This window comes from Pseudomonas sp. BT-42-2 (assembly GCF_025847435.2).
Classification (GTDB): Bacteria; Pseudomonadota; Gammaproteobacteria; order Pseudomonadales; family Pseudomonadaceae; genus Aquipseudomonas; species Aquipseudomonas urmiensis.
Window position 1 is genome coordinate 1 of sequence record NZ_JAOYTM010000011.1, and the last position, 57,048, is coordinate 57,048.

The 57,048-nt window shown below is 61.7% G+C and carries 48 protein-coding genes, 1 tRNA gene and 1 pseudogene; 23 read left to right on the top strand and 27 right to left on the bottom strand.

Annotation, left to right across the window (positions count from 1 at the left end):
• Positions 1-195 precede the first annotated feature (195 nt).
• The gene (gene aqpZ / locus OIU19_RS13350; RefSeq protein ID WP_264235384.1) at positions 196-894 is read left to right on the top strand and encodes an aquaporin Z; all 699 of its coding nucleotides are present in this window, start codon (positions 196-198) and stop codon (positions 892-894) included.
• Here aqpZ and guaD read toward each other — a convergent pair.
• The 5 genes from guaD to dacB form a co-directional block, all read right to left on the bottom strand.
• A complete protein-coding gene (gene guaD, locus OIU19_RS13355) occupies positions 891-2,195 on the bottom strand; it encodes a guanine deaminase (protein ID WP_264235385.1) in 1,305 nt (434 codons plus the stop codon). The genes aqpZ and guaD overlap by 4 nt on opposite strands.
• A gap of 10 nt (positions 2,196-2,205) precedes the next feature.
• Positions 2,206-3,051: a xanthine dehydrogenase accessory protein XdhC gene (gene xdhC / locus OIU19_RS13360; RefSeq protein ID WP_264235386.1), complete on the bottom strand. Its 846-nt coding sequence runs from the start codon at positions 3,049-3,051 to the stop codon at positions 2,206-2,208.
• Between the two features lie 64 nt (positions 3,052-3,115).
• Entirely contained in the window at positions 3,116-5,515 is a 2,400-nt protein-coding gene (xdhB, locus tag OIU19_RS13365; RefSeq protein WP_264235387.1) for a xanthine dehydrogenase molybdopterin binding subunit, read from the bottom strand.
• Positions 5,508-6,962 carry a xanthine dehydrogenase small subunit gene (gene xdhA / locus OIU19_RS13370; protein ID WP_264235388.1) on the bottom strand — a complete coding sequence of 485 codons (1,455 nt, stop codon included), beginning with the start codon at positions 6,960-6,962 and terminating at the stop codon, positions 5,508-5,510. Before xdhA ends, xdhB begins: the two co-directional genes overlap by 8 nt.
• A gap of 375 nt (positions 6,963-7,337) precedes the next feature.
• On the bottom strand, positions 7,338-8,801 hold the full coding sequence (dacB, locus tag OIU19_RS13375) for a D-alanyl-D-alanine carboxypeptidase/D-alanyl-D-alanine-endopeptidase (protein WP_186556288.1): 1,464 nt from the start codon (positions 8,799-8,801) through the stop codon (positions 7,338-7,340).
• 185 nt (positions 8,802-8,986) lie between these two features.
• On the opposite strand from dacB, the gene OIU19_RS13380 reads away from it, so the two are divergent.
• A complete protein-coding gene (locus OIU19_RS13380; protein ID WP_264235389.1) occupies positions 8,987-9,331 on the top strand; it encodes a YggL family protein in 345 nt (114 codons plus the stop codon).
• Between the two features lie 52 nt (positions 9,332-9,383).
• On the opposite strand, the gene OIU19_RS13385 is transcribed toward OIU19_RS13380, so the two are convergent.
• From OIU19_RS13385 to OIU19_RS13410, 6 genes are all read right to left on the bottom strand, one after another.
• Entirely contained in the window at positions 9,384-12,989 is a 3,606-nt protein-coding gene (locus OIU19_RS13385; protein ID WP_264235390.1) for a transporter substrate-binding domain-containing protein, read from the bottom strand.
• Positions 12,990-12,997: 8 nt separating this feature from the next.
• Entirely contained in the window at positions 12,998-13,618 is a 621-nt protein-coding gene (locus tag OIU19_RS13390) for a response regulator transcription factor (protein WP_264235391.1), read from the bottom strand.
• 271 nt (positions 13,619-13,889) lie between these two features.
• Positions 13,890-15,221, bottom strand: coding sequence for a deoxyguanosinetriphosphate triphosphohydrolase (locus OIU19_RS13395; protein ID WP_264235392.1), 1,332 nt, complete (start codon positions 15,219-15,221; stop codon positions 13,890-13,892).
• 76 nt (positions 15,222-15,297) lie between these two features.
• Positions 15,298-15,627 carry a hypothetical protein gene (locus tag OIU19_RS13400; RefSeq protein WP_264235393.1) on the bottom strand — a complete coding sequence of 110 codons (330 nt, stop codon included), beginning with the start codon at positions 15,625-15,627 and terminating at the stop codon, positions 15,298-15,300.
• A complete protein-coding gene (locus tag OIU19_RS13405) occupies positions 15,624-15,998 on the bottom strand; it encodes a phage holin family protein (protein ID WP_186556294.1) in 375 nt (124 codons plus the stop codon). The genes OIU19_RS13400 and OIU19_RS13405 overlap by 4 nt, the downstream gene beginning before the upstream one ends.
• Positions 15,999-16,007: 9 nt before the next feature.
• On the bottom strand, positions 16,008-16,322 hold the full coding sequence (locus OIU19_RS13410; RefSeq protein ID WP_264235394.1) for a YqjD family protein: 315 nt from the start codon (positions 16,320-16,322) through the stop codon (positions 16,008-16,010).
• Between the two features lie 303 nt (positions 16,323-16,625).
• On the opposite strand from OIU19_RS13410, the gene OIU19_RS13415 reads away from it, so the two are divergent.
• From OIU19_RS13415 to OIU19_RS13430, 4 genes are all read left to right on the top strand, one after another.
• A complete protein-coding gene (locus OIU19_RS13415) occupies positions 16,626-17,834 on the top strand; it encodes an ammonium transporter (protein ID WP_264235395.1) in 1,209 nt (402 codons plus the stop codon).
• A 72-nt stretch (positions 17,835-17,906) separates the two neighbouring features.
• A complete protein-coding gene (locus tag OIU19_RS13420) occupies positions 17,907-18,143 on the top strand; it encodes a glutaredoxin family protein (protein ID WP_264235396.1) in 237 nt (78 codons plus the stop codon).
• Between the two features lie 69 nt (positions 18,144-18,212).
• Complete coding sequence (locus OIU19_RS13425; protein WP_186556355.1) at positions 18,213-18,518, top strand: transcriptional regulator; 306 nt, start codon at positions 18,213-18,215, stop codon at positions 18,516-18,518.
• A gap of 50 nt (positions 18,519-18,568) precedes the next feature.
• Positions 18,569-19,453, top strand: a complete 885-nt coding sequence (locus OIU19_RS13430) for a pseudouridine synthase (protein ID WP_264235397.1) — start codon at positions 18,569-18,571, stop codon at positions 19,451-19,453.
• A gap of 122 nt (positions 19,454-19,575) precedes the next feature.
• Here OIU19_RS13430 and OIU19_RS13435 read toward each other — a convergent pair whose 3' ends face one another.
• Both OIU19_RS13435 and acnA read right to left on the bottom strand, forming a co-directional pair.
• Positions 19,576-21,141, bottom strand: a complete 1,566-nt coding sequence (locus OIU19_RS13435; RefSeq protein ID WP_186556299.1) for a PAS domain-containing methyl-accepting chemotaxis protein — start codon at positions 21,139-21,141, stop codon at positions 19,576-19,578.
• A 270-nt stretch (positions 21,142-21,411) separates the two neighbouring features.
• Positions 21,412-24,153, bottom strand: a complete 2,742-nt coding sequence (gene acnA, locus OIU19_RS13440; RefSeq protein WP_186556300.1) for an aconitate hydratase AcnA — start codon at positions 24,151-24,153, stop codon at positions 21,412-21,414.
• Between the two features lie 243 nt (positions 24,154-24,396).
• Between acnA and rlmM the strand changes: the two genes are divergently transcribed.
• Complete coding sequence (gene rlmM / locus OIU19_RS13445; RefSeq protein ID WP_264235398.1) at positions 24,397-25,473, top strand: 23S rRNA (cytidine(2498)-2'-O)-methyltransferase RlmM; 1,077 nt, start codon at positions 24,397-24,399, stop codon at positions 25,471-25,473.
• 12 nt (positions 25,474-25,485) lie between these two features.
• Here rlmM and dsbG read toward each other — a convergent pair whose 3' ends face one another.
• From dsbG to dsbD, 3 genes are read right to left on the bottom strand one after another with little or no spacing between them, the layout of a single operon-like run.
• Positions 25,486-26,244 (bottom strand): thiol:disulfide interchange protein DsbG, encoded by a 759-nt coding sequence (gene dsbG / locus OIU19_RS13450; RefSeq protein ID WP_264235399.1) that lies wholly within the window; start codon positions 26,242-26,244, stop codon positions 25,486-25,488.
• 1 nt (position 26,245) lies between these two features.
• Positions 26,246-27,082: a TlpA disulfide reductase family protein gene (locus OIU19_RS13455; RefSeq protein WP_264235400.1), complete on the bottom strand. Its 837-nt coding sequence runs from the start codon at positions 27,080-27,082 to the stop codon at positions 26,246-26,248.
• On the bottom strand, positions 27,082-28,794 hold the full coding sequence (gene dsbD, locus OIU19_RS13460) for a protein-disulfide reductase DsbD (RefSeq protein ID WP_264235611.1): 1,713 nt from the start codon (positions 28,792-28,794) through the stop codon (positions 27,082-27,084). The genes OIU19_RS13455 and dsbD overlap by 1 nt, the downstream gene beginning before the upstream one ends.
• A gap of 218 nt (positions 28,795-29,012) precedes the next feature.
• Between dsbD and OIU19_RS13465 the strand changes: the two genes are divergently transcribed.
• A complete protein-coding gene (locus OIU19_RS13465; RefSeq protein WP_264235401.1) occupies positions 29,013-29,696 on the top strand; it encodes a response regulator transcription factor in 684 nt (227 codons plus the stop codon).
• Entirely contained in the window at positions 29,693-31,015 is a 1,323-nt protein-coding gene (locus OIU19_RS13470) for an ATP-binding protein (RefSeq protein WP_264235402.1), read from the top strand. Before OIU19_RS13465 ends, OIU19_RS13470 begins: the two co-directional genes overlap by 4 nt.
• Positions 31,016-31,076: 61 nt before the next feature.
• Here the strand turns inward: OIU19_RS13470 and OIU19_RS13475 are convergent, their stop codons facing one another.
• Complete coding sequence (locus OIU19_RS13475) at positions 31,077-32,009, bottom strand: siderophore-interacting protein (RefSeq protein ID WP_264235404.1); 933 nt, start codon at positions 32,007-32,009, stop codon at positions 31,077-31,079.
• Positions 32,010-32,158: 149 nt separating this feature from the next.
• On the opposite strand from OIU19_RS13475, the gene tusA reads away from it, so the two are divergent.
• Together tusA and pdxB are read left to right on the top strand one after the other, a co-directional pair.
• Complete coding sequence (gene tusA / locus OIU19_RS13480) at positions 32,159-32,401, top strand: sulfurtransferase TusA (protein ID WP_186556308.1); 243 nt, start codon at positions 32,159-32,161, stop codon at positions 32,399-32,401.
• A gap of 60 nt (positions 32,402-32,461) precedes the next feature.
• Positions 32,462-33,604 carry a 4-phosphoerythronate dehydrogenase PdxB gene (gene pdxB, locus OIU19_RS13485; RefSeq protein WP_264235406.1) on the top strand — a complete coding sequence of 381 codons (1,143 nt, stop codon included), beginning with the start codon at positions 32,462-32,464 and terminating at the stop codon, positions 33,602-33,604.
• Between the two features lie 71 nt (positions 33,605-33,675).
• Here pdxB and OIU19_RS13490 read toward each other — a convergent pair whose 3' ends face one another.
• Positions 33,676-33,849, bottom strand: coding sequence for a PA1571 family protein (locus OIU19_RS13490; protein ID WP_186556310.1), 174 nt, complete (start codon positions 33,847-33,849; stop codon positions 33,676-33,678).
• Positions 33,850-34,116: 267 nt separating this feature from the next.
• On the opposite strand from OIU19_RS13490, the gene OIU19_RS13495 reads away from it, so the two are divergent.
• The 4 genes and pseudogenes from OIU19_RS13495 to mqo all read left to right on the top strand — a co-directional run bounded on the left by OIU19_RS13495 (position 34,117) and on the right by mqo (position 39,597).
• Complete coding sequence (locus tag OIU19_RS13495) at positions 34,117-35,880, top strand: ABC transporter transmembrane domain-containing protein (RefSeq protein ID WP_264235407.1); 1,764 nt, start codon at positions 34,117-34,119, stop codon at positions 35,878-35,880.
• A 787-nt stretch (positions 35,881-36,667) separates the two neighbouring features.
• Positions 36,668-36,826, top strand: a pseudogene (locus OIU19_RS13500) (HAMP domain-containing protein); the annotation flags it as partial.
• A 171-nt stretch (positions 36,827-36,997) separates the two neighbouring features.
• On the top strand, positions 36,998-37,711 hold the full coding sequence (locus tag OIU19_RS13505; RefSeq protein WP_372353317.1) for a methyl-accepting chemotaxis protein: 714 nt from the start codon (positions 36,998-37,000) through the stop codon (positions 37,709-37,711).
• 290 nt (positions 37,712-38,001) lie between these two features.
• The gene (gene mqo, locus OIU19_RS13510; RefSeq protein ID WP_264235409.1) at positions 38,002-39,597 is read left to right on the top strand and encodes a malate dehydrogenase (quinone); all 1,596 of its coding nucleotides are present in this window, start codon (positions 38,002-38,004) and stop codon (positions 39,595-39,597) included.
• A 224-nt stretch (positions 39,598-39,821) separates the two neighbouring features.
• Here mqo and OIU19_RS13515 read toward each other — a convergent pair.
• Both OIU19_RS13515 and OIU19_RS13520 read right to left on the bottom strand, forming a co-directional pair.
• A tRNA-Pro gene (locus OIU19_RS13515) sits at positions 39,822-39,898 on the bottom strand.
• An 81-nt stretch (positions 39,899-39,979) separates the two neighbouring features.
• Entirely contained in the window at positions 39,980-40,201 is a 222-nt protein-coding gene (locus tag OIU19_RS13520) for a YgdI/YgdR family lipoprotein (protein ID WP_264235410.1), read from the bottom strand.
• A gap of 182 nt (positions 40,202-40,383) precedes the next feature.
• On the opposite strand from OIU19_RS13520, the gene moaB reads away from it, so the two are divergent.
• Positions 40,384-40,923 (top strand): molybdenum cofactor biosynthesis protein B, encoded by a 540-nt coding sequence (gene moaB / locus OIU19_RS13525; RefSeq protein ID WP_264235411.1) that lies wholly within the window; start codon positions 40,384-40,386, stop codon positions 40,921-40,923.
• Positions 40,907-42,133, top strand: coding sequence for a gephyrin-like molybdotransferase Glp (gene glp / locus OIU19_RS13530; RefSeq protein ID WP_264235412.1), 1,227 nt, complete (start codon positions 40,907-40,909; stop codon positions 42,131-42,133). The genes moaB and glp overlap by 17 nt, the downstream gene beginning before the upstream one ends.
• Here glp and OIU19_RS13535 read toward each other — a convergent pair.
• On the bottom strand, positions 42,122-43,369 hold the full coding sequence (locus OIU19_RS13535) for a glycosyltransferase family 4 protein (protein WP_264235413.1): 1,248 nt from the start codon (positions 43,367-43,369) through the stop codon (positions 42,122-42,124). The two genes, glp and OIU19_RS13535, sit on opposite strands and share 12 nt — an antisense overlap.
• A gap of 56 nt (positions 43,370-43,425) precedes the next feature.
• Positions 43,426-44,880, bottom strand: a complete 1,455-nt coding sequence (locus tag OIU19_RS13540) for a mannose-1-phosphate guanylyltransferase/mannose-6-phosphate isomerase (protein ID WP_264235414.1) — start codon at positions 44,878-44,880, stop codon at positions 43,426-43,428.
• A 299-nt stretch (positions 44,881-45,179) separates the two neighbouring features.
• Here OIU19_RS13540 and yegS point away from each other — a divergent pair, with 299 nt between their 5' ends.
• Positions 45,180-46,067 (top strand): lipid kinase YegS, encoded by an 888-nt coding sequence (yegS, locus tag OIU19_RS13545; protein WP_264235415.1) that lies wholly within the window; start codon positions 45,180-45,182, stop codon positions 46,065-46,067.
• Here the strand turns inward: yegS and OIU19_RS13550 are convergent.
• The 3 genes from OIU19_RS13550 to OIU19_RS13560 all read right to left on the bottom strand — a co-directional run bounded on the left by OIU19_RS13550 (position 46,051) and on the right by OIU19_RS13560 (position 48,477).
• Positions 46,051-46,710: a response regulator transcription factor gene (locus OIU19_RS13550; protein WP_264235416.1), complete on the bottom strand. Its 660-nt coding sequence runs from the start codon at positions 46,708-46,710 to the stop codon at positions 46,051-46,053. The two genes, yegS and OIU19_RS13550, sit on opposite strands and share 17 nt — an antisense overlap.
• The gene (locus OIU19_RS13555) at positions 46,700-47,596 is read right to left on the bottom strand and encodes a sensor histidine kinase (protein ID WP_264235417.1); all 897 of its coding nucleotides are present in this window, start codon (positions 47,594-47,596) and stop codon (positions 46,700-46,702) included. The genes OIU19_RS13550 and OIU19_RS13555 overlap by 11 nt, the downstream gene beginning before the upstream one ends.
• Before the next feature lie 389 nt (positions 47,597-47,985).
• Positions 47,986-48,477, bottom strand: coding sequence for a histidine kinase (locus tag OIU19_RS13560; protein ID WP_264235418.1), 492 nt, complete (start codon positions 48,475-48,477; stop codon positions 47,986-47,988).
• A gap of 353 nt (positions 48,478-48,830) precedes the next feature.
• On the opposite strand from OIU19_RS13560, the gene OIU19_RS13565 reads away from it, so the two are divergent.
• The 3 genes from OIU19_RS13565 to OIU19_RS13575 all read left to right on the top strand — a co-directional run bounded on the left by OIU19_RS13565 (position 48,831) and on the right by OIU19_RS13575 (position 51,263).
• The gene (locus OIU19_RS13565) at positions 48,831-49,766 is read left to right on the top strand and encodes a chemotaxis protein CheV (RefSeq protein ID WP_264235419.1); all 936 of its coding nucleotides are present in this window, start codon (positions 48,831-48,833) and stop codon (positions 49,764-49,766) included.
• 64 nt (positions 49,767-49,830) lie between these two features.
• Positions 49,831-50,634: an MOSC domain-containing protein gene (locus OIU19_RS13570; RefSeq protein WP_264235420.1), complete on the top strand. Its 804-nt coding sequence runs from the start codon at positions 49,831-49,833 to the stop codon at positions 50,632-50,634.
• Between the two features lie 386 nt (positions 50,635-51,020).
• Complete coding sequence (locus OIU19_RS13575; protein WP_264235421.1) at positions 51,021-51,263, top strand: hypothetical protein; 243 nt, start codon at positions 51,021-51,023, stop codon at positions 51,261-51,263.
• 264 nt (positions 51,264-51,527) lie between these two features.
• Here OIU19_RS13575 and OIU19_RS13580 read toward each other — a convergent pair whose 3' ends face one another.
• Positions 51,528-53,456 (bottom strand): transglycosylase SLT domain-containing protein, encoded by a 1,929-nt coding sequence (locus OIU19_RS13580; protein ID WP_264235422.1) that lies wholly within the window; start codon positions 53,454-53,456, stop codon positions 51,528-51,530.
• A gap of 216 nt (positions 53,457-53,672) precedes the next feature.
• On the opposite strand from OIU19_RS13580, the gene OIU19_RS13585 reads away from it, so the two are divergent.
• Positions 53,673-55,601, top strand: a complete 1,929-nt coding sequence (locus tag OIU19_RS13585) for an ATP-binding cassette domain-containing protein (protein ID WP_264235423.1) — start codon at positions 53,673-53,675, stop codon at positions 55,599-55,601.
• 127 nt (positions 55,602-55,728) lie between these two features.
• Here OIU19_RS13585 and OIU19_RS13590 read toward each other — a convergent pair whose 3' ends face one another.
• Positions 55,729-56,172, bottom strand: coding sequence for a universal stress protein (locus tag OIU19_RS13590; RefSeq protein WP_264235424.1), 444 nt, complete (start codon positions 56,170-56,172; stop codon positions 55,729-55,731).
• A gap of 109 nt (positions 56,173-56,281) precedes the next feature.
• Here OIU19_RS13590 and OIU19_RS13595 point away from each other — a divergent pair, with 109 nt between their 5' ends.
• On the top strand, positions 56,282-56,719 hold the full coding sequence (locus OIU19_RS13595; protein WP_264235425.1) for a hypothetical protein: 438 nt from the start codon (positions 56,282-56,284) through the stop codon (positions 56,717-56,719).
• The last annotated feature ends 329 nt before the right edge of the window (positions 56,720-57,048 follow it).

Here is a 57,048-nt window from a genome sequence, read left to right on the forward strand (position 1 = left end):
CCCGCTCCCACAGGCACAGCGCTGTTCTGAATTCAGCGCTGTGCCTGTGGGAGCGGGCTTGCCCGCGAAGAGCCGTACAGCGGCCCCAGTCGTTCTGGCCATTAGCCAAAGCTCTGCTAGATTTCACTCCTGCAAACCTTCATCAAGCAGTTGGGCTTGCGCAACCGTTGCGTCCAACTACTTGAGGAAAGGTCCATGACTATGTCCCTGGGTGTGCGCATGGGTGCCGAACTGCTCGGCACATTCTGGCTGGTCCTCGGGGGATGCGGCAGCGCAGTGCTGGCGGCCAGCTCTCCGATCGGCATCGGTGTTCTGGGTGTCGCGTTCGCGTTCGGTCTGACCGTCCTGACCATGGCCTTCGCCATCGGTCATATCTCCGGTTGTCATCTCAACCCTGCGGTTTCGCTAGGGCTGGTGGTCGGTGGCCGGTTCCCTGCCAAAGAGCTGTTGCCCTACGCCGTCGCCCAGGTGGTCGGGGCAAGCCTGGGCGCTGCGGTGATTTACTTCATTGCCAGTGGCAAGGCGGGCTTCGAGTTGTCGTCGGGGCTTGCCTCGAACGGCTATGCCGAGCACTCCCCCGGTGGTTATTCGCTGCTGGCGGGATTCACCAGTGAGGTGGTGATGACGGCGATGTTTCTGGTGATCATCATGGGCGCCACCGATGCCCGTGCGCCGGCAGGCTTTGCGCCAATTGCCATTGGCCTGGCCCTGACCTTGATCCACCTGATCTCCATCCCGGTCACCAACACTTCGGTGAACCCGGCGCGTAGCACCGGGCCGGCGTTGTTCGTGGGTGGCTGGGCGTTGCAGCAGCTGTGGCTGTTCTGGTTGGCGCCGCTGATCGGGGCTGCGATCGGCGGCGCGTTGTACCGAGGGCTGGCGCGCGAACCTTAGCGCTGGTGCACGCAGCGTCCTGCTGCGAAGGTTTCACGCACGGTACGGTCGTCGCCCAGGGTGGTGAGGACGAACAGGGTCTCCTCGATGCTGTTGGACTGCTGAATGCGGTAGTCCAGCAACGGCGTGGCCTTGTAGTCGAGCACCACGAAGTCGGCGTCGTTGCCAGGCTGCAGGCTGCCGATGCGATCCTCCAGGCGCAGCGCGCGGGCGCCGCCGAGAGTGGCCAGGTACAGCGACTTGTACGGGTGCAGGCGTGCGCCTTGCAACTGCATGACTTTGTACGCCTCGTTGAGAGTATTGAGCAGCGAGAAGCTGGTGCCGGCGCCCACGTCGGTACCCAGGCCGACGTTGACCTTGAACTTCTCCGCTTGCGGCAGGTTGAACAGACCACTGCCCAGGAACAGGTTGGAAGTCGGGCAGAAGGCGATTGCCGAACCGGTCTCGGACAGGCGCTGGCATTCTTCATCGCACAGGTGCACGCCGTGGGCGAACACCGAGCGCTCGCCGAGCAGCTCGAAGTGGTCGTAGACGTCCAGGTAGCCTGTGCGTTCAGGGAACAGCGCCTTGACCCAGTCGATTTCCTTGAGGTTCTCCGACAGGTGGGTGTGCATGTACACGCCCGGATGCTCCTTGAGCAGTTGTCCGGCCAGGGCCAGTTGCTCTGGGGTGCTGGTCGGGGCGAAGCGAGGAGTAACTGCGTAGTGCAGGCGGCCCTTGCCGTGCCAGCGCTCGATCAGTGCCTTGCTTTCGCTGTAGGAGGATTCGGCGGTGTCGGTGAGGTAGTCCGGTGCGTTGCGGTCCATCATCACCTTGCCGGCGATCAGGCGCAGGTCGAGGCGTTGGGCTTCTTCGAACAGGGCGTTGACCGACTCGGGGTGCACGCTGCCGAACACCAGGGCGGTGGTGGTGCCATTGCGTAGCAGTTCCTGGAGGAAGATTTTCGCGACGTTGTCGGCATGGGCCTTGTCGGCGAACTGCTTCTCGCACGGGAAGGTGTAGGTGTTCAACCAGTCCAGCAGTTGCTCGCCATAGGAGCCGATCATGCCGGTCTGCGGGAAGTGGATATGGGTGTCGATGAAGCCTGGGGTGATCAGGGCATCCTGGTAGTGCACCACTTCGATGTCGGCATCCAGCGTCGGCAGCAGCTCGCTGGCGTGCCCCAAGGCACTGATGCGGCCGTCGTCGACTACCAGCAGGCCGTCTTCGTAATAGGCATGGGAGGCCTCCAGGCCGACCTCGGCTGGGTCAGCGATGCTGTGCAGGATGGCCGATCGGTAGGCTTTACGGGTTGCAGTCATATCACGCTCGTCAAATGGCTTGGCTGCGCCGAGAGGGCGGCAGCAGTTGGGCAATGGGGCCGGCGTTCACGCCAGCGTCGTGCTGGCCAAAGCAGGCGTTGTAGGTGGCAATGATTTCCGCGGCGATGGACACGGCGATCTCGATCGGCAGCTTGCCCTTGACCTCGGCCAGGCCCATCGGGCAACGCATCCGTGCCAGCAGGGCGTCGTCGTAACCGCGTTCACGCAGGCGGTGCTCGAACTTGACGCGCTTGGTCTTCGAACCGATCAGGCCGAACCAGGTGAAATCGTTGCGCTTGAGGATGGCCGCAGTCAGCTCCAGGTCGAGCTGGTGGTTGTGGGTCATGACGATGCAGTAACTGCCTGCTGGCAGTTCGGCGACTTCGTCGACCGGCTCCTCGCTGATGATCTTGCTCACCCCGGCTGGGATCAGCTCGGGGAATTCCTGCTCGCGCGAATCGATCCAGCGCACTCGGCAGGGCAGGGCGGCGAGCAAGGGTACCAGAGCGCGGCCGACATGGCCCGCGCCGAACACGGCGATCTGTGCTTGTACTGCGGCCATTGGTTCGAACAGCAGCACCGTGGCGCCGCCGCAGCATTGGCCGAGGCTGGCCCCGAGGCTGAAGCGCTCCAGGTGTGGGGTGCTGCGTTGTTCCTCGAGCATCTGCCGGGCGATGTGCAGGGCTTTGTATTCCAGGTGGCCGCCGCCGATGGTGTCGAACATCTGGCTGGCGCTGACGACCATCTTCGAGCCGGCATTGCGCGGGGTCGAGCCGCGCTCCTCGATGATGGTCACCAGGACGCAGGCTTCGCCGCGGGCTTGAAGGTCGGCGAGGGCGTTGATCCATTGATGCATGATGCAGATCCTCTCTCGATCCCTGTTGGAGCGGACATGCCCGCTCCAACAGGGAGCCGCGGCGTTAATGCGTTACGGTTTCCACTTCAACTTCTGCAGGTTGTGCTGCGGCCAGCGCCTGGCGCATCTGCTCGCAGCCCCACAGTACCCGCTCGGGGGTTGCTGGGGCGTCGATGTTCGGTTGCACCTGGTAGCCGGCAATGCTCGCCACCGCATCCTTGATCGCGCACCAGGCAGCGATGCCGAGCATGAACGGCGGCTCGCCAACGGCCTTGGAATGGAACACGGTGTCCTCCGGGTTCTTGCGGTTTTCCACCAGTTTCACCCGCAGGTCCAACGGCATGTCGGCGACGGCGGGAATCTTGTAGCTGGCCGGGCCGTTGGTCATCAGCTTGCCTTTGGCGTTCCACACCAGCTCTTCGGTGGTCAACCAGCCCATGCCCTGGATAAAGCCGCCTTCCACCTGGCCGATGTCGATGGCCGGGTTCAGCGAGTCACCGACGTCGTGCAGGATGTCGGCACGCAGCATCTTGTACTCGCCGGTCAACGTATCGACGATCACTTCGACGCAGGCCGCCCCGAAGGCGAAGTAGTAGAACGGCCGACCACGCGCTTGAGAGCGGTCGTAGTAGATCTTCGGGGTGCGGTAGAAGCCGGTGCTCGACAGCGATACCTGGGCAAAGTACGCCTGCTGCACCAACTGCTCGAAACTGACGATCTCTTCGCGAATGCGCACATGGCCATTGCGAAACTCGACGTCTTCCTCGGTGACCTTCCAGTGCCGTGCAGCAAACTCAGTCAACCGTGCCTTGAGGATTTCGGCGGCGTTCTGAGCGGCCTTGCCGTTCAGGTCGGCGCCACTGGAGGCGGCGGTTGGCGAGGTGTTGGGCACCTTGTCGGTGTTGGTTGCGGTGATCTGGATTCGATCGAAATCGACCTGGAATACCTGCGCCACCACCTGCGCGACCTTGGTGTTCAGACCCTGGCCCATCTCGGTGCCGCCGTGGTTGAGGTGAATGCTGCCGTCGGTATAGATGTGGATCAGCGCGCCGGCCTGGTTGAGGAAGGTGGCGGTAAAGGAAATACCGAACTTCACCGGCGTTAGCGCCAGGCCCTTTTTCAGGATTGGGCTGTGCTCGTTGAAGCGACGGATCGACTCGCGGCGCTCGGCGTAATCGCTGCTGGCCTCGAGCTCTGCGGTCATCTCCTCGAGCATGTTGTGCTCGACGGTCTGGTAGTAGTGGGTGACGTTGCGCTCGGTCTTGCCGTAGTAGTTGGCCTTGCGCACCGCCAGCGGGTCACGGCCCAGCTGACGGGCGATGTGGTCCATCACCTGCTCGATGGCAACCATCCCTTGCGGACCGCCGAAGCCGCGGTAGGCGGTATTGGAGGCGGTGTTGGTCTTGCAGCGATGGCCATGCACGGTGGCATCGCCCAGGTAATAGGCGTTGTCGGAGTGGAACATGGCGCGGTCGACGATCGAGCCAGACAGGTCAGGTGAGTAGCCACAGTTGCCGGCCAGGTCGAACTGGATGCCATGCAGGCGGCCGTCGTCATCGAAGCCCACGTCATATTCGACGTAGAACGGGTGACGCTTGCCGGTCATGGTCATGTCTTCGACGCGGGGCAGGCGCATCTTGGTCGGCTGGCCGGTCAGGCGGGCGATCACCGCGCACAGGCAGGCGGGGCTGGCAGCCTGGGTTTCCTTGCCGCCGAAACCGCCACCCATCCGGCGCATGTCGAGGACGATCTTGTTCATCGGTACGTCGAGTACTTCGGCGACCAGCTTCTGCACTTCGGTGGGGTTTTGCGTGGAGCAGTAGACGATCATGCCGCCATCTTCGGTGGGCATCACCGAGGAGATCTGCGTTTCCAGGTAGAAGTGCTCCTGGCCGCCGATGTGCAGCGTGCCCTGCAAGCGGTGCGGGGCGCTGGCCAGTGCTGCTGCCGAGTCACCGCGCTGGTGGGTGTGGCTGTCGAGCACGAAGTGCTTGTTACGCAGCGCTTGCACCACATCGAGCACCGGCTCCAGGTCCTCGTACTCGACGATTGCCGCCATCGCCGCCTGGCGTGCAGTTTCCAGGTCGCGGGCAGCGACGGCGAGCACGGGCTGGCCGAAGAACTCGACCTTGTCGATCGCCAGCAGTGGGTCACCGGCGACGACCGGGCCAATGTCCTTCAGGCCTGGAATGTCTTCGTGGGTGATGACGATGCGCACACCTTCGAAGGCGTAGCAGGGCGTGGTGTCGATACGCAGGATGCGCGCGTGGGCGCGGTCCGAGGTGCGCGCATAGACGTGCAGCTGGTTGGGGAATTCCAGGCGGTCATCGATGTAGATCGCCTCGCCGGACACATGTTTGTCGGCGCTGTCGTGCTTGACGCTGCGGCCGACCCCGGTGGTCAGGTCCTGGCGGAACAGTTCGGCCATCTCGGCCTGGCTCTTGACGGCGTGATGGTTAGACATAGGCGGTCACCCGGGTTTCGATGTGCGGCGATTGCAGTTCGATGAAGTACTTGCGCAGCAGGTTCTGCGCGGTGAGTAGGCGGTACTCTTTGCTCGCGCGGAAATCCGTGAGCGGGCTGAAGTCTTCCGCCAGCGCTTGGCAGGCACGCTCCACAGTGGCCTGGTTCCAAGGCTTGCCACGCAGCGCCGCTTCACAGGCGCGGGCGCGTTTGGGAATCGCCGCCATGCCGCCGAAGGCGATGCGCACGCCGCTGACCTGGCCATTGTCGATGCTCAGGTTGAACGCTGCGCACACCGCCGAGATATCGTCGTCCAGACGCTTGGAGACCTTGTAGGCGCGGAAGGTCCAGTCATTGCTGGCGCGCGGCACGATGATCTTTTCGATGAACTCGCTGTCCTGGCGAGCGGTGATGCGGTAGTCGATGAAGTAGTCTTCCAGGGCCAGGGTGCGCTGGCGTTGGCCCTGGCGCAGTACCACCTGGGCATCCAGGGCGATCAGCAGGGGCGGTGAGTCGCCAATCGGCGAGGCGTTGCCGATGTTGCCACCCAGGGTGCCCTGGTTGCGGATCTGCAGTGAGGCGAAGCGGTGCAGCAGGGCGCCGAAATCCGGGTATTCCTCGCTCAGCGCGCCATAGCAGTCGGTCAGAGGGGTGGCCGCACCGATTTCCAGGTGCGTGGCGCTCTTGTCGATGCGCTTGAGTTCGGCGACGCCACCGACGTAGATCATCACCGGCAAGGTGCGGTGGAACTGGGTGACTTCCAGCGCCAGGTCGGTGCCACCTGCGAGCAGGCGGGCTTCTGGGTGCGAGCTGTACAGGTCGGCCAGGTCGGCCACGGTAAGCGGTACCAGGCAGCGTTTGTCGCCGCTGTTCAGTTCGCCGGTTTCGCTCGGCGCGATGGCTTTGAGGCGAGCGATGGTTTGCGCCTGCTGGGCATCGAACTGATCGCGGCAGGGCATGGCGCAGCTCTGCTCGGCAGCGGCGAGAATCGGCCGATAGCCGGTGCAGCGGCACAGGTTGCCAGCGAGGGCTTCCTGGGCTTGGTGCAGGTCGTGGCCTTGGCTGTTTTTCTGCAGGGCGAACAACGACATGACAAAGCCCGGGGTGCAGAAGCCGCATTGCGAACCATGGCAGTCAGCCATTGCCCGCTGCACACTGTGCAGCTCGCCTTGATGCTTGAGGCCCTCGACACTGATCAGTTGCTTGCCGTGCAACGACGAGACGAAGGTCAGGCACGAGTTGAGGCTGCGGTAGCGCAGGGTCTCGTGACCTTGGTCGTCCTGGGTGAGCTCGCCCACGACCACGGTGCAGGCGCCGCAGTCGCCACTGGCGCAGCCTTCCTTGGTTCCGGGTTTGCCTAGGTGCTCACGCAGGTATTGCAGCACCGTCATGTTCGGGTCCAGGGCGTGCTCATTACGCAGCTCCTGGTTGACGAGAAACTGGATCACGGGGAAGGCCTCGCAATGGTTTTATTGTTGTTCGGGCGGACTCTAAGCAACCCTTGACCTCTTGGTCAATAATTTTCTGACTCAAAGGTCAAGAAATTGCCTGTGATGAGTCTGGGCCGCGAACACTGCCTTTACCGTAAGCATAGATCGCGCCGGATTTATTGGGAGAGGAGTGACGAGTTGCCCAGGTACGTGGCGTTTGCAGCCAGATTGCTTGGTAGATTGCAGCTTTGCTTCCCAGGCAGGCGTTGCGCGTTGCCTGTGAACCAGGTCCGCGCAGGGCGGAGCTGGGGATCATGCGCCGCCAGGCAGATCGCAAAGAGCTTCCCGTTGCCTGGCAGCGAATGTGTGGCGAAGGCTACAGCCCGGCCATGATCACAGCCCTGAAGCGGCTGTGCCATTGTTCAACTTAGGTTGCCGGTAAAGCTCGAGCAACACCTGATCCAGCACCTGTGATGCCCCCCAAGGCTTGGGATCATTCAAGATTGCCGCCACGGCCCAGGTATGCCCGTTGCTGTCTCGGCTAAACCCGGCGATCGCCCGCACTGTATTGAGCGTCCCGGTCTTGATGTGGCCCTCACCGGTCAAGGCGGTGCGTTTGAGCCGCTTGCGCATGGTCCCATCCATGCCTACCAGCGGCATGGAACTGATGAACTCGGCAGAGTAGGGGCTCTTCCAGGCCGCTTGCAGCAACTGCGCCATCTCGCGGGTGCTAACGCGTTCAGCGCGAGACAAGCCGGAGCCGTTTTCCATCACCAGGTGCGGCGCGGTAATGCCCTTTTTCGCCATCCACTGACGCACCACGCGCTGGGCAGCACGCGCATCATCGCCGTCAGCATCGGTGCGGAATTGTGCGCCCAGGCTGAGGAACAGCTGCTGGGCCATGGTGTTGTTGCTGTATTTGTTGATGTCGCGAATCACTTCCACCAGGTCCGGCGAGAACGCCCGGGCCAGCAAGCGTGCGCTCTTGGGCACGTTCTCGATGCGGTCACGACCCTGAATGCTGCCACCGAGCTCGTTCCAGATTGCCCGCACGGCCCCGGCGGCGTAGGCCGGATGGTCGAGCAGGGCCAGGTAGGTCTGCGAATTGCAGCCTTCACCTAACTGGCCACTGACCACGACACTGACCCCATCAGGCTGAACCTGCGGGTTGTAGCGCACCTCGCCGGTGCATTGCTTGGAGGCTACGGCCTTGACCTGATTGTCGATGCGGATCGTAGCGATGGGGGGCTCGACCGCCACCAGTACTTTGCCGCCATCGTTACGGGCAACGAAGCGCAACGCTTTGAGGTTGACCAGCAACGAGTCCGGCTTGACCAGGAACGGCTTGTTCATGTCGCCACCGTCATCGTCGAAGTGTGGCAGGTTGGGCTGGACGAAGTGGCTGCGATCGAGCACCAGATCACCCGTGACCGTGCGCACGCCGTTGGCACGCAGGTCGCGCATCAGCAGCCACAGCTTTTCCATGTTCAGCTTGGGATCACCGCCGCCCTTGAGGTACAGGTTGCCGTTGAGCACGCCGTTGCTCAGGGTGCCATCGGTATAGAACTCGGTTTTCCACTGGAAGGTTGGGCCAAGCAGCTCAAGGGCTGCGTAGGTGGTCACCAGCTTCATGGTCGAAGCCGGGTTGACCGACACATCGGCGTTGAACACCGTTGCTGTGCCAGGGCCATCCAGCGGCAGCATCACCAACGACAGGGCTGAATCTTGCAGTTTGTTGGTCTTGAGAGCCTGCTGCACCTTCGGTGGCAGGGTGGTGTTGACGGCGGCAGCCTGGCTGGGCATGGCCAAGGGCAGCATGAGGCCGGCGAGAAACAGTGGGCGGAGCGCTTTGATCATAAGAACTGGAACCCTGCGTGCGAGGGGAAAGATAACGGGGCTGTAAAAGATGATGGCCCCAGATCGAAATATAGTGCGCATTATGCCCCAAGCGCACCGAACATGGGCCCCGTTCGACACAAATGCGCCGCATGGCGGCGGAAACTGGTAAAGTGCCGCCGGTAATTACTCAAGAGGATTGTTTCATGGCTACCAACCGTTCCCGTCGTCTGCGCAAGAAACTCTGCGTGGATGAATTCCAGGAGCTGGGCTTCGAGCTGAACCTTGCTTTCAAGGAAGACCTGTCCGACGAAGCCATCGATGCCTTCCTCGACGCATTCCTTGCAGAAGCAATGGAGGCCAACGGCCTGGACTACGTAGGCGGTGATGATTTCGGCCTGGTTTGCCTGGCTAACCGTGGCTCTGTCAGCGAAGAGCAACGCGCTGCTGTGGAAGCCTGGCTCAAAGGCCGTAACGAGCTGACCAAGATCGAAGTCAGCCCGCTGCTGGATGCCTGGTATCCGGAAAAGCCGATCAACTCGGCTTCCTGATCCACGCCTGAGCGGGTGCTTCAAGCACACCGCTCTGCCAAGCCCTGGTGGGTCAGCCTAGCTGATCAGCCAGGGCTTTTTCTATGCGGCGCATTTGTCGTGCCAGCACCTGTCGGCGCAGTTTGAGCTCCAGCAAAGACAGATTCGACTGCTCCAGCCGCTCACACGCCTCCATCAACTTCCTTGCCTCCAGCATTCGCGCGGCGCTGAGGATCTTGTGTGCCTGTTCGGCGATCGCTTGCGCTTGCTTCTGCGGATCGAGCGCCATGAGTGCGGCACAGTCATCGTGCAAACTCTGCTGGAGTATAGCCAGTAGGCGCCTGCGGTCCTGCGGATCATCACCCACCACTGAGGCCAGCCCAGACAAGCAGAAGTGGCGGTTCAGCGATGCCGGTGCTGTTGTGCGAAGTGCGGGCGTAACGCTGGCCAGACGTTGGCTCAAGGTACGCAGACTGATGGGTTTGAGCAGGCAGTCATCCATGCCCGCATCCAGGCATTTTTGCCGCACTTCAGGCTGGGCATTGGCGGTATAGCCCAGGATGATGCAGCGCGACCTCGCACCCGCCTGCTCCTCGGCACGTATAGCCCGGGCGACTTGGTAGCCGCTCAAGTGCGGCATATTGCAATCGAGAATCAACACGTCGAAATCTTGTTCACGCCATCGGTCAAGGCCTTCTCGGCCATCGCTTGCGGTCGTGTGGCCAAGCCCCAGGAAGTTCAATTGCTGCGCCATCAGCAGCAAGTTCGCCGGATGGTCGTCAATGACCAGAATCCTCAGGCGCGCATCAGGCACCTCGACCTTAGGTTCCTCCGGGCCTACTGGCAGCACGGACTCGACCTGCTGCAGGGGCATCAGCAGGCGGACCTGTGTGCCGACATCCTGTAGGCTCTTGAGCGTCAGGCTGCCGCCCATCATTTCACACAGGTTGCGGCTGATTGCCAGCCCCAGCCCGGTACCTGCGCGAGCGCCTTCGCTGTGGGCGTTGGCCTGGACGAATGGATTGAACAGCCGCTGCACCTCGTCATCGGCGATACCGATGCCGCTGTCGCGCACTTCCAGATCCAGTGTTGGCCCGCTCATCGCATCCAGATGCGTTAGGGCAACGCTGATGCGCACCTGACCATGCTCAGTGAACTTGATGGCATTGCTCACCAGGTTGGACAGCACTTGTTTGAAGCGCAAGGGGTCGATCAACACGTGGCAGCGAGCACTTGAATCGATCACCAACTGCAATGCCAAGCCTTTTTGCCGCGCCTGGCCCTCGAACACCCGCGCCACTGACTCGATCACATTGGTAAGGTTCACCGGCTCGGGCAGCAGCGACAAATGGCCCGACTCGATCCTGACGATGTCGAGGATATCGCCAATCAGCCCCAGCAAGTCCTTCGCCGACTGATAGGCGACTTCGATCGCCGGTTTGTCCAGGCGGCCTTGCTCGGCATGCTCGACCGCCAACTCAAGCATGCCGATCACCGCGTTCATAGGGGTGCGGATTTCATGGCTGATGGTGGCCAGAAACGTGCTCTTGGCGCGGTTGGCTTCTTCGGCCTGTTTTTTAGCCAGGCGCAGTTCCTCGATCAGCTTGCGCCGATCACTGATATCGATCCAGCCACCGATGATGCCTTGCAGTTCACCCAGCGAGTCTCGGAAGGGGAGCACCCAGTGATAGATGGTCAGCTCGCGATCGTTGATGCAAATCTGCCGATCAACGATCAATGGCACGCCGGCTTGCATCACATGCTGATAGTCGGCTTGGATCTGCTGGGTATGCTCATGATTACTACACAGGCTATCTTCCAGGCGCTTGCCGATGACGTCTGTGGCGCAAGCCTGCACTGCCTCCAGATAACTGTCGTTGCACGATTGCAGACGGCCTTCACGGTCACGAACGAACAGTGGATGCGGCGTCCCATTGAGCAGCGCACTCATGAATTCGAGTTGATCATTGAGGGCCTTTTCGGCTTGTTGGCGTTGTTTAATCTGGCGGCGCAGTCGCGCATTCCAGAGCAGCGCCAGCAGCAGCAGGAGGCAGAAGCCTATGACGATTTGAATCGCCAACTGCCGGTATTTTCGCCAATAGACGTCGTCGTGGTTGGTGTAGCCTCGCCAGCGGTTATTGATCACACCCAGCTCTTCCGGCGAGATGCTCATCAGCGCCTTGTCGAGGATCGATGCCAGCAGTTGAGCCTGTAGGGTGGTGGCCATGGAGAAGCTGGCGGGCTCTGTCCCGACTGTGCTGCGGATGATCAGCTCGGAACTGTTGGCCAGCGCGTGATTGGCATCGATCATTGTGGTGATTGCGGCGTCGACAGCGCCACTACTGAGCAGTGCCATGGAAAAATACGGGCTTTCGGTTTCGATCGCCATGACCTGGGGGTGCTGCTCGGAAAGCAGTTCGGCGATCGTGCTGTCACGGGTTACCGCTACGCGTTTTCCCGCCAACTGCTCCAAAGCAGGCGGCGTATCGCTGTCGGCCCGGGTGAGTAGCACGAAGGCGCTCTCCAGGTAGGGGCGGCTGATACGCAGCTTGCTGTCGCGTTCTTGCTGTTTGGAGATGGCTGCAATGACGTCGGCGCGGCCGTCTTCGAGCCGGGTGATCATGTCGCTAAGGCTGCTGGACTTCTGAATTTCAAAACGCAGACCGGTACGTAGGCGCAGCAGCTCCAAGAGGTCAGCGGTGATGCCACGAAACTGGCCATTGTTGTCAACGTACGACATGGGCGCGGCAGTTTCATCGATCACCACGCGCATTACAGGATGCTGTGACAGCCATTGCTCTTCGCGCCGCGTAAGTTGCAGTTTACGTTCGCTCAAGAGCGTGTCGCTGCCTGCGCTCCAGCGTTTGAGGATGTTGGTGCGCACGGTGCTGGGCTGGCTATCGATTACGGCATCGATCAGCGTCTTGAGCATGGTGTCGTCGCTGCGCATGGCAAAGCTGAAACCAATGGCCTCATGTTTACCGAAGGCCGCCATGCGCAAGCGCGGCAGGTGCCCCCGATTGAGCTGGTAATGGGTGGAAATGGTATCGCCGATGAACACGTCGGCCTGACCAAAGGCCACGGCGTTGAGTGCTTGGGTAGAGGATCCGAACGTCTGCAGGGTCGACTTGGGATAGGCTTGATTCACGCCTTTAGCTGGCAGGTAGTGATAGAGCATGCTCAGGCGCATGCCTTCGAGCCCAGCGTCCAGCGAGCGTTGTTCATTTTCGCGGGTCACCAGCACCGGCTGGTCTATTGCGTAGGGCCGCGAGAGGGCCAGGCCAGCGGTGGCAGCTTCATAGCCATTGGCACTGCCGAGCATATCGATTTGCCCTTGTTTAAGGGCCTCAACCGCTGCATGGCGGCTGGGAAAGCCCAGCACCCGCACAGGGATTTGCAGGGCGCTACCGATCAGCCCGGCGTATTCGGCAGTGAGCCCTTGGTAGTCACGGCCACCGCTGGTGATGTCGAACGGGGCGTAATCTGGAAAAGATGTGCCGAGGGTCAAGGTCTGCTTGTTCTTGAGCCATTCTCTTTGTTCGCTCGACAGAGTCGGGTGCATAGCGTTGGCGGTCGATCGTGTGAGCAGGGTGTAGGTCACGACGTCACGCTGGACGACCTGTGCCTGCCCGGTGCTGATCACCAAGCTAAGCATCAGTAAGGCTAAGTACCGCGCCATTGCCAACCTCAGACCAGCGCGTTGCGTTTTGCCACGTCGATCAGGTCCACCAGGCTAGCGACCTGGAGTTTCTGCATGAGGCGTTTTTTATAGGTGCTAACGGTCTTGTTGCTGAGGAACATGCCTTTGGCTATATCTTTGTTGCTCTTTCCTTGGGCAAAAAGTTGCAGCACCATCAGTTCTCTATCATTGACGTGTCGGAAAAGGTGTATGTCGGAACTGTTTTTTTCCATGTCGCCATGGAGCGCCTGGCTGGGGAAGTAGTTGTAACCGGAAAGTACCGCCTTGATTGCACTGACCAGCTCAGTCAGGTCTTCTTGTTTGCACACATAGCCCGAAGCGCCCGAATGCATACAGCGTAGGGCGAACAAGGCGGGCGCTTGCGCGGTAAGGATCAGCACTTTGCTGGGCAACGCCATCGACTGGAAGCGTGACAGTACTTCCAGTCCATCCAGTTTGGGGATGGCGATGTCGAGAATCACCAGGTCAGGCCGTGTTTCACGAATCAGTTGCATGGCGTCGACGCCATTGTCCGATTCACCCACGATCCTGTAACTCTGATTTTCCAGCAGCATACGCACCGCTAACCGTATAACGGGGTGATCGTCGACAATAAATATGGATTGCATATTCAACTTTCCATGGGCAGGTGTCTGAAACAGTGAGCACCTTATCGCAGATGGAGGAGGTCGGACATGCAGGAAACGGCGTTGAGCCGTATATGGGAAATGGCCTACAGCAAAAGACTATTTGTCCTGCGAGAGCAGCATCAAGATGTTTTGTTTTAACGACAGTCTGGTCATTTGCCAGGGAGATAACTTGGGTTGTTTATTTCGGTGATGGCAAGGTCGGACGTTTCCTTCAATGCGATTCGGCCAGCTTGCGCTGGCCGTGGTTGTCTCAAGTTGGACTGGAGCGCCCGGTCATTTCGCAGGCCATCTCGCTGGCATAGCTGTCAGTCATTCCGGCGATGAAGTCGATCATGCGCAGGAAGGCGTTATGCAATGAGCCGTGAGGGTCGGGAGCATGATTGCCGATCAGGTCCAGGACGCGGCGGCTCTTGAACGACGGCGTACGCCCGCCGTGCTGTTCCAGCGCCGCGCCACAGAAGGCGTTGAGGAGGATTTCCAGGGTGGTGTAGGCGCCAATCTCATGCAGCGTCTTGCGCTTGTCCTGGAAAATCTTCTTGCGCGCCATGTCCTTGGCCTGCAACACGCAGCGTTTGGCCGGGCCGTGCATATGCTCGACCAGGTCGCCCGCCAGCTGGCCGCTGAGCAGGGCGGCCTGCTGCTCGACAAACGCCTGCGCAGCAGCGTTGGTCAGGTGCTCGATGGCTTTGCCGCGCAGAATGGCCAATTTGCGCCGACGAGAATCATTGGCGCCAAGTTGACGGTAGGTCTCTGGCAGGTCGTCACCGACCAGGTCGAGCAACAGCGCCTCAACTTCGGCGTACTCCAGCAGCTCCATCTCCAGGCCGTCTTCCAGGTCAATCAGCGCATAGCAGATATCGTCTGCGGCCTCCATCAGATAGACCAGCGGATGACGGGCCCAGCGCTGCGCTTCGAGTTGCGGCAGGCCAAGCTTGCGGGCGATTTGATCCATCAGCGCCAGCTCACTCTGGTAGCAGCCAAACTTGTGCTTCTTGTAGCCCAGGGCGTCGGCATGGCGCGAACTCCACGGGTACTTGAGGTAGGTGCCGAGCGTGGCATAGGTCAGGCGGGTGCCGCCGTCGAACTGGTGGTATTCCAGTTGCGTCAACACGCGAAACCCTTGGGCATTACCCTCGAAATTGAGGAAGTCGGCGCGCTGGTCGTCGCTCATATCATCCAGCCAGCCGCGTCCTGCGGCCTGTTGGAACCAGTAACGGATGGCGTCTTCGCCAGAGTGGCCGAACGGCGGGTTGCCGATATCGTGGGCCAGGCAAGCGGACTGCACGATCATCCCCAGGTCGCTCGGTTCGCACCAGTCGGGCAGATTCTGGCGCAAGGTTTCGCCCACGCGCATGCCTAGCGAGCGGCCGACGCAGCTGACTTCCAGCGAGTGGGTCAGGCGGGTATGGATGTGGTCGTTGCTGGACACCGGGTGCACCTGGGTCTTACGCCCCAGACGGCGGAAGGCGCCGGAGAAGATGATGCGGTCGTGGTCCTTGTGGAAGGGGCTGCGCCCCAGTTCTTCCGGGCTGTAAAGGGCTTTGCCCAGGCGTTCGCGGGTCAGCAGGGTATGCCAGTCCAAGGCTCATTTCTCCCGTCGGATAATCGCCATAGCTTCCTGTTTCAGCGGCGCCCGCGCAAGCGGCGGGCGCAACTGATCAATGACGCCGACCGTTTTGCAGGAACAGGCGTACCAGTGGGATCAGGCTACTGCCCAAACGCGCCAAGCGAGAAAGGTTGCCGCTGCGCGCACCCTTGCCAGTCAAGAAACCCAGCGCTACCACGGCGCCAAGGCCCCACAACGGCGCGTGCTTGATGCCCAGGCCGTCCTGCAACGAGCCGCCCATGCCGCGCAGGCGTCTGACCGGTGCGAGCAGTTGCGCTGACTCATGACGAATTTCCTGGCGGTGCATTTCCAGGCGCAGGCGCAGCAACGCTTTGCGCAGCTCGCGCGGATTACGGGTGTTGGGGAGTTCGGGCAGGCTCATGGCAACAGACGCTCCCTGTCCTTGGCAAGCTCCTCGAGGGTGGAGCTGAAAGGGGATGATTCATCGAACACGGCAGCCTTCAAGCGCAAGCCGCAGTAGACCGTTGCTGCGCCATAGAACACACACAGCCCGATGATGCCCGCCAGCCGATAGCTGTCCCACAATAGTACCAGCAGCAAGCCGGACAGCGCCGTCAGCAGCAACAAGGCAAACACCAGCGCCAACCCTGCAAACAGCAGCAGCTTGAGGGTGCGACCTTTCTGCTCTTGCAGCTCGATGCCGAACAGTTCGATATGGCTGTGCAGCAACCCAAGCATGGCCGCGCCCAGGCGTTTGCCAGAGGCGCCAGCCGTGATGGCCTCGTTATCCATGGGCACTCCTCAGCGCCGATTGGCCAGCAGGCCGATCAGCAAGCCGACGCCTGCGGCAATGCCAATGGCCTGCCAAGGGTTTTCCTGGACGTACTCTTCGGCACTGGCCAGTGCCGCCTGGCCACGTACGCGCACCGAATCCTGGGTCAGTTGCAGGCTTTCGCGGGCTTGCTCGAGGCGCTCGTGGATCTGCTCGCGCAGCTCATCAGCCTGGTCACCGGCCAGGTTGGCGGTGTCAGCGAGCAGTTTTTCGGTGTCGCGCACCAGTGCCTGGAAGTCAGCCATCAATATCTCTTGAGCATTCTTTGCCGATTTGCTGGCCATTGGATCTCTCCCTGTTGATGTGTGTGGTTAATTCGAGTGACGCGGTGCAATGAAGGTTCAGTGCCAGTTGCTGGTATGGCGCTTGCTACGTCTGGGGGCGCCGCTGAGCGTCGGTGCGCCGAATCCGTGCGCCACGTCTGCGGATACCGCTAAACCTTAACCCAATCCACGACAAACCCAAGAAAAAACCACGCACGCTCTGCTCGCCTCACCGAAACGGGGCAGGGGAGTGGGCACCGATTCGGTGCAGGGATGCAGGTTCTTGAACTGTCCTGGTGCTTTTTCAGCAGGTCTGCCTACCTCATGGAAAACATGCACAGCGCGATGGACTCCCTGGTCCATGGCTCCAACACCCTGTTCCTTCTGCTGGGGGCCATCCTGGTCCTGGCGATGCATGCCGGCTTTGCCTTTCTTGAAGTCGGCACGGTGCGCCATAAGAACCAGGTCAATGCCTTGTCGAAGATCCTCAGCGACTTCGCCGTGTCGGCCCTGGTGTACTTCTTCGTCGGCTACTGGATTGCCTATGGCGTGAGTTTCCTGCAGCCAGCTACGCAGCTGGCCAGCGATCACGGCTATGGCCTGGTCAAATGCTTCTTCCTGATTACCTTCGCCGCAGCCATACCGGCAATCATTTCCGGAGGCATTGCTGAGCGTGCGCGCTTTGCCCCGCAGTTGTGTGCCACGGCGTTGATCGTGGCGTTGGTTTATCCGTTCTTCGAAGGCATCGTGTGGAATGGCAATCTGGGCATCCAGGCCTGGCTGCAGGCGCGCTTTGGGGCACCGTTCCATGACTTTGCCGGGTCGGTTGTGGTACACGCGATGGGCGGCTGGCTGGCGCTGGCGGCGGTGCTATTGCTAGGGGCGCGCCGCGGGCGCTATCGCGATGGCCGCCTGGTGGCGTTTGCGCCGTCGAGTATCCCCTTCCTGGCGCTGGGTTCGTGGATTCTGATCATTGGCTGGTTTGGCTTCAACGTGATGAGTGCGCAGAGCCTGCAGGGCATCAGTGGTCTAGTGGCGATCAATTCGCTGATGGCCATGGTTGGCGGCACGCTGGCCGCGTTGTGGGCAGGTCGCAACGACCCGGGTTTTTTGCACAACGGGCCGCTGGCTGGGTTGGTGGCAATCTGCGCTGGGTCCGACCTGATGCATCCGCTAGGCGCTTTGGCCACTGGCCTGGTAGCGGGGGGGCTGTTCGTCTGGTGCTTCACCGCTGCGCAGAATCGCTGGAAGATCGACGATGTGCTGGGCGTCTGGCCGTTGCATGGGCTGTGTGGGGTATGGGGTGGCATCGCCTGTGGCATCTTTGGCCAAGCCAGTCTGGGGGGCTTGGGTGGCGTCAGTCTGGTCAGCCAGCTGCTGGGCAGCCTGGCAGGGGTGCTGGTGGCGCTGCTCGGGGGCTTTGCCGTGTATGGCCTGATCAAGGCGGTGCATGGCTTGCGTCTGAGCCATGAAGAGGAGTTCCAGGGGGCTGACCTGTCGCTGCATCGGATTGGCGCAACCAGCCAGGATTGATCGTGGTCAGGTGCACTTCGCGCGTTGTGGACCTAAAATAAGCATCTCTCCACAGCTTGCGCGGGACTTGCCATGCTGCCTGAATGCCAACTGTTCAGCACCGTCGGTTGCCACTTGTGTGAAGTGGCCGAAGCGGTGCTGATGCCCTTTGTCGAACGCGGCTTGTTGGTGGAGCTTATCGACATCGCCGACGATGAATCGTTAGTCGAACGCTATGGTTTGATCATTCCGGTGCTGTGTCGTTGTGATAACGGTAGCGAGCTGCGCTGGCCGTTCGATGCTGAACAGGTGGTGGCCTTCCTGCAGTAGCATTGGCTTGATTTGACGCAACCGTAGTAACTCCGTATGCTGTATATAAATACAGTATTGGAGTGGCCGATGCTCAACGTCGAGCAATTGAAGTACAGCGTCAATCGGATGTCCCCGCAGAAGGTGGGTGACGCCGTGCTGGAGCTGCGCCTCGAAGGCTTGGTGACTGACGACCGAACGCCCTTTGGCAAGGTCCATTTCAACACCTGCTTCGCTGAAATCGAGGCCTTGTTCCAGCGTGCCGGGTTTCACCGGCCACTGGATGTGGTGGGCTATCAGGGCCAGGTTTATGCGCTCTATGATTCCGGCCGCTGGGAGGCTGTGCAGGTGCTGCGCTGGCTCAAGGCGCGCTGCGAAACCGCCGAGGCTGGTTGAGGGCCGGGGCTTGGGGGATAATGGCAATCCCTCGATTGCACGAGCCTGTCATGACCACACCGTTCGACCCCGCCCATCAGCAAGCCAGTACCGTCTGCCTTCCTCCGGGAAATTGGCCAACCGTACTCGACTGTTTGTGTGATCACTTCAAGGGCATCGCTCGTGAGCAGTGGCTTGATCGCTTTGCCAGAGGACGGGTGCTCGATGCCCAGGGCCAGGCCATCCAGGCAGACCTGGCGTATCGTCGCGGCATGCGCTTGCATTATTTTCGCGAAGTGCCCAATGAGAAGCCGATCCCGGTAGAAGAAACCATCCTGCATCTGGACGAGCATCTGGTGGTGGCCGACAAACCGCATTTTCTCCCAGTGACACCCACCGGTGAGTACGTTGAGCAAACGCTGCTGCGCCGGCTGATCCGCCGTTTGGATAACCCGCACCTGGTGCCACTGCACCGCATCGATCGGCATACCGCAGGTTTGGTGCTGTTTTCGGCGAACCCGCAGACTCGCGGTGCTTATCAGCGGCTGTTCCCCGAGCGGCGCATCGACAAACGTTACCAGGCCATTGCTGCGGCGTTGCCGGCGCTTGAGTTTCCCTTGGTGCACCGCAGCCGTCTGGTGCATGGCGAACCGTTCTTTCGCATGCATGAAGTAGAGGGGGCGCCCAACAGTGAAACACTGGCGCAGGTGCTGGAGAAAAACGGTGAGCTGTGGCGCTATGGCTTGTCGCCGGTGACGGGTAAGACCCATCAGTTGCGGGTGCACATGGCAGCGCTTGGGGCGGGGATCTGTAACGATCCGTTCTACCCGCGGTTGCTGGAAGTAGAGGATGACTATCAACAGCCGCTTAAGCTGCTGGCGCAGAGCCTGCGCTTTGAGGATCCGTTGAGCGGGGAAGAGCGGTATTTCGAAAGTCGGTTGGCGTTGGACTGGTAGGAGTGTTGCGGCGCTGATTTTCGGGGTCGCTTCGCGGCCCACCGCAGGCAAACCAGCGCCTGCATAAATCGCAGGTGGGCCAGCTTATACGCTGCGATGGGCCGCCTCGCGGCCCCACAATTTCAGCGGTTGAAGCGCTCCACCAGCGAATATTGCGTACCTGCGGTGCTGGTCAGCTCTTCGCTGAGTAGCGCCGAATGCTGCGCCTGCTCGGCGGTTTGGTCGGCCAGCTCGGCAATGGTGCTGATGTTACGGCTGATTTCGTCGGCCACGGCAGTTTGCTCTTCGGTGGCAGCAGCGATCTGGGTCGCCATGTCGGTGATGTTGGCCACCGCTTCGCTGATACCCAGCAACGCCTGGTCGGCCTGCATTACCCGCTCTACACCTTCCTGAGCCTGGCGATGGCCGTTCTCCATGGTCAGCACGGCGCTGCTTGCAGTCTGCTGCAGCTTGGCGATCAGGCTGTGAATCTGCCCGGTGGATTCGGCGGTGCGTTGCGCAAGTTGGCGTACTTCATCGGCGACCACGGCAAAGCCGCGGCCCATCTCGCCGGCCCGGGCGGCTTCGATCGCAGCGTTGAGGGCCAGCAGGTTGGTCTGGTCGGCAATGCCTTTGATCACGTCAACCACACCACCGATCTCGTCACTGTCCTTGGCCAGTTGGGTCACGGTCAGGCCGGTCTCGCCCACGGCGCTCGATAGCCGCTCGATGGCATCGCGGGTTTCCCCGGCAATCTGCCTACCTTGGCTGGTCAGGCGATTGGCTTCCTGGGTGGCATCGGCCGTGCGCTGCACGTGGTTGGCCACTTCCTGGGTGGTGGCGGCCATCTGGTTGACGGCGGCGGCGACCTGTTCGGTCTCTACCCGTTGACGTTCCAGGCCCGAGGAGCTCTTGTGCGCCAACGCATCGGACTGACGGGCCTGATCGCTGAGGTGTTCGGCGCTGTCTTGCAGGCGGGTCAGGCAGGTTTTCATCCGCGCGTCCTGGCTGAGCATGGCCATTTCCAGGCGGGCCTGGACGCCGCGGCTGTCGGTGAACATCTGCGCGATCAACGGGTCGGAGGTGGTTTGTTCGGCCAGGCGCAGCAGGCGCTTGAGGCCGCGCTGCTGCCAGCTCAGACCCAGCAGGCCGAGCGGTACCGAGAGGCCCGCGGCCAGGGCGAAGCCCCAGGAATGCCCCAGCCAGTTGCCGATCAGGAAGCCGACCTGGCTGACCAGGATGAACGGCAGCCAGTCTTGCAGTACCGGCAGCCATTTATCGCGGCGCGGTATCGCCGACTTGCCCTGGTTGATGCGCTGGTACAGCGCTTCGGCGCGGCGGATCTGTTCGGCAGTAGGCTTGACCCGCACCGATTCGTAGCCGACCACCTGATTGTTATCGAAGATCGGCGTGACGTAGGCGTTGACCCAGTAGTGATCGCCAGACTTGCAGCGGTTCTTGACGATACCCATCCACGGCAGGCCCTGCTTGAGGGTCTGCCACATGTGGGCAAACACCGCAGGCGGCACGTCGGGGTGACGCACCAGGTTGTGCGCAGCACCGGTCAGCTCCTCGCGAGAGAAACCGCTGATCTCGATGAACGCATCGTTGCAGTAGGTGATCACACCCTTGGCGTTGGTGGTGGAGATCAACCGCTGTTGTGCAGGGAAAGTCCGTTCTCTCTGGGTAATCGGCTGGTTGTTACGCATGGGTCGTCAGGTCCGCAAGGCTTTCGATGGGTATCGGCAAGCCTCTGGTTTTATTGAATGAATATTTAACTTAGTTGATCTGGCGCAAGGGCTCGGTTGCTAACGTAAAGTAGCAAACGCGCGCTGTTCGCAGCAGTTGGCGGCAATGTTACTGAATTATTCCAGATTTCTGACGCTATGGTCGGATCATGACGCATTGTCCAGGCAAGGGCCAGCGTCGAGGCACCGATTTGGGGCGGGGACAGGGGGCGCTGCGCGCCCCCTTGATGCTCAGCTTGCGATCAGTTGGCGCAGTACGTAGTGCAAAATCCCGCCAGATTTGAAGTATTCAACTTCGTTGAGTGTATCGATCCGGCACAACACCTCGATCTGCTCCTGCTGGCCGTCTTCACGGGTGATGCGCAGCGTCAGGCTCATGCCCGGGCGAATTGTCGCGCCCGTGAGGCCCAGCAGGTCTATTTGCTCCTTGCCAGTCAGACCCAGGCTCTTGCGGGTTTGCCCGGCCTTGAACTGCAGGGCCAACACGCCCATGCCAATCAAATTAGAGCGGTGGATGCGTTCGAAGCTCTCCGCCAGCACGGCTTTGACCCCAAGCAAATTGGTACCTTTTGCCGCCCAGTCGCGGCTGGAGCCGGTGCCGTACTCCTGGCCGGCAATCACCACCAGCGGCGTGCCTTCGGCCTGATAGCGCATGGCAGCATCGTAGATCGAGAGCTTTTCGCCGCTGGGCACATGCAGGGTGTTGCCGCCTTCCTCGCCGCCAAGCATTTCGTTGCGAATGCGGATATTGGCGAAGGTGCCGCGCATCATCACTTCATGGTTGCCGCGGCGCGAGCCGTAGGAGTTGAAGTCACGAGGCTCCACGCCTTTGTCGCGCAGGTAGCGGCCAGCGGGGCTGTCGGCCTTGATGTTGCCGGCCGGGGAGATGTGGTCGGTGGTCACCGAATCGCCGAGCAGGGCCAGCACGCGCGCGCCGTGGATATCGGCGATGGTCGGCAAGGGACCGCCGATATCATCGAAGAATGGCGGATGCTGAATGTAGGTGGAGTCATCCTGCCAGACGTAGGTGGCCGCCTGCGGCACTTCGATGGCTTGCCACTGGGCATCGCCTGCGAAGACTTCAGCGTATTCCTTGTGGAACATGGCCGTATCGACTTTGGCCACAGCGTCGGCGATCTCCTGTTGGCTGGGCCAGATGTCGCGCAGGTACACCGGTTGGCCGTCTTTGCCGGTACCCAGCGGATCGCGGGTCAAGTCCAGGCGTACGCTGCCGGCCAGGGCGTAGGCCACGACCAGGGGCGGGGAGGCTAGCCAGTTGGTCTTCACCAGCGGATGCACCCGGCCTTCGAAGTTGCGGTTGCCCGACAGCACCGAGGCCACGGTGAGGTCGGCGCTGCCGATGGCTTTTTCGATGGCTTCATCCAAGGGGCCGGAGTTGCCGATACAGGTGGTGCAGCCATAACCCACCAGGTCGAAGCCCAGTTGGTCGAGGTACGGAGTAAGACCAGCAGCCTTGTAGTAATCGGTGACCACCTTGGAGCCGGGCGCCAGCGAACTCTTCACCCACGGCTTGCGCGTCAGGCCCTTTTCCACGGCTTTTTTCGCTACAAGTCCTGCCGCCATCATCACGCTGGGGTTGGAGGTATTGGTGCAAGAAGTGATCGCCGCGATCACTACCGCGCCATCACGCAGGGTGTAGGTTTGCCCGCCATGGCTGAAATCGATCTCGCCGGCCTGATCGGCATTGCCTACCGCCACGCCGCCGCCACCTTCGCTCTCCAGGCGGCCGACTTCTTTGGCCTGGGGTCTGGGTTGCAGATCGATGAAGCCGTTGAAGGCCTGGGCGACCTGCGACAGGGCAACCCGGTCCTGCGGGCGTTTAGGGCCAGCCAGGCTGGCCTCGACCTCGTGCATGTCCAGGGACAGGCTGTCACTGAACACCGGCTCCTGGCCAGGCAGGCGCCACAGACCCTGTTCTTTGCAATAGGCCTCTACCAGTTGCACGGTCTGTTCGGGACGCCCCGTGAGGCGCAGGTAATCCAGCGTAACTTGGTCGACCGGGAAGAAACCACAGGTTGCGCCGTACTCCGGGGCCATGTTGGCCAGGGTGGCGCGGTCGGCCAGCGGCAGCTGGGCCAGGCCATCGCCGTAGAATTCGACGAATTTGCCGACCACCCCCTTCTTGCGCAGCATCTGGGTCACGGTGAGCACCAAATCGGTGGCGGTAATGCCCTCGCGCAGTTTGCCGGTCAGCTTGAAGCCGATCACTTCCGGGATCAGCATCGATACGGGTTGGCCGAGCATGGCCGCTTCCGCCTCGATCCCGCCGACGCCCCAGCCGAGTACGCCCAGGCCGTTGATCATGGTGGTATGCGAGTCGGTGCCGACCAGGGTGTCGGGGAAGGCATAGGTGCGACCGTCTTCTTCGCCAGTCCACACGGTGCGGCCGAGGTATTCGAGGTTGACCTGGTGGCAGATGCCGGTGCCCGGCGGCACTACACTGAAGTTGTCGAAGGCGCTCTGCCCCCAGCGCAGAAACGCATAACGCTCACCGTTGCGCTGCATTTCGATGTCGACGTTCTCGGCAAAGGCGTTTTGGCTGGCATAGCGGTCGACCATCACCGAGTGGTCGATCACCAGGTCGACTGGTGACAGGGGATTGATCCGCTGTGGGTCGCCACCGGCCTTGGCCATGGCCGCACGCATAGCCGCTAGGTCGACCACCGCAGGTACGCCGGTGAAGTCTTGCATCAGTACCCGGGCAGGGCGGTATTGGATCTCGCGATCGGAGCGGCGATCTTTGAGCCACTGCGCCAGGGCTTGCAGGTCAGCGCCGGTAACGGTCTTGCCGTCTTCCCAGCGCAACAGGTTTTCCAGCAGCACCTTGAGCGACATGGGCAGGCGTTGCAGATCACCCAACTGGCGGGCTGCGTCAGTCAGGCTGTAATAGTGGTAGACGCGGTCGCCTACGTGCAGGGTTTTGAGGGTCTTCAGGCTATCGAGCGAGGGCATTGCCAACTCCTTCTGCGCCGGTGCCCGGCCCCTCGTGAAGGCCGGTGTCACCGCTCTGTACCGGTCCGCACGGTACGGACCTGGCTGAATGGTCAGGTTAGACCGATTTCCCGGTCCCGACCCTGTACTGGACAGGCGGGCCATGTCGCAGGTTCCGATCTTCCTTTATCATCGCCGCCCTGCCGGTGCGTGACGTGCGCTGGATCAAGGCTGGCGGTACCCGCCAGCGATGTGGAGTGAGAAATGAATACCCTGTTCATGCATTGCCGGCCCGGTTTCGAGGGCGAGGTCTGCGCCGAGATCAGCGAACACGCCGCCCGCCTGGGCGTTGCTGGCTACGCCAAGGGCAAGCCGCAGAGCGCTTGCGCCGAGTTTGTCTGCACCGAGCCGGACGGTGCCCAGCGCCTGATGCGTGAACTGCGCTTCACGCAGTTGATCTTCCCGCGCCAGTGGGCGCGCGGCAGTTTTGTCGAGTTGCCAGAAACCGACCGCATCAGCGTGCTGCTCGAACACCTGGCGGATGCGCCGGTTGCCGGTAGCCTGTGGCTGGAAGTGGTCGACAGCAACGACGGCAAGGAGCTGTCGACCTTCTGCCGCAAGTTTGAAGTGCCGCTGCGCAAAGCCCTGGAAAAGGCTGGGCGCTTGGTCGACGATGCCAACCGTCCGCGCTTGCTGCTGACCTTCATCAGTGGGCGCCGGGTGTTTGTCGGTGTATCGGAGGCGAACAATTGCGCGCTGTGGCCGATGGGCATCCCGCGCTTGAAATTCCCCCGGGAAGCGCCAAGCCGCTCGACGCTCAAGCTGGAAGAGGCATGGCATCAGTTCATCCCGCGTGATCAGTGGGAGCAGCGCCTGCACGATGACATGACCGGGGTCGACCTTGGCGCATCGCCAGGTGGCTGGACCTACCAGCTGGTCAAGCGTGGCATGCTGGTGACCGCCATCGACAATGGCCCGATGGCTGAAAGCTTGATGGATACTGGCCTGGTGCAGCATTTGATGGCTGATGGCTTCACCTGGCAGCCCAAGCAGATGGTCGACTGGATGGTCTGCGATATCGTCGAGAAGCCTGCGCGCAGTGCGGCGCTGATCGAGACATGGCTGGGTGAGGGGCTGTGCCGTGAGGCGGTGGTCAACCTCAAGCTGCCGATGAAGCAGCGCTACGCCGAGGTGCGGCGCTTGCTCGATCGTATCGAGGAGGGCTTCAAGGCGCGCAAGATCAAGGTTTCGATCGCCTGCAAACAGCTGTATCACGACCGCGAGGAAGTTACCTGTCATCTGCGCAGGCTGGATCTCAAGCCGCGTAACGGCGCGGCTTGATCACGCGCTGACTCAGCGCTTGCCGAGGATCTTGCCGAGCGTTTCCGGGCGTGGGGCGCCTTGCTGGCTTTGCAGGCGTCCCTGTTCGTCCAGGTAGAAGATCGCCGGGGTGGCTGCCAGCCCCAGCTCTTCCATCAAGGCCAGGTTGCTGTCGAGCTGTTTTTGCACGTTCTCGGGGATCTTATCCAAGGCCTTGAGGCTGCTGGCCTTGCCGGCTTTCTCATGCTGTTGCAGCGCCTTGGCCGGGTCTTTGGCGGCCAACAGCGCGGCCGACTTGCCAGGGCTGTCCTCGCGAATGATACCGACCATGATGTGGCGCAGCTGCACCTTGCCAGCCTCGACCCAAGGGCGTGCCTGCTGCCAGAACATGTTGCAGTAAGGGCAATTGGGGTCGCTGAATAGATACACCGTGCGCGGTGCGTCGGGCTTGCCATCGGCGATCCAGGCGGTCTTTTCCATCTTCGCCCAGATGGCCTTGCTCATCGGCTTGTACACCAGCTTTTCCAGCGGCTCGGCGCTGAGGTCCTGGCCTTGCTCGTCGAACAGACTGCCGACCAGTACATGCTTGCCGTCGGGTGTCAGGTACAGGGCAATGCCGTTGTTCTGGTATTCAGCGGCATAGCCGCGCAGGCCGTTGGGCGCGTCGAAGCTACCCTTGATCACTGCGCCCTTGGCTTGGAGTTGCTGGATTGCCTGGGGCAGTTCCTCGGCGTGCAGCAGCGGGGCTGCCAGCAGCACGAGGGTCAGTGGCAGGAGCGCATTCAATCGCATGTCAATTTCCTTTTAAGGCGGAGGCGGGCAGGTTGACCTGCTCGAAGGGTTCCAGGGCGTGGTGCAGGCTGGCGCGGGACAGTTCACCCAGGTGGCTGCCGACCAGTCGCCCTTCGGCGTTGTAGAACAAGGTGGTGGGCAGGGCCAGTGAGCCGACCCGCTGGGCCAGTTGGCCGCTGCCATCGAACAGGACGTGGGTCAGGCTCAGGCCAGTGGTTGCCAGAAAGGTGCTGACGTTCTCTGGCGTCTCGCCCTGGTTGACGAACAGGAAGGTCACATGCGGATAGTCGTGCTGGGCTTGCTGGAGCACCGGCATTTCACGCCGGCACGGCGGGCACCAGGTCGCCCAGATATTGATCACCAGTGGCTTGCCGCGGTAGTCGTGCAGGGCCATGGATTTGCCAGCGGCGGTGCGCAAGGTCAGGGCAGGCAGCTCGGTGCCCTTGCTGTACAGGTGGCTACCAAGGCTCGCTAGCACCCAGAACAGTGCGCCACTGGCCAGCGCCCAGCCCAGTGGCTGGCGCAAGCCGGGCTGGCGCCAGCCCTGCCAGAGGGTGCCAAGCACGATCCCGACCAGGCCACCCCAGAACAGAAAACCGCCATCGCGAATATCGATGATCTGCAGCGGTTCGTCGCGGTACATCGGCCAATAGAGCAGAACGAAGCCCAGGCGCGCGCCGAGCACCCCTAAAACGAACAGGTTGAACAGCGCCGACTCCGGACTTTGCCCACCGCGCCGAGCGACCCACCAACCGACCACGCAGGCAATGCCGAGCGCTGCGAGTAGCAACAGGTGGTTCAGGGCGATGGTCAGCGGCCCAAGGGTTACGGTCAGCATCAGCCTTGGCTCCTGGTCTGTGCCCAATGTTGCAGAAAACCGCTCGCGTCCACTTCACCGGTGATGCGCCGCGCACGGCGCTCGTTCCCTTCTGGGCCGATCCAGATCAGGCTTGGCGGACCGGGCACCTGATAGCGTTGCAGCAGTGCCCGGCTAGCTGGGCTGTCGGCAGTTACGTCCAGACGCAGCAGGTGTACACCGGCCAGGCTGTTGAGCACATCGGGCCGGGCGAAGACCTGCTTCTCCATGACCTTGCACGATACGCACCAGTCGGCATAGTAGTCGACCAGCACCCATTGGCCACGGTCCTTGGCGGCATCCAGTTCGCGTTGCAGGTCTTCGGGTCGGCTGACAGTGATGAAGGCATCCTCGGCTTTAGCCGCAGCTGGCGTATTGCTACCGGCAAACGGCTGCAAGGGTTGCCACAGGTCGCTACTGCCAGCAGCGGCGCCAACCAGCAATAGTCCGCCCCACAGTGCACCGAGCAAGGGAATCGCCCGCAGTGCAGGCAGACGCTGCAGGGCGGGCCAAGCCGCCCAGCCCAGGGCGATCAACCAGCTGCCGCTAAGGCCCAGCAGCAGTGGAGCGGGCAGCAGGGTGCGCACCGTGTACAGCGCCATGGCCAGGAACACGAAGCCGAACAGACCTTTGACCAGATTCATCCAGGCGCCTGGGCGTGGCAGATAGCGGTTGCCCAAGGTCACCAGCAACAGCAGTGGCACACCCATGCCCAAGCCCAGGCTGAACAGTACCAGCGCGCCGTGCAGCACATCGCCACTCTGCGCGATGTAGAGCAGCGCACCGGCCAGCGGCGCGGTCATGCATGGCCCCATCAGCAAGCCGGACAGCGCACCGAGCAGCGCCGCGCCGTACAGGTTGCCGCCACGCGTGCCTTGCCCTGCGCGATCGAGGCGGTCGCGCAGGGCCGTGGGCAATTGCAGCTCGAAAGCGCCAAACATGGGCAACGCGAGCAGCACAAACAGCCCGGCCAGGCTGCCCAGCAGCCAGGGTTGTTGCAACCACGCTTGCAGGCTGGCGCCCAGCAGTGCGGCGACTACGCCCAGGCCTGCGTAGACCAGCGCCATGCTCAGCACATAGACCCCCGCCAGCAACCAGCCACGCCGGGCGCTGGCGCCGTTGCCCAGGACCAGCCCCGCCAGGATCGGCAGCATTGGCAGCGAGCAGGGGGTGAACGCTAGCAGCAGGCCCAGGCCGAAGAAGGCCAGCAGGCCCCAGAGCAGATTGTCCTGCTGCAGGTTGCTGGCTAGGGCCTGGTCGCTGGCTTGGTTGGCGACTGTTGCGCTGCTGCTGTTGCCTAGATCGATGGCGGTAGTTTGCGGCGGGTAGCACAGGCCGGCATCAGCGCAGCCCTGCCAGCCCAGGCGCAGCTGGCCGCTGGCTTCGGCCGGCAACAGCAGTTCAAGCTCGCTGCGGTAGATCGCGCTGTCGCCGAAGAACTCGTCGTGATGGTTCAGCGCTGCTGGCAGTTGCGGGTGTTGTGCGGGAGGCAGGCCGTCGAACTTCAGCCGTTTCTGATAGAGGTAGTAGCCTTCCTTGATCTGGAAATGTACGCGCATCTGGCCTGATGGCAGGCGGTCGTGGGTGAGGACGAACGCTTGGTTGACGGGCAGGAAGTCAGATTTGACGTCGAACGGATTGGCCTGCAGAGGCCCCGCCAGCAGAAAGGTCAGGATGATCAGGAAAACGCGCATGTATTGGCCTTGGTAATGCAGATAAGTGGCCATGCTGGCCTGGGTCGATTAACCGAGAGTTAACCCGGAATTACTCACCTGCTGATTCGGAGGAGTGGCTCATGCGCCCTGAGCGGTAATGGCCGATGCCCAGCCGCGACGAACCGCGCATCAGCGGTCATAATCCTCACTTAATCACCGTGTGGCGCAATACTCATCCCCCGATTGGAGACCACCCCATGCACGTACTGCTCTGCGAGGACGACGACCTGATCGCCAGTGGCATCTGCTCCGGCCTCGCCGCCCAGGGTCTGACCGTAGATCGGGTGGCCAATGCGTCCTCGGCGCAGGCGTTGCTCAAGGCCGCGCAGTTCGATGTGATGATCCTCGACTTGGGGTTGCCTGACGAAGATGGCCTGAAGCTTCTGCGCCGTTTGCGTCAGCAAGGCGAGACGCTGCCGGTCTTGGTGCTGACCGCCCGCGATGGCGTGACCGACCGGGTCGATGGGCTGCAGGCCGGTGCCGACGATTACCTGCTCAAGCCGTTCGACCTGCGAGAACTGGCCGCCCGCCTGCATACCCTGATGCGGCGCATGGCTGGGCGCGCGGTCAACATCATCGAGCACGGTCCTCTACACTACGACCCCAGCAGTTGCGAAGCGACCCTGGCCGGCCAACCGGTAGACTTGTCGCGGCGCGAGCAGGCCTTGCTCCAGGCGCTGCTGCAGAATCCAGGGCGAGTGCTCTCCAGCGAACAACTCAAGGATTGCGTCTACGGCTTCAGCGACGAAGTCGAGAGCAACGCGCTGAACGTTCACATCCACCACCTGCGGCGCAAGCTGGGCAACAGCATCGTCGAGACCGTTCGCGGCCTCGGCTATCGCCTGGGCCCGGCGCAGGCACCTGAAGAGATTGCCCCATGAGCTTGCGTGTGCGTCTGTCGCTGATCCTGGGCAGCGCTTTCATCCTGATCTGGGCGCTGGCGGCGGCGTGGATGTTGCGCGACCTGCGCCAGCAGATGATGTTTTCCCTCGACCAGCGCCTGGTGGCCTCGGCGCGCATGGTCGCCGGGCTGATCGACCAGCTCCCGCAACCGCTGGCGACCAAGGGCGAGGATGCGCACTTTTCCGCCGACCAGCTCAGCGTGCCGGATGGCATGGCCTGCCAGGTCAGTTCGCTACGCGGCGAGATCCTCGCCAGCAATCACAAACACGACGGCGCCATGGACGACCAGAGCAGCGGCTTTCGCGATCAGACCATCGATGACGCCCGCTGGCGCACCTTCACCTACAACCATGGCGATGTGCGCATCACCACCGCTGACCGTAACCAGGAGCGAGAGGCACTGAACCAGTCGATCCTGCTGGCGGCCTCGGCGCCGGTGCTGATGGCGCTGCTCGGTAGCCTCGGTTTGCTCTGGATCGGCCTGGGCAAGGGCCTGGAACCGCTCAATCGAATGCGCGATGCCTTGCGCAAGCGACGTGCCGATAGCGTCGAGCCGTTGCAGGTGGCGGGTATGCCCAGCGAGCTGCAGCCCTTGCTCGAAACTCAGAACCAGCTGTTCTTGCGGATCGCTCAGACGCTGGAGCGTGAGCGGCGCCTGACGGACGACGCCGCCCACGAGCTGCGCAGCCCGTTGACCGCGATCAAGACCCACCTGCAAGTGGCGCAGATGACCGACGGCGCCGTGCGTGATCAGGCCCTGGCGCATGCCGAGCAGGGCGCAGATCGCATGCATCGCACCTTGGAGCAGTTGCTGCTGTTGGCTCGGGTAGAGGGCAGTCTGTCATTCGACGATGGTGTGCAGTGCAGTGCCGAGCAGGTCGCGCGCCAAGCCGTGCAGGATGCCGGCGGGGGGGACAACCGGCGGATCATTGTCCGCTTGCCGGAAGATGCCACCCGGATCTACCTCGGTATTCCGGCACCGCTAGCGGTGGCGGCGCTGCGCAACCTGCTCGACAACGCCCTGCGTCATGGCGGGGATGCGCCCGTGGAGCTGGAGTTGCAGATGGCCGATGGGCAGGTCGGGTTCATGGTTCGCGACCATGGCCCAGGGATCAAGGATGGTGATCTTGAGCACCTGACCGAACGCTTTTGGCGCAACAGCCAGAGCGGTGGCTGTGGCTTGGGTTTGGCGATCGTTCAGGCGATTGTCCAGCGCTGCGCCGGTAGTTTGCGCTTTGACAGCCGCAGCGATGGCTTGCGGGTCTGGTTGCAGGTGCCTGCACGTTCGGGGCACTGATCGTCAGCTGGCCCCTTCGCCATGCAAAGCCATGAAGGGGCCATGACTTACCTGTCAGGCGCTATTCAAAACTGCGCCCGGCACGCCAATAGCCCATCAATGTCAGGCTATTGCGATCCAGCCCGCGTTCTTTGATCAGGTAGCGGCGAATGTCCATGACCGTGGCCGATTCACCCGCGACCCAGGCATAGAACTCGCTGCTCTCGCCGCTGGCCAGCTCCCACAAAATGCGCTGCTCGATGTCCACCTCTTCCAGCTTTACCGCTGCTGGGGCGACCGTGCTAGGCAGTGTGGCCAGCTCGCGAACAGCATGGCTCATGGCATGCCCGTGATCGCAGCGCAGCAAGTCGCGCGGCAACCAATGCAGCCTGGTGGCGGGGCTGTACGAGAGCGCTAGACAGTCGGCTTGCAACGGCACCTCGATAAATACCTCGACAGGCAGTTCAGGTTGGGTTTCGGCCAACTGCTCGAGAATGCCCGTGATCGCCGGCAGCGCGGTTTCATCGCCCACCACCAGCACCCGCTTGACCGCCTGTGGCGGCTTCCACTCATAACCTCCCGGGTCTCCCCGGTAGACCAGGTTGGGTGCGACCATCTGTAGGCAATCACCGATGCGCGCCTGGGTGGCCCAGGCCGAGGCGGGGCCATTGACGCCATGCAGGACGAAATCTATCGCGACTTCGCCTGTCTCGCGGTCCAGGCTGCGGATGGTGTAGGTGCGCATCGGCGGCATGTGCGCGGCGGCCAGGTTGCGCCGGGCCTGTTGCCATTGGCCGTCCTTGGGCAGCTTCGGCGGTTGGCCAGAGGGCGAGGGGAAGAACACCTTGACCCGTTGATCAGGTGCCAGGGTGCTCATCAGGCGCACCTCTTCGCCGCTAAACACATAACGGCACAGCGAAGGGCTTAGCGGTTGGATGGCGTTGAGCTGAATGTCGAAAATGCGATAGGCCGTTGCCTTGCTCCGGCGGATCAGGCCGGACAGGAAGGAGGTCATCAGTTGTACCTCATGCTTGAGGGAAGGTACTGAAGGGACGACCGGGCACTGCAACGAATTAGCGCAGACCTGCGCGGGTGACCTGGCTGATGAGGATGGCCCTTGGTTCGCGCTTGAGCGACAATGGGCACCCATCCGCGGAGTAGCCCATGACCGATTTCACCCCTGACGCCGTCCTCGACGCCTCCGGCCTGAACTGCCCTGAGCCGGTAATGATGTTGCATCAGCACGTACGCAACCTGGCCGCTGGCGGCTTGCTCAAGGTGATCGCCACCGACCCGTCGACCCGCCGCGACATCCCTAAGTTCTGTACCTTCCTTGGGCACGAGCTGCTCGAACAGCAAGAGCAGGCCGGCACCTACTTGTACTGGATCCGCAAGAAGGCCGACTGAACCGCGCTGGATCGAGCCCGCCGTAGCGCCTACACTGCGTTCCCCTGACAGGAGAGCGCCATGCTGATAGTTGCCGACGAGAATATCCCGCTGCTCGATGCCTTCTTTGCCGGATTTGGCGAGATCCGCCGTTATCCCGGACGCAGCATCGACGCGCAGTGCGTCAAGGACGCTGACGTGCTGCTGGTACGTTCGGTGACTCGCGTCGACCGGCAGCTGCTGCAGGGCAGCAAGGTGCAGTTCGTCGGAACCTGCACCATCGGCACCGATCATCTGGACCTCGATTACTTCGCCCAAGCTGGCATCCACTGGAGCAGTGCACCGGGCTGCAACGCACGCGGCGTGGTCGATTACGTGCTGGGCAGTCTGCTGACGCTGGCCGAGCTCGATGGCGAAAACCTCGCCGAGCGGGTCTATGGCGTGGTGGGCGCAGGGCAGGTCGGTGAGCGCCTGGTGCGCGTTCTTCATGGCCTGGGCTGGAAGGTGTTGGTCTGCGATCCGCCGCGCCAGGCCGCTGAAGGGGGTGACTTTGTCGACCTGCAAACGCTGCTTGAACAGTGTGACGTGATCAGCCTGCACACGCCGCTACAGCGCGACGCTGAGCACAGCACCTGGCACTTGCTGGGGCGAGAGCAACTGGCGCAGTTGCGTCCGGGCGCCTGGCTGATCAACGCCAGCCGTGGGCCGGTAGTGGATAACCAGGCCCTGCGCGATCTGCTGCTGGAGCGTGACGACGTACATGCGGTGCTGGACGTCTGGGAGCGCGAGCCTGAGGTCGATCTCGACCTGGCTGACCTTTGCACCTTGGCTACGCCGCATATCGCCGGCTACAGCCTGGATGGCAAACAGCGCGGCACTGCGCAGATCTACCAGGCATTGTGCAAGGCGCGTGGTGAGGCTGAGCAGGTGCAGTTGGCAGACTTGCTGCCCGAACCTGACCTTGCTCAGATCGAACTCAATGCCAGCAGTGACCCAACCTGGGCCCTGGCGACCTTGTGCCGGGCGGTGTATGACCCACGCCGAGACGATGCTGATTTTCGTCGCAGCCTCAGTGAAGATCCGGTCCAGCAGCGGGCGACGTTCGACATGTTGCGCAAGCATTACCCTCAGCGGCGCGAGATCGAGGGGCTGGCGGTGAGGTTGCGGGGCGAGTCGCCGCAGTTGGCGCAGATGGTCAATGCGTTGGGGGCTGTGCTGGTCTGATTGTCCCGCGATGCTTATGTATCGCCCAATAAAAACCCGGCGCATGCGCCGGGTTGAGTCAATTCTGTTTATCAGGCCTTGTTCGAGCGTTCGACGCGGCTTTTTTCCAGGTCCTCGCAAGCCTTTTTGATCATCTCATCGGTGATCGGGACCTCGCGGCCCTGGGCATCGATGATCGAGCCGCAATCCAGGTCGTGCTGTGGCTTGGTGGTCTTAGGCGTTTCGCTGCTATGTTGCAAGCTCATTTCCTGTCTCCTCATCAGGTTCAAGCTCAGGGTATCCCCTTGCCGTGACTGGCCTGTGACAGCTCCTTGGGCGTCACGACAAGGACAGTCCATCAGAAACCGCGGCAAAGCTCCAGAAGCACTTTAGAACGATAAGCTATAGCCACTGGCGCAAGCTTGCCATCGGACATGCCCCGGTCATTAATGCGATCCCCTGCAAGAGGCCTGAGTTCCGCCCGTGTAGATGAATGGTAGGCTGAGCGCTTCCTTGGCTAGATGATCTGCGTCATGCCCGATCCTGTTACTTCACGTCAGCGCCGCGCCCTGCGCCTGGGCTGGCAGTTCCTGCAACCGTACCGCAAGCAGATGCTCCTGGCTTTGCTGGCGCTGGTGGTCACTGCGGGCATTACTTTGTCGATGGGGCAGGGCATCCGCCTGCTGGTGGACCAGGGCTTCATGACCGGTTCGGCCCACCAGCTCAACCAGACCCTGGGCCTGTTCATGCTGCTGGTGGTCGCCTTGGCAGTGGGCACCTTCAGCCGTTTCTACCTGGTGTCGTGGATTGGTGAACGCTGCGTAGCTGACATCCGCCGGGCCGTGTTCGATCATCTGATCGGCCTGCACCCTGGGTTTTTCGAAGACAACCGCAGCTCGGAGATTCAGTCGCGCTTGACCGCTGATACAACGCTCCTGCAATCGGTGATCGGCTCGTCGCTGTCGATGTTCCTGCGTAATGCGCTGATGGTGCTGGGGGGCGTGGTACTGCTGTTTATCACCAACCCCAAGCTCACCAGTATCGTGGTGCTGGCTTTGCCGTTGGTGTTGGCGCCGATCCTGTTGTTCGGTCGGCGAGTGCGCAGCCTGTCGCGCCAGAGCCAGGATCGGGTGGCCGATGTCGGCAGCTACGTGGCCGAGACGCTCGGCCAGATCAAGACGGTGCAGGCCTACAACCATCAGCCATTGGATCGCGAGCGCTTCGCTGAGACGGTAGAGGCTGCGTTCACTGTCGCGCGGCGACGCATTGCCCAGCGGGCGTGGCTGATTACCTTGGTGATCGTGCTGGTGCTGGGCGCGGTGGGGGTGATGCTCTGGGTGGGCGGCATGGATGTGATCGCCGGGCGTATCTCCGCGGGTGAGTTGGCAGCCTTCGTGTTCTATAGCCTGATCGTCGGCAGTGCCTTTGGCACCCTCAGTGAGGTGATCGGTGAGCTACAGCGTGCGGCGGGGGCGGCAGAACGTATTGCCGAGTTGCTGGCGGCGCAGAGCGCGATCCTCGCCCCGGTCGGCGCAGTTGCCCGAGCCGGTGAGCGAGCTAGCGGCCGTATCGAGCTGCGTGAGGTGGTTTTTGCCTATCCATCACGACCGACGGTAGCGGCTTTGGATGGCTTGAACCTGCTCGTCGAGCCGGGGCAGACCCTGGCATTGGTCGGCCCCTCGGGGGCGGGTAAATCGACCTTGTTCGACCTGCTGCTGCGTTTCTACGACCCGCAACAAGGGGTGATTCTGCTCGATGGCCAGCCGCTGACAGCATTCGACCCGACTGCCCTGCGTCGCCAGTTTGCCTTGGTGGCGCAAAACCCAGCGCTGTTTCGCGGCACGGTGGAGGCCAACATCCGTTACGGTCGCCCTGATGCCAGCTTCGCCGACGTCGAGGCAGCAGCGCGTGGCGCGCATGCCCATGAGTTCATCCAGCAACTGCCCCAAGGCTATCAAACATTGCTGGGGGAGGGTGGCATCGGCCTGTCTGGCGGCCAGCGGCAGCGCCTGGCCATTGCCCGGGCGCTGCTGGTCGATGCGCCGATACTGCTGCTTGACGAGGCCACCAGTGCTTTGGATGCGCAAAGCGAACACCTGATCCAGCAGGCATTGCCGAGCCTCATGGCGGGGCGCACAACGCTGGTGATCGCTCATCGACTCGCCACTGTGCAGCACGCCGAGCGGATTGCGGTGATCGACAAAGGCCGCATCGTCGCGGTGGGCAGCCACCGGCAATTGGTCGAGGAAAACCCGCTATACGCAAGGCTTGCCCAGCTGCAGTTCACCGCGAACTAAAATTTGTCGCCGCTTGGCGGGCGGATGTAGTTGATTTGTAACATTTCTGTAGCAATTGCCTGAGACTATCTGGCTCAGCTGTGACGTAAGTGCTCGACCTAGCTGCTATCGAACGATGGCAGCTTTTTTTTGGCCTGCGAACGAGGACAAGGATGTCTGTCGCGGCGCTGTTTCGGCACGCCGTTTTCTTCCCTCCTTGTTCCCGAGAACCGCGATGTTGCGTAAATCCCTCCGCGTACAAATCCTCTCTTTGCTCGGCGGCAGCCTGGCGGCGATGTTGCTGATTGCCCTGGTGTGCTTCCAGTTCCTGTCGTCCAGCGTGCGTGGCTATGCCGAGCTGGTCGACGGCCCGCTACGCGCTTCGCAATTGATCGATGAGGCCAACCTGCAGTTCAAGATCCAGGTGCAGGAGTGGAAGAACGTGCTGCTGCGCGGTCGTCAGCCGGCCGAGCTGGATAAGTACTGGCAGCAGTTCCAGGCGCGCGAGCAACAGGTCCAGCAGTTGCTTGGGCAACTGATCCAGAGCAGCGACGATCAGCTCAAGGCGCCACTTGAGCAACTGCGCGACAGTCATCGGCAGTTAGGCCAGGCCTATGCGCAAGGCCGCCAGGCGTTTCTGGCGGCTGGAGGCGATCCAGTCGCAGGTGATCTGGCAGTCAAGGGCGTGGACCGCGCGGCCAGTGAGCAGATGAGTGTGCTAGTGGAACAATTGCGTGCCGATGCCCGGGAGCGCGCCGCTGCCATCAATGCCAGCGCGCAGCGAACTGTGTGGATCGGCTTGCTGGTGATGCTCGGCTCGGCGCTGCTGGTCGGCGTGCTCAGCCTGTGGCTGGTCAATCGCAGCCTGATCGAGCCGATTCGCCAACTGATCGACTATGTCGCACAACTGAGCCAAGGGCGCTTCGCTGCGCGCGTGGATGACCGCCGTGAAGACGAACTGGGCCGACTGGCCCGGGCGGCCAATACCTTGCGTGACTTCTTGGCCGAGACCATTGGCCGCCTCAAGGACAACGCCGAGGAACTTGAAGGCGCCAGCGGCCAGTTGCGCAATCTGGCCGGGGACATGGCGCGCGGCACGCACGATCAGTTCCAGCGTACCGATCAAGTGGCCACCGCCATGCATGAGATGTCCGCCACCGCTCAAGAAGTGGCGCGTCATGCGGCTGAAGCGGCGCGCGCTGCAGACGATGCCGATCACAGTGCCCAGGCCGGCGAGCAGGTCATGCAGGCCACCATCGACACCATTGCCAACGTCAACCGCGAGATCGCTGGCACCGCTGCGGTGATTCGCGATCTGGAACACGACAGCACGCGCATCGGCAAGGTCCTGGAGGTGATCCGGGGTATCGCCGAGCAGACCAACCTGCTGGCGCTCAATGCTGCGATCGAGGCCGCTCGTGCTGGAGAGGCCGGGCGCGGCTTTGCGGTGGTCGCTGATGAGGTACGCAGCTTGGCCCAACGCACTGCGGCATCGATTGCCGAGATTAATCAGATCATCGAGGCGGTGCAGTCAGGCGCAGTAGAGGCGGTCAAGGCTATCGAGAGTGGCCAGCGGCGCAGTGAAGAGGGGGGCGAGCAGGTGCAGCAGGCGGGGCAGATGCTGCAGCGCATCACTGCGGCGGTGGAGGCGATCCGCGACATGAACCGGCAGATCGCCACGGCGGCTGAGGAGCAGACCAGCGTCGCCGAAGATATTTCACGCAATTTGATCGAAATCACCCGCATCGCTACGGCCAACCAACAGGCCGTGCAGCACACCGAGCAGGCCGGGCAGCGGCTGCATGGTTTGTCCGGGCAGTTGGGTGAAGTGACCTCGCGCTTGAGCGCTTGAAAAAACAGGGGGAAATCCGCCAGATGGCGCTGATACAGGCCAAGCATGTGGCGGATTGTCGCCATAAAAGGCACAGCAATCAGGGTGCGACGACAGGCCTCAGCCATTAGACATTGGTCTTGGTAAAACTGGCACGGAGTCTGCTTAAGGGCGCAACGGCGGTCGTACCCGATTCATCGAAACCCCAGGCGCCGGTTGACACCAGGATCAGCCACGCCAGAACAACAATCCGGGCGTGCATATGCGCAGGGAGCGGTCAGCCAGACACTTCACTTCAATTGGATTGAACTATGAAAAAAATCCTGCTGACGCTCCTGTGCCTGAGCGTCGTCGGCTGCTCCAAGCCTGCGCAACCGGAAAAAACCGTCGACGTCCTGCTGATCGGCGGGGGCATCATGAGCGCAAGCCTGGGGACTTACCTCACTGAGCTGCAACCGGACTGGAAAGTCGACGTCTACGAGCGCATGGACCAGGTCGCCGAAGAAAGCTCCAACGCCTGGAACAACGCCGGTACCGGCCACTCGGCGTTCTGCGAGCTGAACTACACCAGCGAAGGCAAGGACGGCAAGATCGACATCAGCAAGGCAGTTGGGGTCAACGAGCAGTTCGAGATCTCCAAGCAGTTCTGGGCCTATCAGGTCGAGCAGGGCGTGCTGAGCAATCCCAAGTCGTTCATCAACAATGTGCCGCACATGAGCTTCGTCTGGGGCGATGAGAACATCGCCTTCCTGCACAAGCGTGTCGCTGCCCTGCAGCACAGCTCGCTATTCCGTGGCATGGAAATCTCCGAAGACCACGAGCAGATCCGTCAGTGGGTGCCACTGGTGATGGAAGGCCGCTCGCCTGAGCAGAAGGTCGCGGCAACCCGCATGGCCATCGGCACCGACGTCAACTTCGGCGAGATCACCCGCCAGCTGTTCGCCTCGATGAGCCGCAACCCGAACGTCAAGCTGCACCTGCGTCATGAAGTACGCGACATCGTGCGCAACGACAATGGTTCGTGGAATGTGGTGGTGGCGGACCTGGCCGACGGCGGCAAGCAAACTACCGTCAATGCCAAGTTCGTCTTCATCGGCGCCGGGGGTGGCGCGCTCAAGCTGCTGCAGAAGTCCGGTATCCCCGAGGCTGAAGGCTACGCCGGCTTCCCGGTGGGTGGCCAGTTCCTGATGACCGACAACCCTGACGTGGTTGCCCGGCATAAGGCCAAGCTGTATGGCAAGGCCTCGGTCGGTGCACCGCCGATGTCGGTGCCGCACCTGGATACCCGGGTCATCGATGGCAAGGAGGTGCTGCTGTTCGGCCCGTTCGCGACCTTCTCCACCAAGTACCTGAAAAATGGCTCGCTGCTGGACATGTTCGCTTCGCTGACCAGCCACAACATCAGCCCGATGGTGCATGCCGGGATCGACAACATCGACCTGAGCACCTACCTGATGGGCCAGTTGATGCTCAGTTTCGACGACCGGATGAACAACCTGCGCGAGTACTTCCCGAACGCTAAGAATGAAGACTGGAAATTGCTCCAGGCTGGCCAGCGCGTTCAGGTGATCAAGAAGGACCCGCAGCTGGGCGGTATCTTGCAGTTTGGCACTGAAGTGGTGGCCTCCCAGGACGGCAGCATCGCTGCACTGCTCGGCGCCTCGCCTGGCGCTTCGACCGCAGCGCCGATCATGCTGACGGTGCTGGAGAAGACCTTCAAGGATCAGGTCAAGAGCCCAGAGTGGCAGGCCAAGCTCAAGCAGATCGTGCCGACTTATGGCCAGAAGCTGAACAACAACCTTGAGTTGACCAACAAGACCCGTGAGTGGAGCAGCTCGCGTCTGCAACTGCTGTACGTGCCGGTGCAGGCGGAGCAAGCGTTGGCTCAGGCGACTGCGGCGCAGTAAGTCTGGTTGTGAATAGCGCCTCCCTTGGGAGGCGTTGTTTTGTCTGGGATCCGCGTCGGCCTTTTCGCGGGCAAGCCCGCTCCCACAGGCACCTCACCGTTGTTGATGCCGGCGGGGTGTTGGTGGGAGCGGGCTGGCCCGCGAAAAGGCCGGTGCGTATTCAGCAGACGTTCACGCAGACAACAAAAAGCCCGCGCAAGGCGGGCTTTTCGAGAAGCAGGAGTTGGTCGGAGAGACAGGATTCGAACCTGCGGCCTTCTCGTCCCGAACGAGACGCGCTACCTGGCTGCGCTACACTCCGATGAACAAAATCCTACTGCAAGCCATTTTTCGACGCAAGCCCTTGTTGTGAAAAGGCTGTTTGCCAAAAAACAGGGTCAGATCACAGCTCTTTTACCGTGCGGACCTGGTCTTTGTTGATGCGTGTGCGCTTGCCATCGAGCTGCTCGAATTCGTAGAAGCCAGAGTCGTCGTCATAGGAAGGGGTGTCCACCGCCTGAATCTCGCGACCGTCATTCAGGGTGATGACGGTAGGCGATGCACAGCCGGCGAGGGCGCCCAGGCCCAGGGCAAGCAGGAAGGCGGGAAGGGTCCGTTGGATCATCGTGTTTCTCCAGTTCGATGGTGCTTGATGACTGTAAGACGCAGCGCGTCCTCGCAAGTTCCTTGCACAGTGCAGCATAGCGCCAATGCGCAAGGGTTGATGTAGAACAACCCTCGCGGCGATGGCAGGCCGGCCTGTGATATAACAAGCGCCATCGACTTCCCTCCCTGCGACGGATCCCCATGAAAGCCAAGGCAGATACTCCCTTCGTGGCGCTGAACATCGCCGTGCTCACGGTCAGCGACACCCGCACTTTTGACACCGATACCTCTGGCCAGCTGTTCGTTGACCGCTTGACCGCCGCTGGCCATCAGCTGGCGCAGCGCGTTCTGCTCAAGGATGACCTGTACAAGATCCGCGCCCAGGTCGCGACCTGGATTGCCGACGAGCACGTACAGGTGGTGCTGATTACCGGTGGCACCGGTTTCACCGGTCGCGACAGCACCCCTGAGGCGGTCGCGTGCCTGCTGGACAAACAAGTGGACGGCTTTGGTGAGCTGTTCCGGCAGATCTCCGTGGCCGATATTGGCACCTCGACCGTGCAGTCGCGCGCGCTGGCCGGGCTGGCCAATGGCACCCTGGTCTGCTGCCTGCCAGGCTCGACCAACGCGGTGCGCACCGGTTGGGACGGCATACTCGCCGAGCAGCTCGATTCGCGTCATCGCCCGTGCAATTTCGTGCCTCACCTGAAACAGGCAGCGGCCTGTGAAAGCCGTGGTTGAGGGCGTACAGAACCGGCCGTTGATGCCGGTGGAAGAGGCCCTTGAGCAACTGCTGAAACTGGCTGAGCAGGCGCCCATCGCCGAAACCGAAGTGGTCACCTTGGCTGAGGCCGAGGGGCGGGTATTGGCTGAAGATCTGCTGGCGGAGCTGGACCTGCCACCGTGGCCGAACAGTGCCATGGACGGCTACGCCCTGCGACTGAGCGATTGGCAGGGCGAGCCGCTGCCGGTGAGCCAGCGCATTTTCGCCGGCCACGCACCGCAGCCATTACAGCCCGGCAGCTGTGCTCGGATCTTTACCGGCGCACCGCTGCCCGAGGGCGCTGACTGCGTCGAAATGCAAGAAAACGTCGAGGTGCTGGAAGATGGCCGGATAAGTTTTCTCGAGCCGTTGAGAGTCGACCAGAACGTTCGCCCACAAGGTCAGGAGACTCGGGCTGGCGAACAGGTGATGAGCAAAGGCACCCGGTTGGGCCCAATCGAACTGGGCCTGGCCGCGACCCTGGGGCGCGCCCGCCTCAAGGTCGTGCGCAGGGTGCGCGTGGCGGTATTGTCGACCGGTGACGAACTGGTCGAGCCTGGCCTGCCGTTGGGCCCCGGCCAGATCTACAACAGCAACCGCCGCCTGCTCGCCAGTTGGTTGCAGCGCTTGGGCTGCGAAGTGGTGGATGTCGGCATTGTTGCCGATGACCTGCAGGTTACCCGCGATTGCCTGGCCGGCCTGGCTGATGTCGATCTGATCCTGTCTACCGGTGGGGTCTCGGTGGGCGAGGCGGATTATCTGGGCATCGCCCTGCGTGAAGCCGGTGAGTTGGCATTGTGGAAGCTGGCCATCAAGCCGGGCAAGCCGCTGACCTTCGGCCACTACCGCGGGGTACCGGTGATTGGTTTGCCAGGCAATCCGGCCTCGACCCTGGTCACCTTTGGCTTGTTGACCCGGCCTTACCTGCTGCGCCGCCAAGGCGTGGCCGAGGTGACACCGCTGCGTTTCAGTGTCCCGGCAGGTTTCGACTGGACCAAGGCAGGCACCCGGCGCGAATACCTGCGGGCACGGATCGAGCAGGGCAGGGTGCGCATCTACAAGAACCAGAGTTCGGGCGTGCTGCGCAGTGCAGCCTGGGCCGAAGGTTTGGTCGAGGTGCTTGAAGGCAGCACGCCGCGCCAAGGCGACAGCGTGTCGTTCATTCCCCTAAGCGAGCTACTTGGCTGAGCGACCGACCAATACGCCGCCAACGGCTGTGGAGCTTGCCGGTGCCTGCTGGGTCAGGCGCATGTGCACGTTCTCCAGTTGTTGCGCGGCAACGCTCCAGTCGTGACGCTGCCGGGCAAACTGGCGGCCCGACTCGCCCAGTTGGCACATCCGCCATGGCTGATTGAGCAGTTGATTGATCTGCAGGGCCAGCTGACCGCCCTCGTCGCTACCCAGGTAATGCTCGCCATTATTCACCGCAAGGCCCGATACGCCCTTGCTGGTGGTAATCACCGGCAGGCCGGCGGCCATGGCTTCGAGAATCTTCACCTTGGAGCCACCGGCATAGCGTAGCGGGGCGAAGAACAGCGCCGAGCGCCGCTGCAGTTCGCGTAAATCTGGGCGATAGCCAATCCATTCGATGCGCGGGTCGTTCCAGTGCAGCTTCCAGCTCGACGGCAAGGCATGGCCGGCGATCGCCAGGCGTACAGCCGGGTTGCTCATCCACACCTGGGGCAGGATTTCTTCAAGCGCCCATTCGATCGCCTCAAGGTTTGCCCCGTATTCGAAGTTGCCGACAAACAGCAGGCGCTGGCTGTGCAGGGCGGGGCGCACGTCCTGGTAGTAATCGCAGTCCACACCATTGACCACCACATTCACCGGCCTGCCGCTGATCTGGCCGATCAGTTCGGCGTCGTGGGCGCTGACCGCCACCACTTCATTGGGTTGGCGCAATACCCGTTGCTCCCAGCGCCGGTAGCGCCAGCGATCAAATGCATTGAGGGGTCTTAGCCACAGCGGCAGGCGATCCTGGCAGGCTGCGCCCATCACCGACTCGATGGTGTGTTCGCTGAGCATGTAGGGCAGGCCGCGTGCCTGCAGGGCTTTTTCGAACGGCTGGAAGCTATAGCTGTGCTCGATCTGGATGACATCCCAGGGCTCATCCAACAACTGCTCGAACTGGTGGCGCAGGCACGGTGCCAGGCCGTGGATGATCGCCCGCATGGGGTAGTCGATGATCGGCGAGGCCAACAAGTTCAGTGGGCTGTGCAGCGGGCGCCTGGGCAGAACGATCAGGCGCTCGAGCAGCGGCTCCAGGGCGGCGCGGGCGGCATCGCCAAGGGGGACTTTGGACTGCACCAGCAAGGTGATCCGGTGGCCCCGCTCGGCCAACTGGCGCAGCAGGTGATATTGCCGGGTCTTGCTGCCACTGGTGGTTGGCCAGGGCAGGTAGGGCAGGGTCCAAAGTATACGCATCTCCCCAATCCTCGCTGAGCGTCGGTTGTTGGATGGCAAGGCGCGCCCGCAGGCAATCAGCTGACCGCTGCGGCCGGGACGCGTCCATAGATATCAGTAAAGCGTACGATGTCGTCTTCGCCCAGGTACTCACCGCTTTGCACTTCGATCATCACCAGGTCGATCACCCCGGGGTTGGTCAGGCGGTGGGTGCGGCCGGGCTTGATGAAGGTCGACTCGTTGGTGTCGAGCAGAAACTCCTCTTCACCATTGGTCACGCAGGCGATACCGCTGACCACGATCCAGTGCTCGCTGCGATGGTGATGCATCTGCAACGACAACGATTCGCCCGGGCGCACCATGATCCGCTTGATCTTGAAGCGCGGCCCTTCTTCGAGCACGGTGTAGGTGCCCCAGGGGCGGGTGACCGTGCGGTGCAGGCGGTAGGCTTCATGGCCCTGACGCTTGAGTTGCTGGGCGATCACCTTGACCTCCTGGCTGCGCGCGGCATCGGCGATCAACAGGGCATCCGGGGTGTCGATGACGATCAGGTTGTCCAGGCCGACCGCACCCACCAGGCGCCGAGGTGCGTCGATGTAGCAGTTGCTGACGTCGTGCAACACGGTCTCGCCATTGCAGTGGTTGCCTTGGGGGTCGGTCTCGCGCAGCTCGCGCACCGCTTCCCAGCTGCCGATATCGCTCCAGCCCAGCTCGCAAGGGACGACGGCGACTTGGGTCGATTGCTCCATCAGCGCATAGTCGATAGAGATATCGGGGGCCTGGGCGAAGCTGTCTGGGTCGAGCTCCACTTGCAGGGCGCGATCACCTTGCTTGACCGAACTGACCTCCATGCACTGAGCTACGCTTTCCAGCACTTCTGGCGCATGGGCCTGCAGCTCGCGCAGCAAGGTGTCGACGCGCAGGCAGAACATACCGGCGTTCCACAGGTGGCGACCGCCGTCGAGATAGGCTTGCGCGGTTTGCGCGTCGGGTTTTTCCACGAAACGCTCGACTTTATGGCCAAGCTGTTCCAGCGCCTGGCCCTGCTCGATGTAGCCAAAGCCGGTTTCTGCACGGCTGGGGCGCAAGCCAAAGGTGCACAGCCAATCTTGATGGGCCAGTTGCGCGGCTTGGGCGACTGCTTGCTCGAAGGCGGGCAGATCCTGGATCAGGTGATCTGCCGGCAGAATCAGCAGCACGCTATCCTCGCCATAGTGGCGCGCGCAGTGCAGCGCGGCGGCGGCGATGGCGGGCGCGGTGTTGCGCCCACAGGGTTCAAGGATGTAGTCGAGGGCGACGTTGAACGCGTTGACCTGGCGATATTCATCTTGAGTGCGGAAGAACACATCGCGGTTGGTCACCGTCAATACCCGTTCCACGCCCGCGAGGGCACTGGCGCGGGCAAAGGTCTTCTGCAGCAGGCTCTCGCCGTCTGGCAGACGCATGAAGGGCTTGGGCATGGCCTCTCGGGAAACCGGCCAAAGACGAGTGCCGGCACCGCCAGCGATGATACAGGGGATCAGAACGCTCATTTCACAGCCTCGAAGCAAGGCGCTTGGGACAGCGCGATCAAAGGGACTTTCGACCAAAGAAGCAGCGACCTGTCAGGCGTCTGGCGAGGCAAAAAGTCAATTAAATGACTTTTTGGTCCGTCATCGTCCGTGATGGCCAAATATTTGTCGATGATGCACCTCTGGTCCCTGGGTTTCAATGTCATTTGTGTTAATCCGGCTATTTTCTGACGCAATTGCCCTCTGGGTGCAGCAATTCGCCCTCGGCCATGGTCGAGATTGAGGTAGCAACTTTTTCGGTTTACTTGGGGGCACAGGTCATGGGCGAGCGCAAGGCAATGTTGGTCCTGCACGGCAAGCAGGCCTTGAATGAGCAAGTGCGCGAGGCGGTCGGCGCCATGCGTGACCGGGGCTGGATTCTGGATGTGCGCTTGACCTGGGAAGGCGGCGATGCACAGCGTCTGGTCAGCGAAGCGCTGCAGGCCGGTTACAGCCATATCGTCGCCGGTGGCGGCGACGGCACGTTGCGGGACGTCGCCGAGGCCATGGCACAGGCCAGTAGCCACGCCAGCTTGGTGCTGTTACCGCTGGGTACCGCCAACGATTTCGCCAAGGCTGCCGGCGTACCTTTGGAGCCCGCCGAGGCGTTGGCTTTGCTCGAACAGCCAGCGCATTCGATCGACCTGGGCAGGGTGGGTGATCAGCTGTTCCTGAACATGGCCACCGCAGGCTTTGGTAGCCAAGTCACGGCCAATACTTCTGAGGATCTGAAAAAGGTCTTGGGCGCTGCCGCCTACCTGTTCACCGGACTGTCGCGTTTCAGCGAGCTGCAAGCGGCCTCGGTCGAACTGCACGGGCCGGACTTTCAGTGGCAGGGGGATTTATTGGCATTAGGGATTGGCAACGGTCGTCAAGCCGGCGGCGGGCATGTGCTGTGCCCGGACGCACTGGCCGATGACGGCCTGCTCGACATTGGCATCCTGCCGGCCCCGCAGGAAATGGTCGGCGCCTTGCGAGACCTGTTGGCCGGAGAGGGGTTATTCGTTCGCGCGCGTTTGCCTTGGGTGGAGATCAAGAGTTCGCAGGGCCTGGACATCAATCTCGATGGCGAGCCGCTGCAGGCGGACAGCTTGCGTTTCGAAGTGCTGCCCTCGGCCTTGCGGGTGCATTTGCCAGCAGGCTCGCCAGTGCTTAGTCGTCCAGACTGATGATCTTCTCGCGTACGGCAAACAGTACCAGGCCGGCGACATCGTAGATCTGCAGGCGCTTCATGATCTGCGAGCGGTGAGTTTCTACGGTTTTGATCGAAAGGCCCAGGCCGTTGGCGATTTCCCGGGTCGACTTGCCACGTACGATCAATCGCAGGATCTCTAATTGGCGCGCGGTGAGGTTGTGGCGGTCGACGCCAAGCGGCTTGCCGTTTTGTGCGTGTAGCAGGGCCTGATTGATTACCGTGTGAGCGATCGCCGGGCTTAGATAGCGTTCATTGGCGCGCAACGCAGTCAGTGCCTGCTCCAGTTCAGTGGCAGTGGTGTCCTTGAGCAGGTAGCCATGAGCGCCGCTTTCCAGCGCGCGCATGATCAGCTCTGGATCGGTGTGCATCGACAGAATCAGCACTTTGCAGCTGTGGCCATTGGCGCGCAGGTAGGTTAGGGCGTCCAGGCCGCTGGTCGAGCGCATGGAAATGTCCAGCAGCACGATGTCTGGATTCAAGCGCTGAACCAGATCGAGCAATTGATCGCCATCATCGGCTTCGCCGACCACCAGATAGCCCGGGATGTCGGAAACCAAGGCGCGAACGCCCGCGCGGATGAGCGAGTGGTCATCCACCAGCAATAGTCTACAGGTCATGGGTGGCGGGGGTCCTGGCGCGTTCATGGGTGCGCGGTGGCCATGGGAACAGGGCCTCGATTCGGGTGCCTTGGTTGGGCTGGCTGATGACGGTCAGGCTACCTTGCAGCGCGGTCGCCCGCTCGTGCATGCCAGCCATCCCGCGCTGCCCGGCCTCAGCCGGGTTGTTGGCCGGTATGAAGCCGCGGCCGTCATCCTGGATGGTCAGGGCCAAGCCTTCTGGAGTGCGCCGCAGATGGATCTTCAGATTGCGCGCTTGCGCATGACGCAGCATGTTGGTCACTGCCTCTTGGGTAATCCGGAAGGCCGCCATGGTTGCCGCTTCGCAAATGCCGCCCAGGCGCTGCTGGCATTCCAGGCTCCAATTTACCCCGCTGTTGGCCAGGGTACGTACCAGGTGCGCGCGCAGGCTCGCTTCAAGGCCGAGGCTGGCCAGTTGGCGCGGGTTGAGCAAGGCAGAAACATCGCGCACGTTGGTCAAGGTGTCGTCGAGGGTCGTGCGCAGGGTAGCGCATTGCGCTTGCAGCTCACCGGGGATGCGCCGTTGCAGCCAATCGAGCTGCAGCTTGGCGGCAGTCAACAGCTGGCCAATGTCATCGTGCAGTTCACGGCTCAAGCGCTGGCGTTCGCTTTCCTGGACTTTGAGCATTCGATCGGCAAGCTCGGCCGGGCGCAGGCTGATCGAGCGCGCCCAATGACGCAGCTGCCAGCCTACCCCGGCCATGGCGATTGCCTGCAGCAGGAGCAGGCCCAGGGGCATCGGTAAGGCTTGGCAGTACCACACCAAGTTGGCCGCCAGCGATGCCACACACAGCACAGTGGTTGTCCAGCGCAACACGGCGATGCGGGAGCAGCGACGCTGTGGGATCTTCAAGCGTGGGAGCATAGATAGGGAAGCCACTGAATTATTGCTGTTGGAGGCCGTTGCACGTGTCTGACCAGAGGCTTGGGCATCCTGCTTTCAATCAATCGCCGAGCGCGTATTTAATTGATGGCTATCTGCGATGCCTGCATTCGTTTGCGCGCATGGTATCACTTCAAGTTCATTTGGTCGCGGCTGGCTAACTGTCTGAAACCTCAGGATTTACGGGGCACTGGGGAGGTGTGGGGTCGCATCCTTAACTAGCAAAATGCCATTATCCGGTGGATTGTCTGGGTTCAACCTTCAACTAAGCTGTTGCGCCGGGCATTACTGCGCTCGGAACTTTCCCTATAGTTTAAGTTAGAGCCTGCAATGGTAGTTACTTGCAATCTAGTTGCCGGCCAGCGCTGGTCTTATTTGCCCTGCGGATGAAGGTGGAGCGCCACGTGCGGGTGGTTACAGAGGTGATCGTTTGCCTGGCAAGGCGCACACGTTTGCGTAAACGGTTGGCCTAGAGCAGTGGCCAGGTCACCGAGTAGCTGGGTCTGTTCGCAGGTGTCCAGGTTCAAGCGCCCTGTGCGTGCATCGACTAGCTCCAGTTGCCAGGCAAGCAGGGTCAGGCAGGCGGCCACTGCTGGCAGAGCTTGCGCTTCGAGCTGTGGGTGCTGGCACGCGGGTGCGAGCAGCTGTCCCAGTTCGTCGGCATAGTGAGCCACTTCCTCCAGGCCCAGGTCTTTTGCCCGCTGCGCCAGCGTGCCCAGAGTGTCATCTAGGCAATGGCAGGCATCAGGGTCGTTGTCGATCAGCTCAAGGTGTTGCAGGCACTCTTGGGCCTTGGTCAGCAAGATCTGCGCATCCAGCAGAAAGTCCTGCAGCGCGCTGCTGTTCAGCGGGGTGCTATCCATCATGAGGCTCCAGCGTGCGAGGCTGAAGCAGGGCTGGGCCACACCAAGTCGATCGCGTGCAAAAGCCTGACTCCGTTCATGCAATGAGAATGGCGTCACATTAATGGCTAATGGATATCGCGAACATCAGGTTGCACCCGATTGCTACCTAGGGGAAACCCTGATAGGTGGTCGGGTTGGGACAGAAGTCCCAAGTGTGTTCGGGCAGGAGGTGTGGCAGCAGTAAAGCATGATGGTAAAGTGATATCAATCGTCCGGGTGGCTTTTTCCGTGAGGGGTCAAGCTGCGCTCAAAGTCGCCGATACAGGACAGATGATTTCACTTTTCCCGACTCAAGCCTGGGGGTTTTTCCAATGGCCGGCATTCTCGATACGGTAGACCAACGCACCCAACTGGTAGGTGAGAACCGCCTGGAAATCCTGATGTTCCGTCTGGCCGGTCGCCAGTTGTTCGCGATTAACGTATTCAAGGTCCAGGAAGTCCTGCAGCTGCCCAAACTGACCCTGATGCCGCAACGTCATGCCTTCGTCTGTGGGGTGGTCAACCTGCGCGGGCAGACCTTGCCGGTGATCGACCTGTCCCAGGCCATCGGCATGCGTCCTCTGCAGCCGGGGCCTGATAGCACCATTATCGTCACTGAGTACAACCGATCGGTGCAAGCCTTCCTGGTGGGCGGTGTCGACCGCATCGTCAACATGAACTGGGAGGCAATCATGCCACCGCCGACCAGCGCTGGCCGTCAGCACTACCTGACCGCGATCACCAAGGTCGATGAGAAGCTGGTGGAGATCATTGACGTCGAGAAAGTGCTCGCCGAGATCGTTCCGTACAGTGCCAAGGTCTCCAATGACAAGCTCGCCGACCCGATCCTGGCGCGCGCCCGCGGGCGCGAGGTGCTGTTGGTCGACGACTCCACCGTGGCCCTCGCGCAGTTGCGTGACACGCTGTCGCAGCTGGGGGTCAAGCTGCACGTGGCTAGCGATGGCCTTAAGGCTTTACGCATGCTCAAAGGCTGGGCCGATGCGGGCGAGGATCTCTGCGAAAAGCTGTTGATGATCTTTACCGACGCGGAAATGCCAGAGATGGATGGCTATCGGCTGACCACCGAGATTCGCTCCGATGCGCGTCTGCGCGGGCTTTATGTAGTGCTGCACACCTCGTTGTCGGGTAGCTTCAACGAATCGATGGTGAAGAAGGTAGGGTGCGACAACTTCCTCTCCAAGTTCCAGCCGGATCGTCTGGTGGATGTGGTACGCCAGCGCTTGTTGCTTGATCACGCCCCCGCTTGAGCACTGCGCGCGCCGTCCACCGGGTATAAGCTAGGCGTTTTCGACTGGCATGAGGCGGGCAGGGATGTTTCTGAGTGCGTTGTATCGGTATCCGGTGAAGTCGTGTCAGGCGCAAAGCCTGGCGACCAGCGCGGTAGATCTGCTGGGGTTGCAGGGTGATCGGCGTTGGCTGGTGGTGGAAGAGTCCAATGGCCGATTTCTTACCCAGCGGGCTTGGCCGCGGCTGACGCAGCTTGAAGCCAGCGTAGGCCCGGCGGGGCAGTTGCTGCTTCAGACGCCTGGGCAGATGGCGCTGGAAGTGGCTGTGCCGGGCGTCGATGACGACCTGCGTGGGGTGACTATCTGGCGTGACACCTTGCGTGTGCCGGATGCCGGCGATGCGGCAGCGGCATGGCTCAGTGAGTTGCTCGGCAAGCCGGTGCGTTTGGTGTACTGCCCGCAGCAGCGTGCGCGCTACCTGCCTAGCGGGTATGGGCTGAACAGTGATCGGGCGGCGTTTCCGGATGGCTTTCCTTTGCTACTGATTGGGCAGGGCTCGCTCGATGAGCTGAATCGGCGGATTGGCCGGGACATGGAGATGCTGCGGTTTCGGCCGAACCTGGTGGTGCAGGGGGGTGAGCCTTTTGCCGAGGATGGCTGGAAGCGGATTCGTATTGGCGATCTGACCTTTCGGGTGCTCAAGCCTAGTGTGCGGTGCATTCTGACTACGCTTGATCCTGGGACGGGGGAGCGTAGTGCCGATCGGGAGCCTTTGGCGACGCTGAAGATGTTTCGGGAGCGGGAGGGGGATGTGCTGTTTGGGCAGAATCTGGCTGCGGATGGGGCGGGGGAGATTGCGGTTGGGATGGGCGTTGAGGTGCTTGAGTAGGTTTCGGGGTTCTCGCGTTATGAGATATCCAGGCTAATTGGCTGATTTCCTGTGTTTCGTATTTTGTGCACATATCCATTCACGATGGAGACATTTAGGCCCCTTTCCGCCCTTACGGTGGGTCACTTTTGGTCGTGGCCAAAAGTAACCAAAAGCCGTGCGCTCCACCATCCGGCCCTACGCTGCGCTTCGGGTCCCCTCGCTTCGGTGCCTTCCGGGCCCGCGCGGCCTCCTGAAGTCGCGAAGTTAGTGGCGGCGACTGGGCAGGCGTTATCTGGCGATAGCGCCATGTGTGGTGATATACCGGCCTCTTCGCGGGCAAGCCCGCTCCTACAGGTACCGCGTAGATTTAAGTCCAGCGTTGAGCCAGCACTGACACCACGCAGATGCTGCGAATCCCGCAAACCCTGTGGGAGCGGGCTTGCCCGCGAAGAGGCCAGAACAAACAATACAAAACAGAAAAATCAAATCTTGGCTTTGGCTTTGGCTTTGGCTTTGGCTTTGGCTTTGGCTTTGGCGAGAGCGCAGCGATTCGCCTGCTCTTGATGTTCGTGCGCGCAATTCCAGGCGACGCAGATTCGCGACTTCAGGAGGCTGAGCAGAGGTGCCTGGAGGGCCAGGTGCGTTAGCACCCTTCGGCGTAGCCGAAGGCGCGAGATGTAGATTTGCGCAGCAAATCGTAGGCCGCGCGGGCCCGGAAGGCGCCGGCGCGAAGGGACCCCGGAGCGTAGCGTAGGGGCCGTATGCAGGAGCGAGCGGCTTTGCCTACTTTGGCCAAGACCAAAGTAGGCCGCCGTAAGGGCGGAAGGGGCCAGTAGCGCCGCCACATCAAACGGATAAGCTCAAATCTCTAAAAGCCCAAGCCCAAGCCCAAGCCCAAGCCCAAGCCCACCTCACATATCGTCAAAATACCGCTCATGCCAATCCACCAAAGGCTGCGGCGAATTCAGCTTCTGCCCATAAATCACCGAATAAGACAGCACGTTCTGCACATATTGGCGCGTCTCATCGAATGGAATCGACTCAACCCAAACATCGAAACTCAAATGCTTGGCCCCCTTGAGCCACTGCCGCACCCGCCCAGGCCCAGCGTTGTAGGCCGCCGAGGCCAACACCCGGTTGCCATTGAACTGCCCATGCACCTGGCTCAAATAAGCCGCACCCAGCTGAATGTTCTTGTCCGGATTAAGCACCTGCGACGGCGAGGCCAGAGGAATACTGAACTTGCGCGCAGTTTCCTTGGCCGTGGCCGGCATCAACTGCATCAAGCCGCTGGCACCCACCGGAGATCGAGCATCTTCCATGAAGGCACTTTCCTGTCGGGTAATGGCAAACACCCAGCTGGAGTGCAGGCCGCGGACCTTGGCCTCACGCACCAGGGTATCGCGGTGCGCCATTGGGAAGCGGATGTCCAGGTCGTCCCAGTACTGCGCCTGGCTGATGGTGCGAATAGCTGGGAAGTACCAGCGCAAGTCGTACGCCAGGCGCGCCTGGGCGACCATCTCGTCACGGTTGAAGTGCCGGCTGACGTGGTACCACTCACGGCGCCCCTCGACGATCTGGCCGCGTGCGTGGAATTCCAGCGCGCGACGGATACCCGGGGTATTACGCACCTTGTTGACCAACTGCGGGCTCAGCACCAGCGGCCTGTTGTTCAGCTGATAAGGCGTCTGCGCCCGATCGGCCGCAAGGAAGCCATAGAAGTCGCGCTCACGAGCCACAGTCTTGTACAGCAGCGGGATCTGCGGGTTGTTCGGCTGGGCGAGCTCCAGGCTACGGGCCTGCCAGTAACGCCAGCGGCTGCTGCTGGCCAGGTCCTGGGGCAGGCGCTTGGTCAGCTCGTAAGCTTCTTCCCAGCGGCCCAGACGCAACAGTAGGCGCAGGCGCCATTCGCTGACGGTGTTATCGCGCAGCTCAGGATCGTAGCGGGTCATCAAGTCGAGTGCGCGTGGGTCGTAGCGGCGCGCCAGGGTCAAGCCGATTTCGCGAGCGATGGCGACCTTTTCGTCGCGCGAGAAGTGCATGCGCTGGGCGTAGTCATCGAGCAAGGCCATGGCCCGCTCAGGGTTTTGGCGGGCGAGCCGGCGCAAGCCTAGGCTGACCACGTCGGACATCGCTTCATTGACCGGGGTAAAGCGCGAAGGCTGGTTGAGCAGCTCGGGCTTTTGCGCCACATCGATCAGCAGTTTGCCTTGCGGGGCGAGGGTGGTCAGGGTCTTTACCAAGCTGTTGGCCAGGGCGTAGTTACGCGTTTGGGCAGCAAGCTTGGCGCGTTCCCAGCGCTTGGCCTCGGTCAGTTGGCCTTCGGCTGCCCACATCGCGAACAGGGTGTCGCAGGCCGCCGGTTGCGACTTGCCGACGTTCCACAGTTTTTCGGCGCTGGCAAAGCCTTCGGCGCGTTTGCCATGGCTGAGCTGATACTGGCCATTGATGCAGTCCAGTTCGGTGAAGTTGAGCTTGGGGTCGTAATACTTGGCGAACGTGTTCCATTCGCCGCGCTCGGACAGCCAGCGTAGCCAACGCAACTTCATCCAGTTGGCTTGAGGCAGATCGCCGTGCTTGGCGAGGAAGCCTTCGATTTCTTCGTTGCTGGCGCTTTTCAGGCGGGCGGTCAGCTCGTCATAGGCCAGGTAGGGCGTCAGTGGATAATCACGCAGGGCCTGCGAATAACGCAGGTAGGGGCCTTTGTCGCCTTTGGCCAGGGCGCGTTTGGCTTCGTCGTAGTACTGACGTTGCTGGGTAAGGTCGGCGGCCTGCGCCGCACTGGCAGTGGCGGCGGTGATCAGCAGGCAAGAAGCAATCTGTAACAGGCGGCTGCGCATGATACGTCCGGGCAGTTGAACCATGGGAAAGTGACGGCGAGGCCAGCACTGTTGTATTGCGTAAGCTTAGCCGTTTGCGCGCTGGCGGTGAAAGCACTGCGCTTGTATCCAACTGTTAAGTTCGACCAGATGTCGCAAAGCGTTTGCGCTGGCGTTGACTTGATGCCGGCAAGGGTCAAGTCAGGTAGAATGCGCGCCCAGTTTTTGGAGATGATCATGACCCTACTCAAATTAAGCGATGTGTCCCTTGCGTTCGGCGCCATGCCGCTGCTGGACAAGGTTTCCTGGCAGATCGCCCGTGGTGAGAGGGTGTGCATCATCGGTCGCAACGGCACGGGCAAGTCGAGCATGCTGCGCCTGGTCAAGGGCGAGCAGAAGCCCGACGATGGTGCCATCTGGCGCGCTCCGGCGTTGAAGATCGGCGAACTGCCGCAGGAACTGCCGGTGGCCGACGAGCGCACCGTGTTCGATGTAGTCGCTGCCGGCCTGGATGGCGTCGGTGAACTGCTCGCGCAGTACCATCACCTGAGCCAGAACATCCACAACGATGAAGACCTGGACAAGCTCATGCATGTCCAGCACGAGCTCGAAGCGCGTGACGGCTGGCGCCTGCAGCAAGTGGTCGACAGTACCCTGAGCCGCCTGCAACTGCCGGCCGACAAAACCCTGGCCGAGCTTTCCGGTGGCTGGCGTCGCCGGGTACTGCTGGCCCAAGCGCTGGTGTCCGAGCCGGACCTGCTGCTGCTCGACGAGCCAACCAACCACCTGGACATCGGTGCCATCGCCTGGCTGGAGGAGGCTCTGAGCGGTTTCAACGGCGCTGTGCTGTTCATTACCCATGACCGTTCCTTCCTGCAGAACCTGGCCACGCGCATCCTTGAACTGGACCGTGGTGGCCTGATCGACTGGAACGGCGACTACGCCAGCTTCCTGGTGCACAAAGAAGCCGCACTGGCCGCTGAAGAAACTGCCAACGCGCTGTTCGACAAGCGCCTGGCCCAGGAAGAGGTATGGATCCGCCAGGGCATCAAAGCCCGGCGGACCCGTAACGAAGGTCGCGTGCGCGCCCTCAAGGCCTTGCGTGTCGAGCGTGGTGAACGCCGCGAGCGCCAGGGCAAAGCCAATATCCAGATCGAGTCGGCGGAAAAATCCGGCAAGCAGGTGATGGTCCTGGAAAACGTCAGCTTCGCTCACCCGCAAGGGCCGATGCTGGTCAAGGACTTCTCCATGGTGCTGCAGCGTGAGGACCGTATCGGCCTACTGGGCGCCAACGGTACCGGCAAGACCACCTTGCTCAAGCTGATGCTCGGTGATTTGCAGCCCACCGGCGGCAAGGTCGAGAGCGGCACCAAACTGGAAGTGGCTTACTTCGACCAGATGCGTCACCAGCTCGACCTGGAAAAAACCGTTATCGAAAACTTGGCCGAAGGCCGCGATTTCATCGAGATCGATGGCCAGAACCGCCATGTCCTGAGCTACCTGGGCGACTTCCTGTTCAGCCCGCAGCGTGCTCGTACGCCGGTCAAGGCGCTGTCGGGTGGTGAGCGTGCGCGTTTGCTGCTGGCCAAACTGTTCAGCAAACCGGCCAACCTGCTGGTGCTGGACGAACCGACCAACGACCTGGACGTGGAAACCCTCGAGCTGCTCGAGGAGGTGCTGTGCAACTACAAGGGTACGGTACTGATGGTCAGCCACGACCGGGCCTTCCTCGACAACGTGGTCACCAGCACCCTGGTGTTCGAAGGCGAGGGCAAGGTGCGTGAATATGTCGGCGGCTACGAAGACTGGATCCGTCAGGGCGGCTCGCCGAAGCTGTTGGGCGTGACCGAGAGCAAGGGCGGCAAGTCCGAGCTCAACAGCGCTGTAGTGGAGAAAACGGTTGAAGCACCGGCGCCGGTTAGCGCAGCACCGGTGGCAGATGCCAGCAAGAAGAAGCTCAGCTACAAGCTTCAGCGTGAGCTGGAAGCCTTGCCGGGGCAGATTGATGTGATCGAGCAGTCCATGGCCAAGTTACAGGAAGAAGTCGGTTCGCCGAGCTTCTACCAGCGGCCGATCGGCGAGACCTCGGCGGTGCTGGCCAAGCTTGAGAAGCTGCAGGCTGAGCTGGACGTGCTGGTTGAGCGCTGGGCTGAGCTGGAGGGTTAAGGTGCGGCACTTGCGGTGATTGGGCGAGCCTCATCGCGGGGCAAGCCGCTCCCACGCCGCTGGCACTGAAAGCGCTGGCGTGGGAGCGGGCTTGCCCAGCGATGAGGCCGGTCAGAACCCCGCAGCCTTAGCTTTCCTTCTTCAGCAGACGCACCGCCAGCACATCGCACGGTGCACCATGCAGCACGTCATTGGCGGTGGAGCCCAGTAGCAGCGCCAGGCCATGACGACCATGGCTGCCGACCACGATCAGGTCGCACTGTTGATCCTTGGCCAGCTGATGAATCTCTTGGCGCGGCTGGCCGTAGACCAGGTGCGAATCACCGCGGTTGATATCGGGGTACTTGTTGTACAAGCGCTCCATGCGCTCTTTGGCCTGGTCGAACTGCTGCTGTTGCAGCTGCGACAGGTCCATCGGCACGTCACCGCCAAAGGCCATGGCCATCGGCTCGACGATGTGTACCAGCGATACCTTCGCGCCGTTAGCCAGAGCGATCGCCTTGGCGCGCTTGATCACCGGGTCGCATTCTTCGGTCAGGTCGACGGCGACCAGAATATGTTGGTATTCCATGGGTGGTACTCCTGACAATCGCGATAGTAGAAGTATGGTCGCTTTCGCGCCGATTAACGTGAAACCTGGCTAACCAGCTCATTTGCAACGCTTTATGGGATCTACAGATATGACGGTATGGCTGGTGGTGTCAATCCTTGCGCTGATTCTCAGCCCTCTGGCGTGGTTGCGCCCCTCACGCAAACAGAGCGAGCAGATGAACCTGCGCCTGGAAGGTCGGCGTATGGGGCTGGCCATGCAATTGGCGCCGCAGCAGTGGCCGCACTGGCTACAAAACCAACCGCCAAGCCCTTGTCCGCAGTATCACCGGGCGCGGCGCAAAGGGCGCGACGATTGCTGGGCCTACTGGCAGGTGAGTCCCGGGGTATGGTGGAACACGTGGCGTGAGCCTTGTGCCGATCCACGCCTGATCGAGCAATTTTCCCGCCTGCCAGGCAATGTCTACCTGGTCGAGGCCAATAGCCAAATGATCGCTCTCTACTGGGGAGAGCGCGGCGATAGTTCTGTGTTGCAGAATATTGCCCAGACCTTGGAAACCCTCGCTTAAACCCTAAAAACGACATCGCGGGGCAAACCCGCTCCCGCGTTAGCGTGGAGTGGGCTTGCCCCGCGATGCGTTCTGCAGCCGCAGAAAGGCCAGGCAGGCCGGGAAACATTCAACTCGCCCCTCACTATAGCTAGCCTCAGCGAATTTGCGATCGGCCAAACGCATTTTCTCTCCCGCCTTTATGTTTATGGCCGCCATGAATGTCTGGCGATCACTGTCATCAGGGTTTGCACCCACGCGTTGCAAAATGACCGGAAAGTCGCGTTTTCACACTGCTTGCGAGCATTTGACAACGTCGATCATTTCGGAGAATGTGTGCATACCCAAAT

Bases quoted from the DNA above. Each gene is read 5' to 3' on its own strand.
- aqpZ (WP_264235384.1), top strand. From the start codon at position 196: ATGACTATGTCCCTGGGTGTGCGCATGGGTGCCGAACTGCTCGGCACA.
- guaD (WP_264235385.1), bottom strand. From the start codon at position 2,195: ATGACTGCAACCCGTAAAGCCTACCGATCGGCCATCCTGCACAGCATC.
- xdhC (WP_264235386.1), bottom strand. From the start codon at position 3,051: ATGCATCAATGGATCAACGCCCTCGCCGACCTTCAAGCCCGCGGCGAA.
- xdhB (WP_264235387.1), bottom strand. From the start codon at position 5,515: ATGTCTAACCATCACGCCGTCAAGAGCCAGGCCGAGATGGCCGAACTG.
- dacB (WP_186556288.1), bottom strand. From the start codon at position 8,801: ATGATCAAAGCGCTCCGCCCACTGTTTCTCGCCGGCCTCATGCTGCCC.
- OIU19_RS13380 (WP_264235389.1), top strand. From the start codon at position 8,987: ATGGCTACCAACCGTTCCCGTCGTCTGCGCAAGAAACTCTGCGTGGAT.
- OIU19_RS13385 (WP_264235390.1), bottom strand. From the start codon at position 12,989: ATGGCGCGGTACTTAGCCTTACTGATGCTTAGCTTGGTGATCAGCACC.
- OIU19_RS13390 (WP_264235391.1), bottom strand. From the start codon at position 13,618: ATGCAATCCATATTTATTGTCGACGATCACCCCGTTATACGGTTAGCG.
- OIU19_RS13400 (WP_264235393.1), bottom strand. From the start codon at position 15,627: ATGAGCCTGCCCGAACTCCCCAACACCCGTAATCCGCGCGAGCTGCGC.
- OIU19_RS13405 (WP_186556294.1), bottom strand. From the start codon at position 15,998: ATGGATAACGAGGCCATCACGGCTGGCGCCTCTGGCAAACGCCTGGGC.
- OIU19_RS13410 (WP_264235394.1), bottom strand. From the start codon at position 16,322: ATGGCCAGCAAATCGGCAAAGAATGCTCAAGAGATATTGATGGCTGAC.
- OIU19_RS13415 (WP_264235395.1), top strand. From the start codon at position 16,626: ATGGAAAACATGCACAGCGCGATGGACTCCCTGGTCCATGGCTCCAAC.
- OIU19_RS13420 (WP_264235396.1), top strand. From the start codon at position 17,907: ATGCTGCCTGAATGCCAACTGTTCAGCACCGTCGGTTGCCACTTGTGT.
- OIU19_RS13425 (WP_186556355.1), top strand. From the start codon at position 18,213: ATGCTCAACGTCGAGCAATTGAAGTACAGCGTCAATCGGATGTCCCCG.
- OIU19_RS13430 (WP_264235397.1), top strand. From the start codon at position 18,569: ATGACCACACCGTTCGACCCCGCCCATCAGCAAGCCAGTACCGTCTGC.
- OIU19_RS13435 (WP_186556299.1), bottom strand. From the start codon at position 21,141: ATGCGTAACAACCAGCCGATTACCCAGAGAGAACGGACTTTCCCTGCA.
- acnA (WP_186556300.1), bottom strand. From the start codon at position 24,153: ATGCCCTCGCTCGATAGCCTGAAGACCCTCAAAACCCTGCACGTAGGC.
- rlmM (WP_264235398.1), top strand. From the start codon at position 24,397: ATGAATACCCTGTTCATGCATTGCCGGCCCGGTTTCGAGGGCGAGGTC.
- dsbG (WP_264235399.1), bottom strand. From the start codon at position 26,244: ATGCGATTGAATGCGCTCCTGCCACTGACCCTCGTGCTGCTGGCAGCC.
- OIU19_RS13455 (WP_264235400.1), bottom strand. From the start codon at position 27,082: ATGCTGACCGTAACCCTTGGGCCGCTGACCATCGCCCTGAACCACCTG.
- dsbD (WP_264235611.1), bottom strand. From the start codon at position 28,794: ATGCGCGTTTTCCTGATCATCCTGACCTTTCTGCTGGCGGGGCCTCTG.
- OIU19_RS13465 (WP_264235401.1), top strand. From the start codon at position 29,013: ATGCACGTACTGCTCTGCGAGGACGACGACCTGATCGCCAGTGGCATC.
- OIU19_RS13470 (WP_264235402.1), top strand. From the start codon at position 29,693: ATGAGCTTGCGTGTGCGTCTGTCGCTGATCCTGGGCAGCGCTTTCATC.
- OIU19_RS13475 (WP_264235404.1), bottom strand. From the start codon at position 32,009: ATGACCTCCTTCCTGTCCGGCCTGATCCGCCGGAGCAAGGCAACGGCC.
- tusA (WP_186556308.1), top strand. From the start codon at position 32,159: ATGACCGATTTCACCCCTGACGCCGTCCTCGACGCCTCCGGCCTGAAC.
- pdxB (WP_264235406.1), top strand. From the start codon at position 32,462: ATGCTGATAGTTGCCGACGAGAATATCCCGCTGCTCGATGCCTTCTTT.
- OIU19_RS13490 (WP_186556310.1), bottom strand. From the start codon at position 33,849: ATGAGCTTGCAACATAGCAGCGAAACGCCTAAGACCACCAAGCCACAG.
- OIU19_RS13495 (WP_264235407.1), top strand. From the start codon at position 34,117: ATGCCCGATCCTGTTACTTCACGTCAGCGCCGCGCCCTGCGCCTGGGC.
- OIU19_RS13505 (WP_372353317.1), top strand. From the start codon at position 36,998: ATGCATGAGATGTCCGCCACCGCTCAAGAAGTGGCGCGTCATGCGGCT.
- mqo (WP_264235409.1), top strand. From the start codon at position 38,002: ATGAAAAAAATCCTGCTGACGCTCCTGTGCCTGAGCGTCGTCGGCTGC.
- OIU19_RS13520 (WP_264235410.1), bottom strand. From the start codon at position 40,201: ATGATCCAACGGACCCTTCCCGCCTTCCTGCTTGCCCTGGGCCTGGGC.
- moaB (WP_264235411.1), top strand. From the start codon at position 40,384: ATGAAAGCCAAGGCAGATACTCCCTTCGTGGCGCTGAACATCGCCGTG.
- OIU19_RS13535 (WP_264235413.1), bottom strand. From the start codon at position 43,369: ATGCGTATACTTTGGACCCTGCCCTACCTGCCCTGGCCAACCACCAGT.
- OIU19_RS13540 (WP_264235414.1), bottom strand. From the start codon at position 44,880: ATGAGCGTTCTGATCCCCTGTATCATCGCTGGCGGTGCCGGCACTCGT.
- yegS (WP_264235415.1), top strand. From the start codon at position 45,180: ATGGGCGAGCGCAAGGCAATGTTGGTCCTGCACGGCAAGCAGGCCTTG.
- OIU19_RS13550 (WP_264235416.1), bottom strand. From the start codon at position 46,710: ATGACCTGTAGACTATTGCTGGTGGATGACCACTCGCTCATCCGCGCG.
- OIU19_RS13555 (WP_264235417.1), bottom strand. From the start codon at position 47,596: ATGCTCCCACGCTTGAAGATCCCACAGCGTCGCTGCTCCCGCATCGCC.
- OIU19_RS13560 (WP_264235418.1), bottom strand. From the start codon at position 48,477: ATGGATAGCACCCCGCTGAACAGCAGCGCGCTGCAGGACTTTCTGCTG.
- OIU19_RS13565 (WP_264235419.1), top strand. From the start codon at position 48,831: ATGGCCGGCATTCTCGATACGGTAGACCAACGCACCCAACTGGTAGGT.
- OIU19_RS13570 (WP_264235420.1), top strand. From the start codon at position 49,831: ATGTTTCTGAGTGCGTTGTATCGGTATCCGGTGAAGTCGTGTCAGGCG.
- OIU19_RS13575 (WP_264235421.1), top strand. From the start codon at position 51,021: ATGCTGCGAATCCCGCAAACCCTGTGGGAGCGGGCTTGCCCGCGAAGA.
- OIU19_RS13580 (WP_264235422.1), bottom strand. From the start codon at position 53,456: ATGCGCAGCCGCCTGTTACAGATTGCTTCTTGCCTGCTGATCACCGCC.
- OIU19_RS13585 (WP_264235423.1), top strand. From the start codon at position 53,673: ATGACCCTACTCAAATTAAGCGATGTGTCCCTTGCGTTCGGCGCCATG.
- OIU19_RS13590 (WP_264235424.1), bottom strand. From the start codon at position 56,172: ATGGAATACCAACATATTCTGGTCGCCGTCGACCTGACCGAAGAATGC.
- OIU19_RS13595 (WP_264235425.1), top strand. From the start codon at position 56,282: ATGACGGTATGGCTGGTGGTGTCAATCCTTGCGCTGATTCTCAGCCCT.